Raw genomic sequence first — 56796 nt, 5'->3', positions numbered from 1 at the left:
CGGGGCGCCGGGAAGGTAACCTGCGTGGGGTGAGCGACGAGAACGCCGCCGGCGGGGCCACCGGTGCCATCAGGCTGATCGGCGTCCGCGAGACGCCCCTCTCCGTCGACGAGGTGCTCGCCGCCGTCGGCGACCCCGCCGCCGGCGGCACCGCCCTGTTCGTCGGGACCGTCCGCGACACCGACCACGCCCGCGCGGTCCGCCGCCTCTCCTACAGCGCCCACCCCACCGTCGAACGGGAGCTCCGCGCCGTCATGGAGAAGGTCGCCGCGGACGTCCCCGTCACGGCCCTCGCCGCCGTCCACCGCGTCGGCGACCTGGAGATAGGCGACCTCGCCGTCGCGGTCGCCGCAGCCTCCCCCCACCGCGCGGAGGCGTTCGAGGCCTGCCGCAGGCTCATCGACGACCTCAAGGCCCAGGTGCCCATCTGGAAGCACCAGACCTTCGCCGACGGCGGCGACGAGTGGGTCGGGGCCTGCTGAGCCCCCCGCGCCGCATAGAGTTTCCGCCATGTCTCGCCGTGCCGCCACGCTCACCGTCGCGAGCGTGCTCGTCCTCGTGCTCGCCCTCGTCGGCTCCCTCATGCCCGTGCCGTACGTCGCGCTGATGCCCGGGCCGACGAGCAACACCCTCGGCGGCAACGACAAGGGCCAGCCGCTCGTCCGCATCGACGGCCGGCAGACCTACCCCGACCAGGGCCACCTCAACTTCACCACCGTCACCTACCGCGGCGGCCCCGGCGGCCGCATCGACCTGTTCACCGCCCTGCGCGGCTGGCTCGCCCACGACACCGCCATCGTCCCCGAAGAGACGATCTTCCCCAAGAACGAGTCACAGCAGCAGGTCGACCAGGAGAACACCCGCCAGATGCAGGACTCCCAGCAGAGCGCCGAAGCCGCCGCCCTGCACGAGCTCGGCATCCCCGTCGAGACCCAGGTCGTCGTCGACTCCGTCCAGAAGGGCATGCCGGCCGACGGCCGCCTCAAACCCGGCGACGAGATCACCGCCCTCGACGGCGCCAAGGTCACCAGCGTCTCCCAGATCACCGGCACCATGGCCAAGCGCAAGATCGGCGCCACCGCCGCCCTCACGCTGAAGCGCGGCGGCAAGGAGGAGAAGCAGACGCTCACCACCGTCGCCGACCCCACCGGCAAGCGCGCCGTCGTCGGGATCGTCCTCGCCGACCAGTACAAGTTCCCCTTCAAGATCGACATCAGTGTCGGCGACGTCGGCGGCCCCAGCGCCGGCCTCATGTTCTCCCTCGCCATCGTCGACAAGCTCACCCCCGGCGCCATCACCGGCGGGAAGTTCATCGCCGGCACCGGCACCATCACCCCCGAGGGCAAGGTCGGCCCGATCGGCGGCATCCAGCAGAAGATGATCGCCGCCCGCCGCGCCGGCGCCACCGTCTTCCTCACCCCCGCCGACAACTGCTCCGACGCCGTCAAGGCCCGCCCCGACGGCCTCCGCCTCGTCCGCGCCGACACCCTCCACGGCGCCGTCCAGTCCCTCAACGCTCTCACCAGCGGCAAGGGCGACATCCCTGCCTGCCCCAAGTAGCCGCCCGTGACCGCCGCGCTCGCTCAGCGGGGACAGACGCCGGTGGCGATGAGATGCGGCGAGACGCCGAGCAGCTCCGGCACGCGCTCGGTCGCCCGCGCCGCGTCCAGCAGCGCCGCCCGGTCCAGCGGATCGTCCATCCGCGCGTCGAGATCGGGCAGGACGTGGCCGAGCCCTTCCACCCCGACCAGGTCCACCACGTCGAGCCCCGCCTCCGCCACCTCGTCGCGCAGCTCACCGGGACGGTGCAGGTAGGCCCAGAACGCACCGGGGAATGGCGGCGGCATCCACCCTGACCGCTCCGTCTCGACGATGCGCGCGGTGATGGACGGATCGTCCCGGTAGCGGAGCAGCGCGATCAGGTCGTCGTGGCGGGGCGCCCACCGCGAGATCGCCGCCGCGAACACCGCCCCTCCCGGCCTCACCACGCGCGCCGCCTCCCGGAGCGCGCACACGCGGTCGGCACGCCGCCGCAGGTGGTACAGCGGACCCAGCAGCAGGACGGCATCGGCGCAGGCATCGCCGAGATCGAGGTCGCGCGCGTCAGCGGCCGCCGTCCGCACCGCCCCGCCGACCCCGGCCGCGTCCGCGCCCTCCCGCACCTGCGCGACGTGCAGCGGCACGGGATCGCGGTGCTCCACCGCATGCCCCCGCTCAGCGAGCCACAACGCGTAGCGTCCCGAGCCGCCCCCGATGTCGGCCACGACACCCGTCCCCGGCGGCGGCAGATGCCGCGCCAGGATCTCCTTGCTGCGCTCGAACTCCAACCGTCCCCGCGCCGTGGAGAGCCGGTCCCGCTCCTTGCCGAGCCCGTAGTGCGCCTGAAGCGCCTCGCCCTCGTCCATCCGCCCATGCTCACGCCCCCCGCAGCCGGGTGTCTCGCCCTTTTCCACTAGGACCGGAGCGCAGCCCACTCGGCGGCGTCGCCGCGAGGCAGCAACATGCGAGTGGCGGCGGGCCCGGCGCACTGGATCCGGCACGCCCGGACCAGCCGAAGCGCGACCGGCGGGCTCGGCGTGGGGAGTGCAGAACCGCCGGTGCGTCGCGGCCTTAGGCCAGTGCGGTCCGGTTTGCGGCGAGTTCACGCAGCTCTTGTGCGTCCGGATTTGTTCGTGCCTCCTTCGGCAGCGCGTGCAGGACGCGATTTACGAGCATGCCGGTGGCCGCCGAATGAGGGCGGTGGTGGGCCTGCATGGTGGTGAGCGCATGGTGCAGTCCCGTGTCGACGTCGTGGGACTTCACCAGGAGCGCGGCCCGCATGAGTTGCAGATTCGCCCGGGGCCTCGTCGCGGACGCCGAGTAAAGCGCGAGCGCGTCGTCCAGGGTCGCCTCGGCTCTGCGATCGCCGATCTGCGTATGCGCGTAGCTCTCGTTCCAACGCAGTTGCGTTTCCCGGAACGTGAGCTCCGACAGGCCAGCGTCGTCGTCCGGGAGCCGGTCGAAGGTGTCCTTCAGGGCGACGAGCGAGCGCTTCGCCCCGTCGGCATCGCCCTGATCGGCGGCCACGGAGGCGCGTGCCGCGTGCGCTCGGGCCTTACCGCCGGACGGAGCCCCGTCCGCGATCTCGATGGCCTCGTCGGCCAGGCCGATGACGACGTGATCCGGCCGTCCGGTCCAGTGAGCGTCCTGCGCCGCCCGTCCCCGCACCCACACCTGAAGTTCGCGGTCACCGGAGGCGTCCGCCGCGCGTTGAGCCGTCCGCCACGCGGTGCGTGCCTCGTGCCGTCTGCCGACATATCCGAGGTCGATCGCGAGCAGACCGGAGAGTCCGGCGCTGACGCGCAGCAGGCCCGGCACGTCGTCCGTGGCCTCGTGGACCTTGAGCAGCCGCCCCACGGCGACGATGTCGGCCGTGATGTCGCCGACCAGCGTGCCCGGCGGACGGCTGGTGATCAGGTGGCCGTACTCGTGGACGATGGCTTCCCATTCGGCGAGGTCGACGGGGCGTCCGATGGCGTCGTCGATCCCGGACAGGACGGTCTCCAGCGTGCCCGGCGGGACGGCTACGCCCGCGCTGAGGGCGGCGAGGAACTGGATTGCTGCACGGCGTCTCATCTCGTCCCCCTCATCGGGAGTTGTCGCGAGCGGTGGCGGGCCAGATGTGTTGAACGCGGGACCGCCCTCGCGTCGAGGCTTCAGGCCAGCGCGGTGCGGCTTGAGGCGAGTTCGCGGAATTCCCGTGCGGCTGGAAGCGACCGCGCCTGCTCCGGGAGCGCATGGAGTACTTGGTTCACAAGCTTGTTCGCGGCCACCGACAGGGGACGGTGGTACGCCTGGAGTGTGGTGATCGCATGGTGCAGCCCCGCGTCGATATCACGCTCTTTCACCAGGCGGGCGGCCTGAATGATGTGCAGATTCAACGTCGCCCCTGCCACAGACGGCGGATAGATCGCGAGTGCTTGTTCTAGGGCCGCCTCCGCCCTGCGATCCCCGGTCCGCGTGTGTGCGTAGCCCTCGGCCCAGCGCAGTTGGGTCTCCCGGAACATGAGCGCCGACTGGTCGGTCCCTCCATCGGGGATCTGGTCGAAGGTCCGTTTCATGGCGTTGAGGGCTTCCTCGGCTCCAGCGGCGTCCCCCTGATCGGCGGCGACGAAGGCGCGCGCCGAATGTGCACGGGCCAGCCCGGAGGACGGGGTTCCGTCGGCGATCTCGATTGCGTCGTCGGCCAGGGTGATGACCACGTGATTTGGGCGTCCGGCCCACAGGACGTCTTGTGCTGCTCGTCCGCGTACCCACACCTGGAGATCGCGGTCGCCGCAGGCGTCCGCGGCGCGCTGGGCCGTCCTCCGTGCGATCCGCGCCTCATGGTGCCTGCCGATGTCTCCGAGGCCGATGGCGAGCAGGCCAGACAGTCCGGCGCTGACACGCAACAGGCCTGGCACGTCGTCCGTTGCCTCGTGGCGCTTGAGCAGTTGTCCTACGGCGACGATGTCGGACGTGAGGCCGTCCACCAGCGAGCCGACGGGGCGGGTAAGGAGCAGGTGGCCGTACTCGTGGACGATGGCTTCCCATTCGGCGAGGTCGACGGGGCGTCCGATCGCGTCGTCGATCCCGGACAGGACGGTCTCCAGCGTGCCCGGCGGGACGGCTACGCCTGCGCTGAGGGCGGCGAGGAACTGGATTGCTGCACGGCGTCTCATCTCGTCCCCCTCATCGGGAGTGTGGGCCCCGGTTCTGGCGGTGGCCGGGTCCTCGCCTTCCACAGTAGGCGGCGGGGGGACGAATTCGGGGAACAGCTCGTCTTCGTCGATGCCGAAGGTGCGTGCGTAGAGGATGCGGTAGCGGGGGCCGATGCCGCGTTTGCCGGACTCGTGTGCGCGGATGGTGCGTTCCAGGTCGCGGGAGCTGGGCAGGCGCCGCCGGACGCGTTCGGGGGCCGCCTCCTTCATCTGTTCGGCCAGGTCGAGGACGACCAGGCCGCGTGACTTGCGCTCGGCCCGCACGCGGGCGCCGATCCTGAGGCTGGTTGCGGTGGGCACCATGCTGCACCTCTGAACTGGGAACTTGCGAACGCTTCGGGGGCGCGTTCGCTCCTGCTCGCGAGTATCGCGACGCCCTTTGCACCCCGCCGCCGTTTCACAGAGAGTGATGTAAGCGTCACCATGTGGACATGTCCCTGTGTCAGTCCGCAGGGCAGGGCGGGTCGCGGTGGGCCGGGGAAACCGATTTGGCCTCGTCCCGCACATGCCATAGAGTGGAGACATCGCCGCGGGGTGGAGCAGTTCGGTAGCTCGCTGGGCTCATAACCCAGAGGTCGCAGGTTCAAATCCTGCCCCCGCTACCAAGGAGTGATCAAAGGCCCGGTTTCTCGAAATCGAGATGCCGGGCTTTTGACGTTCATGGCATTCGTCCGATGATGTGGCGGCGTCACGTCACCTTTTGCGTTGATTGCGTCCGCGACTCGCGACCGGGAACGGCCTTTCCCAGTGCACCGGGGTGCCGGTCACGCCACCGCAGACCCAGTGCAGCTTCCTATTGTTGTTCCTGCCCCTGAGACCGGCCTCGGCGACGCGACCGCATTGCGGGCAGACCGGGGGATGGGCGAGCACGTCGGCGCGTTCGTGTTCGAGGACGTGCTCCGCCAGGTGCCTGCTGTCGAACAAGGTCATGATCTCGCGGCGGCCGCCGTGCCGGGCGTGTGACAGCACGTTCATGCTGCCGAGGAAGACGAGGCGCTCGTCGATCACCACGATCTTCTGGTGCTGGTCGCGGACGTGGACGACGTGGTCGAGGCGTGCAGTGACCTCCTCGGCGAAAGGGCCGAAGTTCGCCGATCGGGCCAGGTCCCACTCGGGCAGGATCATGACCCGCACGTCCACTCCGCGGTCGGCGGCGGAGGCCAGCACCGGAAGGAACTCGCGAGCCCGTTTGGCGGTCCACGGGCTCCAGAGCCAGACGCTCCGCTCCGCCGCCTTGATGCGGGAGACCAATTCGGCGGGCAGCACGTCCTCGTCGTAGACGTCGACGACCTTCGCGTACGTGCGGAGGGCGTCCCAGACCTCGTAGGCGACCCCGGTCCGCGGCGCCTCCTCTTGAGAGAGGCCGAGGACGTCGCTCGCTCGCACCACCTGGATCTTGCGGGACTCGACCATGGTCTTGAGGGCCCGCAGGGGGCTGCCGTCCCGGCTTCGGCGGACCGCGGGCGCGTTCGCCACCGCGTAAAGGCGGTGGCGGGCACGCGTGGCGCCCACGTTGAAGACCTTCACGCCGTCCGGGCTGCCCGTGCTCAGCCAGCCCGTGCCGTCCTCGACGAGATCGAACACGACCGTCCCGAACTCGCGTCCCTGGAACGAGTGGACGGTGCCGACCTCGGCGCGTTCACTCGTTCCGCCGTCGGCCAGGATGTCCTCGGTGAGCCGCCGCTGCGCACGGTAGGGCGTGACGATCCCGACCTTCTCCTCGCCTTGGGCGAGGTGGTGCTCGGCCAGGGCGCGGGCGAGAAGGGTGCCCACCGGCCAGCACTTCGACCCGTTGGCCTGCCGGATCCCGGCCAGCCGGTCGCCCAGGCCGTCCACGTCCACCAGGACGATCTCGTCCTGGGCGTTGCCGCCGGTCGTCAGCAGGCCGCCGTAGGCGACCCTGTTCGCGAGTTCGGTGATGTTCGGGCCGAACCGGTACTGCGTGGTGAGCGCCACGCAGCCCGGCTCGGCCTGGGCCGCTCTCGGGTCGGTCACGCCCACGGCGGTGAAGGGATTCCGGTGAAGCCACGCCTGGACGGCGGTGTCGCGCTGATCGAGGCCGCGGTCCACGATGGGCTCGTTCTGCTGGAAGTCGCCGAACAGGACCGCGCCCTCCAGCCCGCGTCCCAGCGCGTAGAGCACCTCCGCCGGCGTCGACGCCGCCGCCTCGTCGATGACGACGTGGTCGTACGTCCGCCGGTGGATGTCCCGCCTGAGCCGCAGCATCGCGTGCGTCGTCGCGACGACCCGGGCCTCGGCGATCAAGGTGCGGGCGGCGTTCCGGCCGAGCTTGCGCCACTCGTCGAGGGTCGCCTCATGGCGCTCCTCCAGGTCGGCGAGTTCCTCCAGCGGCTCGGCCGCGGCGTCGCGGAGAGCGGGGAGCCGTCCGTGCAGCCAGGGCCAGTCGGCTTCGTCGGCCCGGGCGATCAGCTGGAGGTCACCGGTCGTGGGGTGGGGCAGCGAGGCGGCCTCCGCGGCCGCCTGTGCCGCCCCGCGCGCCGTCGCCGCCTGACGCCGAACGTCTTGCTGCGCCGTCTCGAAGGCGCGGACGGCCGCCCCGTAGACCCTGCGGCGCCGTTCGATCTCCTCGGGGCTGTGGGCGACGGCGCCGAGGAGGTTCGCGATCCGCTGGGACAGCCCCGGTGCGGCGGACGCCACGATCCGGTTCATCCGCTCCAGGTCCTCGCCGGCCCGCTGCGTCCATGCGGCGGCGGCCGCGGTCGCCTCGGTGATCTGGCGCCGTTGGGCACGGTCGCGCATCCGGTTCAGCAGGGATCGCTGGTCGAGCACCTTGAGGTCATGGCTCAGCCTCGCGTGCTCGTTCCTCCACTGGACGAAGGTCGCCTCGGCCCTGCCGCGGTCGAGCTCGTAGCCGTCCAGTTCGTCCTGAAGCGCTGCGGCCTCCTGAAGGAAGCGCTGGGAATCGCTGGTCTCGTGCCATGAGCGCTCGGCGGTGCCGAGCGCGGTCCGTGCGCCTTCCGCTCGCTTGACCGCGTCATCGCGGGCCCCCTCGGAAGCTGCTTGTTTAGCGCGGAGCCGTAGGGCCTCGTCCCGGTGACGGACGCGTTGCCGAGCCTCTCGATAGGCGGTCGCGTCGAAGTCCTCCAGCGCCTGCTCCGCGTCCTTGACCTGGCGCACGCTGGGCAACTCGCGCAGTTCCCGGATCCGGTCCGACAGCGCCTCGGCCTGCTGGACCAGGCCGGCGAGCTTCTCCTCCTGGAGGCGGGTGAGGCAGATCCGCGCGTCCGCCGCGACCTCGGGCACCGCGGGGACACCGACCCGCAGCAACACCCCCGGCTCGGGGTCGAGCGATCGCGCCGCGCGAAGGAGCGCGTTGTCGACGGCCACGTTCGTCCCCGACACCAACAGCACCGATTTGTTGTGAGCGAGCAGGTCCTCCAGGATCCGCTCGATCACCGCGGTCTTGCCCGTGCCGGGCGGCCCCCAGACGACGCTGAGCCCCTTCGCCGTGCCCGCCGCCCACGCGAGCCGCTGCCCGTCGTTGAAACCCGGCGGCGCGCCCGCCCTCATCTCCGCCGGGGTCAGGTTCGCGGTGGCGAACGCGGTCGCCAGGTCGTTCGGACGCATTCCCCGGAGGCCGTCGACCAGAGCCTGGGTCAGCATCCCGCCGGGCTCGCTCTTCACGTGGAGCACGAGCCCGTCGGCGGGCGCGTGGCCTCCGACGCGCACTCTCAGGACAGCCCCGTCCTGAACGGTCTCGATGAGTGAGAACTTGTGCTCGTCGGCCCCGTCGTCCGGTGCCAGGAACGCCTCCGACACCCGATCCGGGTCGAAGGCCGTCCCGCGAAGCGCCACCTGGTACCAGCCGCTCCCCGCCACGGGATCCGGCCGCGCCCGTCCGACTATCCGCGTGCCCTGGGCTCCCTGCGAGGGCCGCTGTCCCGTCGTCGCCGCCTGGTGCTGCGCCTGGGCGGCCCGGACGGCCTCTTCGAGCCAAGAAGGCCGCCCGGCCGGTTCACGTCCATGCTGACCCTCCCCTTGACCCACGTCACAGATGCTAGACATGACCCGAGTCAGCTGTCTTTGAAATATCGCCATATGGCGGGCTGGTCGGACGATCGGCCCCTCTTGGGAGCCGAACTCTGGCTTGCGCTGGACGGTTCAGCAGTTGAAGCCGTAGCGGTCTTGGTCTGAGGGGCGGGGGGCTTCGGGGCCGTCCACGCCCACGCGCATGAACCTCGAAATGCGGACGATGCGGAAACGGCGGTCGAGGACGCTGAACTCGGGGCCGGGCATGGACTCGATCTGCGCGGCGGCCTCCGTCCAGTCGTTCAGTTCGGCGGCGGACGGGGGGTCTCCGCGGAACTCGCGGAGGCGGGGAAGGATCTTGGTGAAGTAGGCGGCCAGGTCGTGGCGGGCCTGGGTGGGGCCGTCGGCGGCCGTCAGCGACTCCCACGAGTCGCCCTTGATCTCCATGACCGTGAAGCTGGGCGGGAGCAGGACGACGCCGGGGTGGGTGCGGATCGCCTGCCGGGCCTCGATCTCGATCTGCTCCGGGACGGTTCCGGGGATGGGCAGGAAGCCGATCAGGTTCAGCCTGAGCTGGGTCTCCCAGTGGCCGGTCGGCACGAGCGGGTCGACGAGGTGGCCGTGCAGGTAGCGGGCGTCCTGCGGCGGGTCGGTGTCGGTGACGCGCGGGGGCTCCATCACGCCGCCGCCGATCAGCGTGAACTTCTCGATGCGGATCACCCGGTAGCGCCGGTCGCCGATCTCCCATTCGTCCTTCGCGAGGGGGGTGCCCTCCTCGGGGTCGAGGCGGTCGGCCGCGGCGCGCATGGCGCGCCGGATCTTCGGGGGCCGCGCGGGTTCTTCCGAATACTGGCGGAAAGTGCTGGCGAGGACGCCCCGGCCGCCTTCCGGGTCCGCCTCGCCGGCGACGTCGATACGCCATTCGGGGCCGGTCTGGACGGCGAAGCCGAAGTCGGGGGAGCCCGCCGGGAAGATCTTGGGATGGGCGCGCATCCGCTCGCCCAGTTCGGCGTCCCGTGCGGCCGCGACCGGGTCCAGGTCCGGCACGACGTTGATCTTGTCGTGGCCGCGCATCAGGGGGAATGACATGGCGTCATCTTGGCCTGCGCAAGCAAGATCCCGCAGAGGAATTTCGGCGCTCATTCCGCGCGGTGCCGGAAGTGCGCCCTCGGATTCATTTGCTTTTGTTCGGTGATTTGGTGTTATCTCCGAAATGATTTCACCGGGCTCAGTCGAGGTGCGGCGCGAGGGTCAGGGCCAGGTGGAGGGTCAGGCGGTCCTGGCCGTCCGCGAGGGTGAGGCCGGTGAGCTCCTCGACGCGGCGCAGGCGGTGGTAGAGGGTCTGGCGGTGGATGCTCAGGGCCTTCGCCGTCTCCTGGACGTTCCCCGCCAGGTCCAGGTAGGTGCGGGCCGTGGCCGCCAGGTCGGGGTGGGCCAGGAGGTTCTGGGTGCCGGGGGTCCGCGTCGCCTGCGCCAGGGCCTCGTCGCCCGCCGTGCGGAGGAGGCGGAGGACGCCCAGGGACGTCCAGTCGCGGATCTCGCCCGGGGCCGCGACGCGGGCGGCGACCCGGGCCCGCAGCCAGCCCTCGTGGACCTGGCCGAGGCTCGCGCAGGGCGTGCAGAGGCCCGCCTGGAGGGGGATGCCGCGCTCCTCCAGCACGTGGCGGGCCCGGTCGACGATCGCGTGGGGGGACGTCGGGGACGGGATGACCAGCACGTGGTCGCGCTGCCAGACCGTCGCCAGGACGGAGTGGGGGAGCAGCCAGGGGTTGAGGGGCTCCGGGCTCGGGGTGCGCAGGACGGCGACGGCGAGCGGCGGGTCGAGGTCGTCGGCCTCGGACAGCTGGTTCGCGGCCTGCGCGCGGACGTCCGGCTGGGCGGACAGCAGGTCCGCGACCTTCCAGCCCAGGTCGTCGCGCTCCCGGGCCTGGCGGGCCATGAGCAGTCCGGCGCGCTCGCAGAGCGGCATGGCCTGGGACGCCTGGGACGGCGTGATGCGCTCCGGGTCGTCCAGCAGCCAGAGGTAGCCGTAGGTGACGTTGTTCCAGCGGACGGGCAGGCAGAGCCGCCCGAGCTGGCCCAGCGAGGTGTCGGCGGGGATGCGGACGGGGCCGGTGGCGCGGGCGATGCCGTGGCTCTCGAAGCGGGTCCGGACGGCCTCGGTGGCGCGGCGGTGCAGGATCGACTCCATCCGGACGGGGTCGATCGTGTCGCCGTGCGCGGCGTAGGCGACCAGGTGGAAGTCGCGGTCCTCCAGCGTCGCCGGGGCGCCGAGGAGGTCGGCCGCGAGCTCGACGATCTCCTGGAGGTCGCGTGCCATGCTCCCCCTTCGTACATCTGTATGAAGAATCGACCGTCTGAAAGTGGCATCTGACTATACGAGATGGGCGCGGACGCTCCTAACGTGCGAAGTGTCCACCGTCGTTGGAGGTTCCGATGCCCAACCCGCTTCTCCTCGCGGCCGCCCGGAGCGAGCGCATCCGCGGCCTGGTGACGTCCGTGCCCCTCACCAGGGGCGTCGTCGACCGGTTCGTGGCGGGGGAGGACCTGGACGCCGCGACCCGCACCGTCCGGGAGCTGACCGGGGCGGGGCTGCGCGTCACCCTCGACCACCTCGGTGAGGACACCACCGACCGGGCGCAGGCCGAGGCCACCCGGGACGCCTACCTGGCGATGTTCGGCGCGTTCGCCGGGGAGGGCCTCGCGCGGGACGCGGACGCGTCCGTGAAGCTGTCCGCGCTGGGGCAGGCCTTGGACGAGGGCCTCGCGCTCGACAACGCCCGCGCGATCTGCGCCGCCGCGAGCGAGGCCGGGATGACGGTCACGCTCGACATGGAGGACCACACCACCGTCGACTCCACCCTGGAGATCCTCGGCAAGCTGCGGGCCGACTTCCCCTGGGTCGGCGTCGCGATCCAGGCGATGCTGCGCCGCACCGAGGGCGACCTCCGCGACCTGGCGCACGAGGGGTCGCGGGTCCGGCTGGTCAAGGGCGCCTACGCCGAGCCGGAGGCCGTCGCGTTCCAGGCGAAGGCCGAGATCGACCGCGCGTACCTCCGGGGCCTGCGGACGCTCATGGCGGGCGCCGGGTACCCGATGATCGGCAGCCACGATCCGCGCATGATCGACATCGCGCGGGCCCTCGCCGACCGGGCCGGGCGGTCCGCCGACAGCTACGAGTTCCAGATGCTCTACGGCATCCGCGCCGCCGAGCAGCGGCGGCTCGCCGAGACGCACCGGATGCGCGTCTACGTTCCCTACGGCGGCGACTGGTACGGCTACTTCATGCGCCGCCTGGCCGAGCGTCCCGCCAATCTCGCCTTCTTTCTCCGTTCCTTCGTCTCCCGCTGATCAGGAGGGCCCCATCCCATGGACGCCGTGACCAACGTCCCGACGCCGGTGAACGAGCCCGTGCGCGGCTACGCCCCCGGCAGCCCCGAGCGCGCCCGGCTGGAGAGCGCGATCGCCGAGCTCACCGCGGCGGCGCCCGTCGACCTGCCGATGACCATCGGCGGCGAGCGGCGGCTCGGCGCCGGCGCCAAGGTGGACGTCGTGCAGCCGCACCGGCACGCCTCCGTCCTCGGCACCTTCGGGACCGCCACGGAGGACGACGCGCGCGACGCCGTCGAGGCCGCGCTCGCCGCCGCCCCGGCCTGGCGGGCCCTGTCCTTCGACGACCGCGCCGCGGTCTTCCTGCGCGCCGCCGACCTCCTGGCGGGCCCGTGGCGGGAGAGGCTGCTCGCCGCGACCATGCTCGGGCAGTCGAAGACCGTCCAGCAGGCGGAGATCGACAGCCCCTGCGAGCTGGTCGACTTCTGGCGCTTCAACGTCCACTACGCCCGGCGGATCCTCGCCGAGCAGCCGATCAGCAGCCCCGGCGTGTGGAACCGGACCGAGCACCGGCCGCTGGAGGGCTTCGTCTACGCGATCACGCCGTTCAACTTCACCGCGATCGCCGCGAACCTGCCGACCGCGCCCGCCCTCATGGGCAACGTCGTCGTGTGGAAGCCGTCCCCGACCCAGACCTACTCCGCCGTCCTGCTGATGCGGCTCCTGGAGGAGGCCGGGCTGCCCCCGGGCGTCATCAACCTCGTCACCGGGGACGGCATCGCGGTGTCGAACGTGGCGCTGTCCCACCCCGACCTCGCCGGGATCCACTTCACCGGCTCCACCGCCACGTTCCAGCACCTGTGGAAGACCGTCGGCGCCAACATCGAGAAGTACCGCGGCTACCCCCGGCTCGTGGGTGAGACGGGCGGCAAGGACTTCGTCGTCGCCCACCCGTCCGCCGACCGGGCCGTCCTGAAGACCGCGCTCGTCCGCGGCGCCTTCGAGTACCAGGGCCAGAAGTGCTCCGCCGCGTCCCGCGCCTACATCCCGCGCTCCATCTGGGAGGACGGCTTCAAGGAGGAGCTGGCCGCCGAGGTCGACGGGCTGGCCATGGGCGACGTCACCGACCTGTCCAACTTCATCGGCGCCGTGATCGACGAGCGCGCGTTCGCCAAGAACCGGGACGCCATCGACCGCGCCGCCGCCGACCCCGCGGTCGAGATCATCGCGGGCGGGACCTACGACGACTCGGTCGGCTACTTCGTCCGGCCCACGGTCCTCGTCTCCGACGACCCCGAGAACGAGATCTTCCGGAGGGAGTACTTCGGGCCGATCCTCGGCGTCCACGTGTACGACGACGACCGGTACGAGGAGATGCTCGCCCAGATGGAGTCGGTGGCCCCGTACGCGCTGACCGGCGCGGTCATCGCCACCGACCGGACCGCCATCGCCCGCACCGCCGAGCTCTTGCGCTACGCGGCGGGCAACTTCTACGTCAACGACAAGCCCACCGGGGCCGTCGTGGGACAGCAGCCGTTCGGCGGCGCGCGCGCGTCCGGGACCAACGACAAGGCGGGCTCCATGCTGAACCTGCTCCGCTGGACGTCCCCGCGCTCCATCAAGGAGACCTTCGTCCCCCCGACGGACTACCCGTACCCGCACATGGGCTGAGACTCCGTTACCCGATGCCCGTGGCTGGGAGTGACTTCCAGCCACGGGAGAACGGGGACGAGATCCGCTCCGCGTTCTCCAGGTCCACACCTACGTGGGGGTAGGCGGAGAGGAGTTCCTCCAGAGCCACGCGGGCCTGGAGCTTGGCCAGGTGCGAGCCGATGCAGAAGTGGACGCCGCTGGAAAAGCCGAGATGGCGGGGAATTTCGCGCGTGATGTCGAGTTCGTCGGCGGACGGGCCGAACTCGCGCTCGTCCCGGTTCGCCGCCCCGAACAGCATCATCACCTTCTGCCCCTCCGGGATCTCCGTTCCGTGGATCGTGACGGGCCGGGTCGTCGTGCGGCCGAGCGCCTGCACCGAACCCTCCAGGCGCAGGAACTCCAGCAGCGCGTTCGGGATCAGCGACGGGTCCCCGGCGAGGCGCTCCCGCTGGGCGTGGTCGCCGTCCAGCAGCGCCACCGCGTGCGAGATCAGGTTGCCGGTCGTGTCGTTGCCGCCCGCGACGATGACGAAGCAGAAGCCGAGGATGTCCCAGTCGGTGAGGCGCTCCCCGTCCACCTCGGCCACCGTCAGCGCGCTGATCAGATCATCGGACGGCTCGGCCCGGCGCCGCTCGATCACCTCGGTGAAGTGCGCGAACATCTCCGCCACGGCCTCGACCGCGCCGTCCGTGAGCGACCGCAGGTCCAGACCGTCGTCCTGCAAGGTCGTCAGCGCGCTCACCCACGGGTCGAACCGCTCCCGGACCTCGTCGGGCACGCCCAGCAGATGCGCCAGCGCGAAGGTGGGCAGCGGCGAGGCGAAATCCCGGTGCAGATCGGGCGTCTCGCCGTCCGCGGCCTTCCGCTCCATCGCCGCGATGCTCTCCCGGACGAACTCCCGCAGCCGGTCCTCCAGCGCGGCCGTCCGGCGCGGCGTGAAACCGTGGCTGACGAGCCGCCGCAGCGCCGTGTGCCGAGGCGGATCGAGCATCACGATCGTCGGCGCCAGGCCCAGGGTGCCGATCTCGTCCGGATAGAACGTCAGGCCCTGCGCCGACGAGAAGGTCTCCGCGTCCCGCGTCGCCGCCCAGATGTCCTCGAACCGGGACAGCGCCCAGAACGGCGGATCCTCATGCCGGTGGACGGGCTCCTCGTCCCGCAGCCGCCGGTACGCGGGATACGGGTCGGCCTGGAACGCGGGATCGAACGGGTCGTACACGTCCGCCATGGCGGCCTCCGGGTCTAACGACCTCCGTTATTAACGCTCCCTGTTAGTATCACCGCGTGCCGAGAGACGCAAGAGCCACCCGCGCCCGCCTCCTCCGCGCCGGCGCCCGCCTCTTCGCCGCCCACGGCATCGACGCCGCCCGCACCCGCGACATCGTCGCCCTCGCCGGCCAGGCCAACGACTCCGCCGTCACCTACCACTTCGGCTCCCGCCACGGCCTCCTCGAAGCCATCCTCCGCGCCGGCGTCGCCCGCATGGAACCCGCCCGCGCCGCCGCCGACACCACCCTCGACCCCACCGACCTCCGCGCCGTCGTCGCCGCCATCGTCGAACCCACCGCCGCCGAACTCCGCACCCCCGAAGGCCGCGACTTCCTCCGCATCACCGCCCAGCTCGCCGGCCGCGCCGGCATCCGCGACCACCGCGTCCCGCCCGTCCTCGAAGGCACCGTCCTCGCCCGCCACCTCGCCCTCCTCGAAACCCGCTGCCGCGCCCTCCACCCCGAACCCCACGCCCTCGAACGCCTCGCCGTCGTCATCGCCTTCCTCGCCACCGCCCTCGCCGACCGCACCGGCCGCATCGACCCCGAAGCCGCCCCCCGCCCCTCCCTCCTCGACCACGACGCCTTCGTCACCGACCTCGTCACCATGCTCACCGCCGCCCTGACCGCCCCCGTCCACACCCCCGCCACGCCCCGCCGCTGAACCGGTTTGCGCAAGCCCACCCAGCCCCATACAGTTGAACCAACGCCGCGGGGTGGAGCAGTTCGGTAGCTCGCTGGGCTCATAACCCAGAGGTCGCAGGTTCAAATCCTGCCCCCGCTACTCGGTCCGAAGGTCCGGCTGGTCGCAAGCTTCGCTTGCTCCCTCGCCGGACCTTCGTCGTTCCGCCCGGGGGGCGACCCCCCGGAGCCCCCCTTCCTCCGCCATCCGTCCCCCGCCCACCCGCCCTTTCGCTTGTTGGGGGTTGGGCGCCTGCCTCTTTCTCTTTGTTGGTCGTTGGGGTCTTTGGTCAGTGGTCCTCCTCGTTCGGGGGCCTGCGGTCGGTCAGGCGTAGGGCGAGGTCGGCCGCGGTGTGGGCGGACGCTCCGACGCTCAGGGCGAAGGCCGCGATCTGGGCTAGCAGGGGTTGGAAGGCCGCCAGGGCCGCCGCCAGGGCGGACAGCGCGATCACGACCGCCGTCGTCGCGGCCGGGTGGCGCTGTTCGCGGGGGCGTACTCTGTCGCGCATCGGGATCGTCCTCTCCGTGGGAGGTTCGTCGATTGCCAGGATCGGCCGGGAACGGCGGCGGGCTTGATCAACGGGACGAACGGAACCCGGACCGGGAGCGGCCCTCGGGCGGCGAGCCTGGCGAGCCGGATGAGCCGGACGACGTGGCTAAGGGGCGGCATCTCTGGGCGACGTTGATCCGGCTCTTCCAGCTCGCCAAGCTCAGCCAGGCCGAGCTGGTCGAGGGGATGACGGACGGGAAGCCGTACGGCGTGCGCGGTGCGTCGAAGACCAGGTTGTCCCGGAAGCTCCGGGGCGAGGAGCTGACCCTTCAGGACGAGTACTTCGTCGAGGCCTTCGTCGTGACCTGCTATCGCAGGGGCAGGAAGGTGCCGGCCGGCGGTCCGCACCGGGCCTGGGGGACGCTGGACGAGTGGAGGACCTGGCGGCAGAGGATCGAGGACGGGATCCTGGCCGATTCGCCGTTACCGCCGCCCCGGCCCGCGGCGAGGCCGTCCCGGCTCAGCGGAGCGGCGATAGCCGAGCGGGAGCGTCTCGGGCGTGTGCTGGGTCATCGGGGGCTGTCCGCGACGCTGCGCGAGATCTATCCCGCCCATCCGCTGGTCGAGTTGTGGGGTGTGGAGATGCCGATCACCGCGTTCCCCGCGCCTCGCAGCCAGTGGCGGGACGTGGAGGCGGCTCTCGGTGATCTCCAGGGGGATCGCGTGCCCGGAGAAGGCGACTATGACGACTTCGAGTTCGACCGCTTCGGGCGCCCGCGGTTCGATGAGCTCTACGCGTCGTACCTGGAGACGAAGCGGTCCGATCCCGAGCAGCTCCGCCATCTGTTCCCCGGGGCCGCTTTCGCCTTCGGGCGGCTCCGTCACGAGGGCGGGCCGAAGATCGATGCGTTCCTGAGCCGCTACTTCGTCTCCCTGGTCACCTCGGAGGATCTCGACGCGGAGCTGGTGGCCGCGTTGGACGGGCGTCCCGACCTCGACGCGCCGGTGCCGTTGAGCGCGCTTCGCCGGCGCGCTTACCTGCATGAGCGCATCAGGCGGGAGTACGGGCCAGAGGCCGGGCCGGTGGAGACGGGACGTTTCCGGGCAGCGGCCCTCTCGCACGCGACCACGGTGATGCTGGCCACGGGGCAGGGCGGGTACGACATCCTGCTGCCCGCGCGGTCAGAGGACGTGAACACGCATCCCGGGTTCCGGCACGTCGCCCCCTCGGGGATCCTCGCGCCGTTCAACGCCCGTGCGGTGGCCGAGGAGCGGACGCGGAGAGCGGAGTTCTCCGTGTGGCGCAACTTCTGCCGTGAATGGGTCGAGGAGCTGTTCGCGGCCGACGAGTACGAGGGCTGGGAACTGGAGGACGTCACCGAGCCGCCGGACCCCGCGCTCACTCCCGAGATCGCGCGGCTGGAGAGGGCCGTCGACCCGCGGGACGCCCGGCGGGCCGGGGACCTCTACTACACCGGTGTGTCGGTCAACCTGCTGACGCTGCGTCCGGAGATCTGCCTGCTCCTGGTCATCGACGACCCCGGCTGGCTGGGCAGGGAGATCGACGAGGCCAGGGCCGTCGGACGTCCCGTCAAGCTCGGGTGGGAGTACGCCGACGGCGGGATCGACCAGCCGTGGCTCCGGCCGGGGCACCGCATACGGCTCGGTCCCGACCTGCGGCCGGCGGCGGGCTGGACGCCGAGTCCCACCGAGCTGGTTCCGAACGCCGCCGCGGCGATCTGGCTCGCGTTGGCGGTCATGCGCGCTCGCCACCGGTCATAGCCTGGGGGTATGCGGAATGTCGTGGGCGGGGTGCTGGACGTGGCCGCTGTGGTTGTGTTCGTCGCCATCGGGCGGGCCTCGCATGACGAGGCCGGGAGCTTGACCGGGTTCGCGGCCACGGCGTGGCCGTTCCTTGTGGGGCTCGCCGCCGGGTGGGCGGTCACGCGGGCGTGGCGGAGGGCGGACGCGCTGGTGCCCGCCGGGGTCGGGATCTGGGTCTCGACCGTCGCCGTGGGCATGGTGCTGCGGGCCGTGTCGGGGCAGGGGACGGCGGTCGCCTTCGTGATCGTGGCGACGGTGTTCCTCGGGTTCGTGCTGCTCGGCTGGCGGCTCGCGGCGCGGTTCGCGGGGCGCCGGGCCGCCGCGCAGGGCGGCTGACCCGCGGCGCAGGGCGGCTGACGCGCCGCGCGGGACGGTCGAGCGGCCACCAGGGCACCACCATGTGACCGGCCGGTCTCTTTCTGATCGCGGCCGGTTGACGGGACCGCGCCGTGCTGGTGAAGTTACCCGCGGGTCACGTCGAAGGGAACACGATGGCATCTGCGCTGCGGGACTGGCTGGACAAGCCGCACACCGGACGCGGCGTTCACCTGGCGTCCGATGACGGCGGCTGGGAGTACCGCGGGTACACCGAGCTGGCCTCCGCCGCGCGCCGGACCGCCGGGGCGCTGATCGAGGACGGCGTGCGCCCGGGCGACGTGGTGTGCGTGATCCTGCCGACCGACTTCACCTGCATCGAGACGTACTTCGCCGTGTGGGCGGCGGGCGCGACGGTGTGCCTGATCACGCCGCCGCTGTTCCAGGACGGGGACGACTACGTCGCGCACGTCGCGGCGATCCTGCGGCAGGCGCGGCCGGTGCTGGTCATCGCGTCCGACGGGCTCGCCGAGTACGCGGGGCGGGCGCTGGCCGACGCCGGGCTGGACGGGGAGCCGTGGCTGCCGCGTCAGGCCGCGGAGGAGGCCGAGGTCCAGCCGGCCGGGGAGCTGGCGCTGCTCCAGTTCACGTCCGGTTCCAGCGGCGCGCCGCGCGGCGTCATGGTCACCTGGGACAACCTGGAGGCCAACACCGAGCTGATCGCGCGGACGGCCGGGTTCGCGGACGAGGACGTCGTGGCGTCCTGGCTGCCGCTGTACCACGACATGGGTTTGATCGGCTGCTTCCTGACCCCGATCGCGCGGCAGGCGACGCTGCGGCTGATGCGCCCCGACCACTTCATCCGCGACCCCGCGCGCTGGATCCGCTGCTTCGCCGAGGCCGCGCACACGGCGGCGCCGCCGTTCGCGTACGCGTACTGCGCGCGGCGGGTCAAGCCCGGCCAGCTGGACGGGCTCGACCTGTCCGGCTGGAAGACCGCGATCATCGGCGCGGAGCCGATCGACCCGCACGCGCTGGAGGTGTTCGCGCAGCTCGTCGAGCCGTACGGGTTCTCGCGGACGGCGTTCAAGCCGGCGTTCGGGATGGCGGAGACGACGCTGCTGGTCACGATGGACCACGTCAACCGCGATCCGCTGGCGGTGCGGCCCGATCCGGAGTCGCTGGCGTTCGGGCAGCCCGTCCGGATGCTGGAGCGGCACACGCTGGGCGCGGAGTCGCTCGGCGCGAAGGCGGGCTGGGTCGTCGGCTGCGGCACGCCGGAGGAGGACGTCCCGGTCGCGATCGTGGACGACGCCGGGAACGAGCTGGCCGAGGGGCTGCTCGGCGAGATCGTGGTCGGCGGCGAGTCGGCGTGCCCCGGCTACTACGCGGGCGCGGAGGCGAAGTCGACCCGGTTCATCGACGGCAAGGTCTACACCGGGGACGCCGGGTTCTTCCACGAGGGCCAGCTGTTCGTGCTCGGCCGGATGGGCGACAGCATCAAGGTCCGCGGCCGCTCCGTCTACGTCGAGGACCTGGAGGCCAAGATCGCCGAGGTGAGCGGGCTCGGCAAGGGCCGGATCGTGGTGGTCGGCGTGCCGGGCGCGGGCCAGAAGGGCCTGGCGCTGTTCGCCGAGACGAACGACGACGCGTGGACGCCCGAGGTCCGCGAGATGCTGCGGCGGCGGGTCGGGGACGACGTGGACGTGACGATCGTGGTCGGCACCGGGCTGATCCAGCGGACGTCCAGCGGCAAGCCGCGCCGCCGGTACATGTGGGAGCGGCTCCAGGCGGGCCGGATGGACGGTGCCCGCATCGTCGGCTGAGCCCGCGCGGGGCGCCTTCGCGCTCCGATTGCTAAAGCCGGTGATAACGGACAACATGTCGTTGACGCTCTGAGAGGTCGACGATGCCGCCTGTTGCGAAGACGCTGCTCCGCCTGGGTTCCCGCCTGGGCTCCACCGCCCAGAACGCCCTGGAGGTCGCCCGTTTCGGCGGGTTCGACACCGACGAGGACGCGTCTCCGTGCGAGGTCGTGACCGAGCAGCGGATCTACCGGCTGCGGCACTACTTCCCGGACGCGGAGCCCGCCGGGGACGCGGACGGGAAGCGGCCGGTGGTGCTGCTCGTCCCGCCGCTGATGATCACCGCGGAGGTGTACGACATCTCCTCGCGGGTCAGCGCGGTCGGCGTGCTGCACCGGCTCGGCGTGGACCCGTGGGTGGTGGACTTCGGCGCCCCTGAGCGGGAGCCGGGCGGGCTGGAGCGGACGGTCTCCGACCACGTTCTCGCGGTGAGCGACGCCGTGGACCGGATCCGCCGGATCACCGGGCGGGACGTCCACCTCGCGGGGTACTCGCAGGGCGGCATGTTCGTCTACCAGGCGGCGGCGTACCGGCGGAGCGAGGGCATCGAGTCGGTCGTGACGTTCGGGAGCCCCGCCGACACGAGCGTCGGGCTGCCGTTCGGGCTGCCGAGCTGGCTCGCGGCCGAGGGCGTCGAGCGGATCCCCGACGCGCTCCTGGGGAATTTCGCGGTGCCGGGCTGGGTGACGCGACTCGGGTTCCAGCTCCTCAGCCCGGTGAAGTCGGTGCGGTCGCGGGTCGAGTTCATCCTCCAGCTCCACGACCGGGAGCGGCTCGCGCCGCGCGAGCGGCAGCGGCGGTTCCTGGAGCGGGAGGGCTGGGTGTCGTGGCCGGGCCCGGCGCTTGCGGAGTTCATCCGCCAGTTCATCCAGCACAACCGGATGCTGACCGGCGGGTTCGTCATCGGCGACCGGCTCGTCACGCTCGCCGACATCACCTGCCCGGTGCTCACGTTCGTCGGGGAGGTGGACGAGATCGCGGCGCCGCCGATGGTCCGCGGCATCCGGCGGGCCGCGCCGCGCGCCCAGGTGTACGAGGCGTCGCTGCGGGCCGGGCACTTCGGGCTGGTCGTCGGCAGCCTCGCGATCGCGCAGACGTGGCCCGCGGTCGCCGGGTGGGCGCACTGGCGGGACGGCGCCGCCGACCTGCCGGAGATCGTCGCGCCCGTCACCGGGGACGAGGAGGCCCCCGCCGCCGGGCTGCCGGGCGGCCCCGCCGGGTACGGGCTCCAGCTCGCGGTGGGCATCGGGACGAGCGCCGCCCGGTCCGCCGCCGTGACCGCCGCGCGGGCCGTCCGGGGCACCCGGCAGCTCGCCGGGGAGGCCGCGCAGAACCTGCCGCGGCTGGCCCGGCTGGAGCGGATCCACTCCACCACGCGCATGTCGATGGGGCTGCTGCTGGACGAGCAGGCCGCCCGCATGCCGGGCGAGGTGTTCTTCCTCTACCAGGGGCGCGCGTACACGCACGACGCGGCCAAGCGGCGCATCGACGCCGTCGTCCGCGGGCTGATCCACATCGGCGTCCGGCAGGGCGACGCGGTCGGCGTGCTGATGGGGACGCGGCCGACGGCGCTCGCGCTGGTCGCGGCGCTGAGCCGGCTCGGCGCCGTCGCGGTGCTGCTGCGCCCCGACGGGGACCCGGCCGCCGAGGCGCGGCTCGGGCAGGTCGCGCGGGTCGTCGCCGACCCCGAGCACGCTGCGGCGGCGGCCCGCCTCGACGGCGTCCAGGCCTACCTGCTCGGCGGCGCCGGACGCCGCGGGGACGCCGGCGCGGGCGGGCTCGTGGACATGGAGCGCATCGACCCCGACGAGGTGGAGCCGCCCGGCTGGTACCGGCCCAACCCGGGACGCGCCGGCGACCTCGCGTTCGTGGTGTTCAGCGGCGACGGCGAGCACCTGCGCGCCAGCCGCATCACGAACCGGCGGTGGGCGCTGTCGGCGTTCGGGACGGCGTCGTCGGCGGCGCTGTCGCCGTCCGACACGGTGTTCAGCATCACGCCGATCCAGCACCCGTCCGCGCTGCTGATGAGCCTCGGCGGCGCCGTCGCGGGCGGCGCGAGGCTCGCGCTGGCCAGCGCCTACGACCCCGAGACGTTCTGGGACGAGGCGCGCCGGTACGGGGTGACCGTCGCGTCCTACACCTGGACGCTGCTGCGCGACCTCGTGCAGGCGCCGCCGCATCCGGGGGAGCGGCACCACGCGGTCCGGCTGTTCATCGGCTCCGGGATGCCGCGCGGCCTGTGGCGCCGGGTGGAGGAGCGGTTCGCCCCGGCGCGGGTGCTGGAGTTCTACGCCTCGACCGAGGGCGAGACGATCCTGGTCAACCTGAGCGGCAAGAAGCCCGGCTCGCTCGGGCGGCCCCTGCCGGGCAGCGCGGCGGTGCGGCTCGCCCGCTACGACCTGGAGCGCGGCCGGCTGGCCGAGGGACCGGACGGGTTCGCGATCGAATGCGAGCCCGGCGAGATCGGCATGCTGCTCGCGCGGGTCCGGCCGTCGGCCCTTGGCGCGGCGGCCCGTCCCGTCCGCGGCGCGTTCGCCCCCGAGGACGCCTGGACGATCACCGGGGACCTGTTCCGCCGCGACGCCGACGGCGACTTCTGGCTGGTCGGACGGGACGCCGAGCTGATCCGCACGGCGGAGGGCATCGTCCCGCCGGGCCCGATCCGGGACGCCCTCGGCGACCTGCCCTACATCGACGCCGTCGCGGTGTACGGCATCCCGGCGGGGGACCACGAGCTGGCCGCGGCCGCCGTCAGCGTCTGCGACCCCGACCAGGACGAGGTCAGGCCGGTCGACCTGTCGGAGGCGCTGCTGCGGGTGGAGCCGGGGCTGCGCCCGGCGATCGTCCGGGTGGTGGACGAGGTGCCGGTCACGGCGGGGCGGAGGCTGCGGACGGTGCCGCTCAGCGAGGAGGGCGTCCCGCCCGCCGGGGACGGCCGCACGTTCTACCGCGACGCGTCGGGCGCGTACCGGCCGCTGACGGACGCGGCGCGACGGCGGCTCCTCAAGGCCCGCGCCGCCCGCCAGGCCCGCTGACCCTTGGCCGCATGGGCCCCGGGGCAAGTCGGCGGCCGATAAGCCTGGACTTACGGGCGCTCCCTGCGTTACAACAAAGCGACAGATTCCGCTCATTTGTTGCGCGTCCGGCCGGATCACGCCGGGCCGGGCGTCCGGAGGGTCCATGACGAGCGTCCTCGCGCCGCCGCCGGAGGGCAGCGGCCTCAAAGCGGTCCCCGGCGTGCCCGGCGTCCCCTACATCGGCAACACCCTCGCCGTGATGCGGCGGCCGTTCGAGGTGGCCCGCGAGCGCTACGAGAAGTACGGCCCGGTCGCCTGGGGGTGGCTGCTCGGGCAGCGGACCGTGACCGTGCAGGGCCCGGAGGCCGCCGAGGCCGTGCTGGTCAACCGCGACAAGGCGTTCGCGAACGGCCCCGCGTGGAGCTACTTCATCGGGCCGTTCTTCTACCGCGGCATCATGCTGCTCGACTTCGACGAGCACCTGCACCACCGGCGCATCATGCAGCAGGCGTTCACGCGCAAGCGGCTGCACGCCTACATGGAGGCGATGGCGCCCGGCATCGTCCAGGGCCTGGACGCCTGGGAGCCCAGGCGGGACTTCAAGGTCTACGACCACGTCAAGCAGCTCACGCTCGACCTCGCCACCGACGTGTTCATGGGCGTCGAGCTGGACGGGGCGGAGCGCGACCGCGTCAACGGCGCGTTCATCGACGCCGTCCGCGCCGGGACGGCCTACGTGCGCTTCCCCGTGCCCGGGCTGCGCTGGCACCGCGGCCTCCAGGCCCGCAAGGTGCTGGAGGAGTTCTTCTACCGGCACCTGCCCGCCAAGCGCCGCGACGGCGGCGACGACCTGTTCGCCGCGCTCTGCGCGGCCGAGACCGACGACGGCCACCGGTTCACCGACGAGGACGTCGTCAACCACATGATCTTCGCGCTGATGGCGGCGCACGACACGACCACGATCACGCTGACCACGATGGCGTACTACCTGGCCAAGTTCCCGGAGTGGCAGGAGCGGCTCCGGGACGAGTCGCTCGCCCTCGCCGCGCGGCGCGGCGGGCCCGGCCTCGACTACGCCGACCTGGACGAGCTGACCGGCATCGACATGGTGATGAAGGAGGCGCTGCGGATGGTGGCGCCCGTCCCGGCGCTGCCCCGCAAGGTCGTCAAGGACACCTCGATCCTCGGCTTCCACATCCCCGAGGGCACCACCGTGGTCGTCCCGACGCTCACCAACCACCACATGGCCGAGTGGTGGCCGGACCCCGAGCGGTTCGACCCGGAGCGGTTCGGCCCGGAACGCCGCGAGGACAAGGTCCACAAGTACGCGTGGTCGCCGTTCGGCGGCGGCGCGCACAAGTGCATCGGCATGTACTTCGCCGGTATGCAGGTGAAGTCGATCCTGCACCAGGTGCTCCAGCGGTATCGGTGGAGCGTGCCCGCGCGCTACGAGTGGCCGCTGGACACGACCTCACTGCCCTCGCCCAAGGACGGGTTGCCCGTCCGGCTCGACAGTCTGGAGGAAGGCCGATGAGCAAGGTCGTCGCGATCACCGGTGCCGCGCGCGGCATCGGGCTGGCCACCGCCGGCGCGCTCAAGGCGCGCGGCGCCACCGTCGTGATCGGCGACATCGACGAGGGCGCGGCCAAGGACGCGGCGGACGTCCTGGGCGTCGTCTCGTTCGCCGTGGACGTGACCTCGCGCGAGTCGTTCGCGGCGTTCCTGGCCAAGGTCGAGGAGTCGGCGGGGCGGCTGGACGTCCTGATCAACAACGCCGGGATCATGCCGATCGGGCCGGTGACGGGGGAGAGCGACGCCGACGCGCGCCGCTGCCTGGACATCAACGTGCACGGGGTGATGCTGGGCACCAAGCTCGCCCTGGACCGGATGCTGCCGCGCGGCCGGGGCCACGTGATCAACGTCGCGTCGGTGGCCGGGGTCATGCCGACGCCGGGCCTGGCCCTCTACAACGCCAGCAAGGCCGCCGTGGTGGCGTTCACCGAGGCGGCGCGGCTGGAGGTCCGCGACCGCGGCGTGCACGTCAGCGCCGTGCTGCCGACGTTCACCAACACCGATCTGGTGGCCGGGACGCGCAGCCCCAAGGGCCAGCGCAACTGCGAGCCCGAGGAGATCGCTGCCGCGATCGTCGACCTGATCGCCCGCCCGCGCCCGCAGGTCGTGGTGCCCAAGCGGCTCGGCGCGCAGATCCGGCTGGGCGCGCTGTTCCCCGACGTCCTCAAGCGGGCCGTCGCCCGCCGGTACGGGCTCGACACCCTCTTCCTGGACTACGACCCCGAAGCGAGGAAGGGCTACGACGCCCGCATCCGATCCGGGTCCTGACCGTCCCGGGCGGCGGCGGCGCGGGTGGCGGTGCGGGCGCGGCGGGCCTGGGGCAGGTAGCGGACGGCCTCCGGCAGCAGCGGCCACAGCCGGTTCCCGGCGCGGACGGCCGCCGCGAACCGCCGGTACCGGCGCTCGTCGGCGGCGCTCCACGGCAGGTCGAGCAGCTCCCGCATCCGGGGGTGCAGGCCGCCGACGGTGATGAACCGGGCCACGGCGTTCAGCGGCGGCGACACCGCGCGCCACAGCCGCGCCGGGACCTTGGGCGGCGCGGGCAGGCCCTTCGTGACGTAGCCGACGCCGTACCGGGCGGTCCTGTGCGCGACGATCTCCTCGTCGAGCATCCGCTTCCAGTACGCCTGGAACGCCTCCCAGTCCTCCGGCATCGCCCGGTCGCTCACCCCGTACATCCGGAACCAGGTCTTCGACTCGTCGTAGATCCGGCGCTTCTCCGCCTCGTCCAAGGGGCGGATGAAGGTCTCGATGCCGTACAGCATGTGGTCGAGGAAGGTGGCGTGCGCCCAGTAATAGGTCTCGGGGTCGAGTGCGTGGTAGCGGGAGCCGTCCGGCATCGTCCCCTTGATGTCGCGGTGGTAGTCGCGGACCTTCCGACCGGTCTCCGCCGAGCGCTCCCCGCCGTACACGGTGTCGAGAATCGGCCCGGCGGACCGCTTGAGCCGCGCGAACGTCTCCGAGAAGAACACCGAGTGGTCGAGGACGCCCTGGCCGAGCGCCGGGAGCATGTTCTGCAGCACCGCCGCCCGCGGCCCGACGAGCAGCATCCGGGTGTCGCCGAAGTACCGCCAGGTCAGCGACCCGGGACCGAGCGGGGTGGGGCCGGGCTCGTCCGTCATGTGCACCGCCGTGGAAGCAAGCGAAAGAACAGATCTACGATTATTGTAGCTGTGTTGCATCCGCACGCCCGACTCCCGGTTCCGCACGGTTCCCGCACGGTTAAGGTGCCGCTATGACGATGGACGCGACCCAGGCGGGCGGGCTGCTGGCCCGGCTCTCGCTGGGGGCCGAGGACGCCGACGGCCTGGACACCCGCATCCTGGACGCCGCGCTCGCCGAGTTTGAGACCTACGGGCTGCGCCGCGTCAGCGTCGAGGACGTCGCCAAGCGCGCCGGCGTCGCCCGCACGACGATCTACCGGCGCTTCACCAACAAGGAGCAGCTCCTCCAGGCGGTGATCCTGCGGGAGGTCCGCCGCTTCCTCACCGCGATCGCCGAGGCCACCGAGAACCTCGCGTCGCCGGAGGACGCCGTCGTCGAGGGGTTCGTGGCCGGGTTGCAGAGCGCCCGCGCGCACCCGCTGCTCGCGCGCGTCGTGGAGAGCGAGCCCGAGGCGTTCCTGCCGCAGCTCAGCATGAACGGCGGCGCGGTCATGCTCGCCGCCCGCGACATCCTCGCCGACCGGCTCCACCGCGCCCGTCCCGCCGCCGCGGGCGACGCCGCCACCGTCGCGGAGGTCCTGCTGCGCGTCGCCGTGTCGCTGCTGCTCGTCCCGGGCGGCGGGCTCGCGCTGGACGGCGAGGACGCCATCCGCGCGTTCGCCCGCGGCTACCTGACCCGGATGCTCACCCCGGCGCCAGAGCCGGGAACGGGCCCGGGAGCGGCATCGGGAGCGGCGGCGAGGGCGGCGGGGACGGAGCCCGACGGGGCCACCGGCAACTGACGCCGGGCGCGTTCCGACGGGCCGCCGCGTCCCGTACGCTCTCTGATGTCGAATCGAGTTCTAGAATCGGAGGCGGCATGGAGGCGGTCGTTCGCACCGCGTACGGGCGGGTCCGCGGCACCACGCGGGACGGCGTCACCGCCTACCTGGGCATTCCCTACGCCGCGCCCCCGTTCGGCGCGAACCGGTTCCGCCCGCCGGAGCCCCCGGAGCCCTGGGACGGCGTCCGCGACGCCGTCGAGTACGGCCCGACCGCGCCCAAGCCCGGCTACCCGCGCCCCTACGACCGGCTCCTGCCCGATCCCGACATCCCGGGCGAGGACTGCCTGAACCTGAACATCTGGACGCCCGCCGGCGCCGACGCGGCGTCCGGCCTGCCGGTCATGGTGTGGATTCACGGCGGCGCGTTCCGCAACGGGTCCGGCGCCGTCGGCGTCTACGAGGGCCGCAACTTCGCCCGCGACGGCGCCGTCTGCGTCACGATCAACTACCGGCTCGGCGTGGAGGGCTTCGCGCACCTGCCCGGCGCCCCCGCGAACCGGGGGCTGCTCGACCAGATCGCCGCGCTGGAGTGGGTCCGCGACAACATCGCGGGCTTCGGCGGCGACCCGGACCGGGTCACGGTCTTCGGCGAGTCCGCGGGCGGGATGAGCGTCACCACGCTGCTGTCCCTCGACCTCGGCCTGTTCGGGCGGGCCATCGCGCAGAGCGGCGCCGGGAGCGTCGCCCAGGACCCGGACGACGCCCTGCTCGTCACCCGCGAGATGGCGGCGCGGCTCGGCGTGGAGCCGACCGCCGAGGGCTTCGCCGCGCTCGACCCCGCCGCGATCGTGCCGGTGCAGGCCGCCGTCGCCGCCGAGGTCGCCGCGCTCCCCGACCCCGGCCGCTGGGGCGCCACCACCGCCGCGGGCGCGATGTCGCTGACCCCCGTCCTGGACGGCGAGCTGCTCGCCCGGCGCCCCGAGGACGCGCTGCGCGACGGCGCCGGACGCGACGTGGACCTCCTGCTCGGCTACACCTCCGAGGAGTTCCGGCTGTTCCTGATGCCGTCCGGCCTCGCGGGCGCCCTCACCCACGACTTCATCGGCGCGGTGACCGCCGGGATGGGCGTCCCGTCGGCGATCGCGTCCGCCTACCGCGACCGGCACCCCGAGATGTCCGCGGGCGAGCTGCTCGCGGCGATCATCACCGACAGCATCTTCCGTATCCCCGCGAACCGCGCCGCCGACGCGCACGCCGCCGCCGGCGGCACCGGCGGGACCTGGATGTACGAGTTCGGCTGGCGGTCCCCGAACCACGACCTCGGCGCCTGCCACGCCCTGGAGCTGGGGTTCGTCTTCGACAACCTGGGCGACGAGGCGAAAGAGCTGGCCGGGCCCAACCCGCCGCAGGCCCTCGCGGACGCCATGCACCGCGCCTGGATCGCCTTCGCGGCGGACGGCGACCCCGGCTGGCCGCGGTTCGACCCGTCCGCGCGGGCCGTCAAGCTGTTCGACGGCGCCGCCGACGAGGTCGTCAACGACCCGCGCGGCGACGACCGCAAGCTCTGGTACAGCTGAGCCTGGGAGCCGGTCAGATCGCCGGGGGAGCCGGTCAGATCCGGTCGGTGACGTACTCGGCGATCGCCAGGGACGAGGTCGCGGCGGGCGACGGGGCGTTGCGGACGGTCACCACCGGGCCGACTCGCCCGATGCGGAAGTCGTCCACGAGGGAGCCGTCCGGGTCCACCGCCTGGGCCCGGACACCGGCGGGGGCGGGGACGACGTCGTCCACCCGCAGGTCGGGCACGAAGGCCCGCGCCTCGGCGACGTAGGCCCTCCGGACCGCCGACCCGTACAGCTCCTTGACGCCCGTCCGCCAGTGCCGCCGCGCCATGTGGCGGAACCCGGGCCAGCGCAGCGTCTCCCACAGGTCGGCCGGACGGACGTCGCGCCACCGGTACCCCTCCCGGGCCAGGGCCAGGACGGCGTTCGGGCCGACGTCGACACCGCCGTCCACGCGCCGGGTGAAGTGCACGCCGAGGAACGGGTACCGCGGGTCGGGCACCGGGTAGATCAGGCCGCGGACCAGGTCCGTCCGCTCGGGGACGAGCCGGTAGTACTCGCCGCGGAACGGGATGATCGCGGGCGCGGGGGCGTCGCCCGCCAGCCGCGCGACCCGGTCGGACTGGAGCCCGGCGCACACCACCAGCCGGTCGAAGACCAGCTCCTCCTCCGGCGAGGCGACCCGGACCCGGTCGCCGGCCCGTCCCAGCCGGACGACCTCGAAGCCGAGCCGCACCTCGCCGCCGCCGTCCCGCACGTCCGCGGCGAACGCGCGGGCCACCGCGGGGAAGTCGACGATCGCGGTCGTGGGGGAGTGCAGCGCCGCCACCCCGGCGGCGTGCGGCTCGATCTCGCGCAGCCCGCCCGCGTCCAGCCGCCGCAGCCCCGGCACCCCGTTGGCGGTGGCGCGCCGCTCGATCTCCGCGAGCGGCCCGAGCTCGGACGCGTCGCGCGCGACCACGACCTTGCCGCACTCCTCGTAGGGAAGGCCGCGGTCGGCGCAGTACTCCTTCAGCAGCCCGATGCCGCGGCGGCACAGCGTCGCCTTCAGCGAGCCCGGTGCGTAGTACAGGCCCGCGTGCGCGACGCCGCTGTTGTGCCCCGTCTGGTGCGCGGCGACCCGGTCCTCCTTCTCCAGGACCGTCACCGCTGCGTCCGGCCGCGTCTCGGCGAGCCGCCGCGCGATCGCCAGCCCGAGTATCCCGGCCCCCACCACGCCGATCCGTGTCTGCGTCACGCCCGCACCCTACGGGCCGGGCGCCCGGCGGGGCACCGGGGCCCCGCCACCCCGCCGGAGCCGGTCGTCCCGGCTCCCGGACGGCTCAGCTGCCGAGCGGTTCAGCTGCCCAGGCGCTTGCGGCCCTGCGCCCGCACCCGGCGGCGCTGGGACGGGTCGAGCATCAGGTAGCCGACGAGCGGCGCCCCGATGACGCCGAGGATGATCAGCGCGCTCAGCCACCAGGGGAAGACGAACAGGGTCAGGAAGCCGACGACGACGCCGCCGATGACGAGTTTGGTCTGGGTCGACATCTTCTACCTCCGATACGGGCCGCCCATCATGTCAACGGCCGTCCGGCGACCGCTGTTCCACGATATGTCGCGAGTCACCCCGGAAGCCAGGACGATCGACCCCTGGTCATTCCCTGACAGGGTTCGATCGGGGACGCTCAGATGCGCAGCGAGAGCTGGCCGCCGCCGAGCGTGCGCAGGACCTCCGCGTGCAGCTTGCCGTTCGTGCACAGGACGCTGCCGCCGTCCGGCCCGGGAACGCCGGACAGGTCGGTGAACATCCCGCCGGCCTCCTCGACGATCACCTGGAGCGGGGCCAGGTCCCACAGCGAGACCTCCGGCTCGGTCGAGATGTCGACCACGCCCTCCGCGACCATCATGTGCGACCAGAAGTCGCCGAACGCCCGCGTCCGCCACACCGAGCGGGACAGCTCCAGGAACCGGTCGAGCCGTCCCTGCTCCTCCCAGCCGCCCAGGCTGGAGAACGACAGCGACGCGTCCGACAGGTCCGTCACCGACGACACGCTCATCCGCGTGGCGCGGGTCAGGCTGCGGCCCGTCCAGGCGCCGCCGCCGCGCGCCGCCCACCAGCGGCGGGTCAGCGCGGGCGCCGACACGACGCCCACCACGATCTCGTCGTTCTCCATCAGCGCGATCAGCGTCGCCCACACCGGGACGCCGCGGACGAAGTTCTTCGTGGCGTCGATCGGGTCGATGATCCAGCAGCGGTTGCCGTACCCGGTCCGGCCGTACTCCTCGCCGAGCACCGCGTCCCGCGGCCGGGCGCGCTTCAGCGTGCCGCGGATCTGCTCCTCCACGCTGCGGTCGGCGTCGCTGACCGGCGTCAGGTCCGGCTTGGTCTCGATGTCCAGATCGAGCGCGCGGAAGCGCCTGGTCGTGATGTCGTCGGCCCCGTCCGCCAGCACGTGCGCGAGACGGAGGTCATCGGAATAGCCCGCCACGGCGTGCCACGCTACCGCGATCACGCCGCGCGCCGACACACTTACCCGGGCCGTTACCCCTTTTCGGCCGCCCCGCGGGGCGCGCCGGGCGGTGCCGGGGCCCCGCGAGTGGCAGCATGGGCGCATGGCGCACGACCTTCCCGGGTGGGTGGCCGAGCTGACCGACCCACGCCGGGCGCAGACGCTCGACGAGCTCGCCGACCGGCTCGTCCCCCTGGCCGAGCACGCCATCGATGTGTCCCGTCGATTGCAGGCGCAGCTCAACGAGCTCAACGACCCGTTCAAGCGCGACGCGCTCTACGGGCGCGTCGAACGGCTCAAGGCCCGCGCGGGCGAGGCCCTGGAGGAGATCACGGCGGAGATCGCCGCCTCCGGGGAGGAGCGGATCGAGCGGGTCTGGGCCGACTGGGCCGAGCGCGCCGGGCCGGACGACCGCGCCGCCCGCGAGCAGGAGCTGCGGCGCCGGCTCGACAGCGACGTCGTCCCGGCGCTGACCAAGCAGCAGCAGGACGTGGCCGAACGCGTCGCCGGGCGCACCTCCGCGGCCCTGGAGGAGGCGACGCAGACGCTGCTGACCCGCGTCGAGGAGCTGGCCAAGGCGGTCACGGACCTGATCCACGACGTGCTCCCGCTGGCCCGCGAGGGCCTGTCGCTCGCCAGCCGCATCTCCACCCTGTCCAGCCACGCCCGCAAGGCCGGCCGCGGCCCCATCCCGGAGGAGCTGAAGGACGCGGGCGCGCAGACGGCCCGGGCCTTCGACGAGGCCGTCGCCCGCCTCGAACTGGAGTGGGCCGCGCTCGGCGCCCGCTCCGCGAGCGTCCGCGCCGCCCTGCGCGGCGCGGAGGAGAGCGCGTTCAGCCAGGTCACCGAGGAGATGACCCGCTGCGTGGAGGAGCTCGCCCCCGAACACGTCAAGGCCCTGAACGAGGCCGAGGAACGGGCCCGCTCCCTGTTCGACCGCCCCCCTCACGAAGACGGAGCCCCCGCCGACTGAGCGGGGCTAGGCGATCGCCTGGGGAAAGGTGAACAGCCTGCCGGGATCGTAGGCGGCCTTCACCTTCCTGAGCCGGTCCAGGTTGGGGCCGTAGTAGGCCCGCGCCCACCCGGCCAGCTCGTGGTCGACGTAGTTGACGTAGGCGCTGCCGCCCAGGTGCGGCTCCATCGCCGCGTGCGTCGCCCGCAGCCACCCCGCGTCCGGTGCCAGGTACTGGACGCAGAACAGCGCCCGCCGGTGCGGGAACGCGGTGGCGTCGGGCCGCACCCGCTGGATCGCGCCGCCCATCGCGTCCATCAGCACGGACCGGTCGGCGACGCCGTTGCCCTCCTCGAAACGCCGCAGCAAAGCACTGATCGCGTCGTCCGGCAGCGGCCGGTACGCGATATGGGACTTCCCGTCGTAATTCGTGCGGGGAAAGCTCCCGGCCGGCTTCTGCCCCGGAAGCGAGCCCTGACCGTGGCACTGCTCGACGGTGCGCCCGCTGCAACCCCCCATGAACAGCATCGCGTCCATGTAAGGGCGGCTCCGCGAACTGGACGTGGCCGGGTCGGCGCCCACGGCGGCGGTGAGGGACTCGATATGGCGGGCCGCGTCCGCCAGCGCGAACCCGGAGACCTCCACGCTCGGCGTCCCGTCGGCGGGCTGGGAGTTGAGCTGGAGGCTCGTCCACACCTCGTCCGGCGCGGACGGTGCCCAGCGCTGCCACCCGCGGACCACCCGGGCCGCCTGCCCCCACGGCCAGCGCATCGAGAACGGGGTCGCGTCGTCCGTCCCGTGCGTGCGGTACGTGAACGACACCGCCACCCCGAAGTTGCCGCCGCCCCCACCCCGGCACGCCCAGTAGAGATCGGCGTCGCGCCGCGCGTCGCAGGTCAGCCGCCGCCCGTCCGCCGTGACGACGTCGACGGACTCCAGCACGTCGCAGGTCAGCCCGTACGCGCGGGACGTCACGCCGAGCCCGCCGCCGAGCGTCAGCCCCGCCGCCCCCACCGTGGGGCAGCTCCCCGCCGGGACGGTCACGCCGTCCCGGGCCAGCCGGTCGTAGAGATCGACCAGCCGCGTCCCCGCCCCCACCGTGGCGCGGTCGCCGTCGCGCGCGACCTCGTCCATGGGGGAGACGTCGATGACGAGCCCCTTCCCGGTGGACCAGCCGGCGTAGTTGTGGCCGCCACACCGCACCGCCACGGGCATCCTCTGGCGGGCGGCGAACAGCACGCACTCGGACACGTCCGCCGGAGACGCGCAGTAGGCGATGCCCAGCGGACGGACATCGTCGTACTTCGGGATGTAGAGCCGCTTGGCGTCGTCATAGGACGCGTCACTCGGACGGACCAGCCGCCCCTCCAGCCCCGCGGCGAGCGCGTTCCAATCAGCGGGCCCAGTAGGCCGCGCCGAGGACCGCGCCGCCGTGGACGCACCCCCCGTGCGAGACGGCGGATCCCCATCGTCCGAGCACCCAGCCGCAGCGAACGCCCCGAGCACAACCCCCTTGAGCACCGTCCGCCGTTCCATGCGGCTATCTTCACGCAGATCCGTTACGGCCGCTGTACTTATGCGCCCCCGGAAGCCTCTAGGCACCCCGGCCCAGGGGCCTCGCCTGGCGGCGGCGTTCTCGCAACCCCGGCCCAGGGAGCCTCGCCTGGTGGCGGTGTTCTCGCAAACCCCGGCCCGGGGGCTCGCCTGGCGGCGGTGTTCTCGCAATCCCGGCCCGAGGAGCCTCGCCTGGTGGCTCGCCTCCTGACCGTGCTTGTGCGGACGCTGCATCGCTTCGCGATCTTCGCGAGGAGGCTCGCCTCCCCGCGTCGCCAACGCGCTCGCGTGCGGGCCGGGCCGATTCGCTTCAGTCCCGGCGTTCGGGCCGGTCCGTCGTCTACGACGCCCCGTCCGCCTCGCGGTCGGCCTCGACATTGACGTCGGAATCGGCCTCGGGGTCGGCCTCTCGGTCGGCTTCGGGATCGCTCCTGCGGTCGGTCTCGCGGTCGGTCTCGGGAGCGGTCTCCTGGTCGGCGTCCTGGTCGGCTTCGGGGGCTTGGTCGCGGGCGGGGTCGGGGTCGCGGTCGGTGCCTTCGCGGCTGGACAGGAGGCGGCGGAGGGAGTCCAGGCGGGCGCGGCTCGCGTGGCCCTCGGCGACCCACTCGTCCAGGCCGCAGTCCTCCTGGAAGTGGTCGCAGTGCGGCGGGCAGCGCTCGGCGGCGCCCTCGGCGAGGTCCTCGAACGCGTTGATCACGTTCTCCGGCTTGACGTGCGCCAGCCCGAAGCTGCGGACGCCCGGCGTGTCGATGATCCAGCCGGCGCCGTCCGGGAGCTCCAGCGCGAGCGCCGACGACGAGGTGTGCCGGCCGCGGCCGGTGACCGCGTTGACGTGGCTGACGGCGCGCTCGGCGTCCGGGACGAGGGCGTTGACCAGCGTCGACTTGCCGACGCCCGAGTGCCCGACCAGCACGCTCGTGTGGCCGGAGAGGTAGCCTCGCAGCTCGTCGAGGTCGCCGCCGCGGCGCGTCACCACGTACGGGACGCCGAGCGGCGCGTACTCGGCGACCAGGTCGGCGGGGTCGGCGAGGTCGGCCTTGGTGAGGCAGAGGACGGGGTCCATGCCGGCGTCGTAGGCCGCCACGAGCTGCCGGTCGATCATGCGGGGGCGCGGTTCCGGGTCGGCCAGCGCCGTGACGATCACGAGCCGGTCGGCGTTCGCGACGATGATCCGCTCGAACGGGTCGGTGTCGTCGGCGGTGCGGCGCAGCGACGACGTCCGCGGCTCGACGCGGACGATCCGGGCGAGGGTGTCCTGGTCGCCCGAGGTGTCCCCGACGAGCGCCACCCGGTCGCCGACGACGACGCCCTTGCGGCCGAGCTCGCGGGCCCGCATCGCGGTGACCGGGCGCTCGCCGGCGGTCCCGGCGTCCACCAGGACGCGGTAGCGGCCCCGGTCGACCGCGGTGACGAACCCGGGGACCGCGTCGTCGTGCGCGGGGCGGCGGCGGGTGCGCGGGCGCGACCCGCGGCGGCCGGGCCGCACCCGGACGTCGTCCTCGTCGTAGTCCCGTACTCGGCGTGCCAGTGGTCCAACCCCTGTCCTCAGGCGGGCGCGAGCATCGACGCCCACAAGTCCGCGAAACCTGGAAGTGTCTTGCCCACCGTGGCGGGGTTCTCCACCTCGACGCCCGGGACGGCGAGGCCGAGCACGGCCGCGGCCATCACCATGCGGTGGTCGTCGTAGGTGTGGAAGACGCCGCCGTGCAGGGGCCTCGGCCGGATCTCCAGGCCGTCCGCCAGCTCCCGGGCGTCCCCGCCGAGCCCGTTGATCTCGGCGACGAGCGCCGCGAGCCGGTCGGTCTCGTGGCCGCGCAGGTGGGCGATGCCGGTCAGCCGGGACGGGGACCCGGCGAGGGCGGCGAGGGCGGCGAGGACCGGCGTCAGCTCGCCCACCTCGTGGAGGTCGGCCTCCAGGCCGGCGAAGCCGCCCGCGTCGCCGCGCACGGTCAGCCCGTCCGGGCCGAGGTCCACGCCGGCGCCCATGGCGGCGAGCAGGCCGCGCAGCGCGTCGCCCGGCTGGGTCGTGTCGGACGGCCAGCCGGGCACGGTGACCCGGCCGCCGGTGACCAGCGCGGCGCCGAGGAACTGGGCCGCGTTGGACAGGTCGGGCTCGATGGCCCGCTCGCCGCCGCGCAGCGGACCCGGCGCGACGTGCCACGTGTTCTCGTCCGTCTCGACGGTCGCGCCCGCCTCGCGCAGCATGCGGACGGTCATCGCCAGGTGCGGCGCCGACGGCACCGGCGGGCCCTCGTGCCGGACCTCGACGCCCTTCTCGAAGCGCGGCGCGGCCAGCAGCAGCCCCGACACGAGCTGGGACGACCCGGACGCGTCGATCACGACGGACCCGCCCGGCACCGTGCCCGCGCCGCGGACCGCGAAGGGGAGCGCGCCGCGGCCGCCGTCGTCGATGTCCGCGCCGAGCGCCCGCAGCGCCGCGATGATCGGGCCCATCGGCCGCTCGCGGGCGCGCGGGTCGCCGTCGATCGCGACCTCCCCGGACGCGAGCGCCGCGACCGGGGGCAGGAACCGCATCACCGTGCCCGCGAGGCCGACGTCCACCCGGGCGGGGCCGCGCAGCTCGCCGGGCCGGACCCGCCAGTCGCCCGCGTCCTCCTCGATGCCGGTGCCGAGGGCGCGGAGCGCGCCGGCCATCAGCTCGGTGTCCCTGCTGCGCAGGGGACGGGTCACGCGAACCGGTTCCTCGGCCAGGGCCGCGAGGATCAGTGCCCGGTTCGTCATCGACTTCGAGCCGGGCAGCGGCACCGTGGCGTCGACCGGGGCGTGCGCGACCGGGGCCGGCCAGTGCTGAGAGGACATGCGTCCAAGGTTATCGGGCGCGTCCGGGGCGGTGCGGGCCGGAACGCGCGGGCGCCCGCCGCACGTTGTGGACCCTCACGTGCGGCGGGCGCGGCCTTCCTGCGGCCGGGGGATCAGCCGAGGAAGACGTAGTCGGCCCGGTAGGGGACCTTCGCGAGGGGCCGCGCGGCCGGGTCGCAGGCGCCGGCGGGGGCGACGCCGCCGACCGTGTTCAGGCGCAGGATCTGCGTCGTCCCGGACAGCAGCCCCGCGGGCGCGCCGGACTGCGTGGCGTCGAGGACCAGTTCGGGGATGTTGCCGGTGCCGTGCGGCGTCTTCGTCACGGCCTTGCCGGTGACGGCGCTGCCGTCAGGGGCGATCCACTGGGGCGGGCCCGCCGGACCGGGCCGCACGAACGAGTGCCGGATGCCGTCCTGCAGGAACGCGGAGACGCCCTCCTGCGTGAAGGCGTGGCCGCCGCCCTCCTGCTGGGTGCAGCGGTAGATCTGCGCGCCCACCACGACCGCCTTGGCGAACGCCCGCGGCGCCCTCCCGGACGCGGGGGCGAGCTGGCCGCGCACCGCGCCGCCGGGGAACTCGGCCGTGTGCAGGTTCGTGTAGTAGTTCGCCGGCGCGTTCATGATCCGCCGCGCGGTGGCGGGGCCCACGGGCGACATGCCCGCGAGGCCGGTCACGGTGGCCGGGAGCCCCGAGGGCGCCTCGAACAGGTCCGCGACGACCGGCCCGTTCACACCCCGAGCGCCCTGGTGGACGTGCCCGACGGTCGGCGGCGCGATCGACGACCAGGTGAAGTTCCACGACACCATCCCGTCGTGGCTGCGCGCGAGGCCGGTGGCGCGGCCGTCCGGGTCGCCGGTCTTCTTGCCGTCGGCGGCCGGGATCTCCTGCGCGCCGTCCGCGAGCGACTGGAGGGACGGCTGCGCGGAGCCGTTCAGCACCCCGTTCAGGTCCGCCGGACGGCTCAGCTTGTGCAGCTGCCCCCGGACGGCGCCGCCCGGGAACTCCCCGGTGTGCAGGTTCGCGTACAGGCCTCCCGGGTTCGTGCGGAGCTGCTCCAGCGCCGCCTTGTCGGTCACCTTGACGGTCCCCGTCACCGCGCGGGACGTGGCAGGCAGCGTCCCGGCGAAGAACGGCACCTTCACCGCGCCGTTCGTCCCGGCCGCGCCGAGGTGGATGTGGCCCGCCGTGGGCGCCGCGATGTTCGTCCAGCGCAGCGCGTACCAGAGCCGGTCGCCCTGGACGCGGATCACCGCGACCGCCGAGCCGTCCCGGTCGCCCACGGCCGGGCCGCCCTTCACCGGCACCTCGTTGCGCCCGTTCAGGCTCGCGGCGAGGAAGGTGACCTCCCCGCCGCCGACCGGCTCGTCGGCCGACGCGTGCGAGATTCCCGGCAGTCCGCCGGTCGCCGCGGCCACGCCCGCCCCCGTGGCGATGAGCGCGGCCGCCGCGACGGCGGGCATGACGAAAATGCGAACAGACATGAAATTCCCCTGGTCTCTAGGGTCGTTTCCACCTCGGCATGGTGGTGGCCTCGTGGCCCTTTCACCCAGTCGCACGGCGAGGGGTCCGCGAAGGGTTCAATAGGCGCGGATTATTTTTCTGGACCCGTCCTGGCATGCGAAAACCGCCCGGCACGGGATAATCCGTGCCGGGCGGTCGTGTTTCGCTTCAGCCGCCGATTATCGGAAGGGACGCGTCACAGCGGAATGGTGAGCAGGGTGCCGCCCTGGCCGCCGTCGATCCGCACTTCGAAACGGCTGATGTCGGCGCGCGTCAGCGCCGTGCCGCCGTGCGTGATCAGCGGCGCGGGCGAGCCGGGCACGCCGTACCCCTTGGCCGGGACCTGCCAGCCGGTGACGACGCTCCGCTCACCGGTGCGGGACACGGCCTCCAGGTGGCACCTCAGCGGGCCCTTGACCCCCCGGAGCTCCAGCCCGACGTGCGTGCCCCACGCCTTGCTCTCCAGCCCGACCACCCCGGACGCCCCCGTCGCCGGGTTCGAGGCCTGATGCCGCTCGCCCCAGATGACCAGCGCCTGGGCCGGGCCGTGCGCCGCGTGCGGATCCTCCGGAGCGGTCTTCTCGCCGCCGCTCACCGCCGACCCGATCGTCACCCCGGTGGCGAGCAGCACGGCGGCGGCGGCCGTCCCGATGATGTAGGTCCCGCGCCGGAACCGCCGCTCGGCCTCCCGCTTGCGGCGCAGCATGTCGATCACCGGCGCCGGCGGGGCGGACGGGTCCTCCGCGCCGGGGTCCGGCGGGCTGAGGGGCGAGACGTCCGCCACGGGCCCGTCGGCGTCCGGTTCCCCGGGTGCGCCCAGCCCGGGTGCGGCGAGCCCGGACGCGCCGCCGGGCGCCCGCGGGGCCGGTGCCCGGGGGACGGGAGGGACGCCGCCCGAACCGTCCCCGGAACCGCGGTCCGGTCCGCCCGAGAGGTCGTCGGCCGACTCCAGGAACGGCCCGACGCCCACCAGGGCGTCGGCCATGCCCGCCATTTGCGCGAGCTCGGCGGTGCACGATTCACATCCGGCGAGATGCGCCTCGAAGGCACGCCGGTCCTCGTCTTCGAGAAGGCCGAGCGCATAGGCGCCGACATCGGTGTGCTCGACTTGAGAGCTCATGCCGTCACGCCCCTTTCCTCCAGAGCGACGCGCAGCGCGCGCAACGCGTAGTACACGCGGGACTTGACCGTTCCCACCGGAATTCCCAGCACCTCCGCCGCCTGGTTCACCGTCCGGTCGCGCAGCACCGTCTCGGTGAGCACCTGCCGGTGGGCGGGTGAGAGCGAGGCCAGTGCCTCGGCCACCACGACCTTGTGGAGCAGGCCGTCCATCTCGTCCGCCATCGGCAGGTTCTCCAGAGGGCCGTCGCCGACCTCCGGCGGCCGCACGTCGCGATGCCGCCGGTTGTCGATCACGATACGTCGGGCGACCGTGGCGAGCCAGGGCATCAGCGAGGCCGTCCGTGCGTCCAGCCGGTCCGCGCTGCGCCAGGCCCGGATCATGGTCTCCTGGACGACGTCCTCGGCCCACTGGCGGTCACCGCCGGTCAGCCGCAGGACGAACGCGAGGAGGGGCCGATGGTACTCGCGATAGAGCTCGGCGACGATGCGGTCGTCGTCGGCGGCCGAAGCCGGCCGCGGCCGGTCGGGCGGGGCCGGTCTGCGGAACGGGTTCCGCAGGGCGCCGGTCCGGCGGCCGGTGGATCCGGGTGCTGCCATGGCCGGGCGTCTCCGTCGGGTCGGTGGGTCCCCAGGGAACGGGCGGTCAGGTGGCAGTACGGGACCGCCGCGGCACGCGGTTCAACCGATTTGAGCCTCTTTTAAGGTTTTCTTCGGGAAGCCGGCGGCCGGCCGGTCCCGCCGGCCCCCGCCGGGGGAGCGGGGGCGGGCGGGACGGAAGCGGCGCCGTGCCGGCGGCTCGGCAGGTCAGCGCTTGGCCGCGGCCACGGCCTTGCCCTTGACGGCCTTGCCCGCGGTCGACGCCTTGCTCGCGGCACCGGCGCCGGCCGCCTTGCCCGCCTTCACGGCGCGGCCGACGGGCACCGACTTGACGGCCTGGGCCGCGCGGCCGACCGGCACGGACCGGACGGCCTGGGCCGCCTGCGCGGCCTTCGAGGACGGGCCCTTCCGCCTGCTCTTCTTCGCGTTGCGCCCGAGCTTCACGGCCTTGGTGACCGCCGCGGCCTTGGCGGCCTGCTTGGCCGCCTTCCGGCCGCCCTGCGCGCGGGCCTCCGCCACCTGACGGGCGGCCTCGCGGCGGGCCTCCTTCAGCGTGGCCGCGGCCTCCCGGCGCAGGATCTTGGCCTCGGCGCCGCCCTTGACCTGCGCGTCGTGCACCTGGCGGCGCAGCTCGGCGAGGCGGGGCTGCCGGCGCGGCTCGGACGCCGCCATCAGCAGCGCGCCGAACAGCCCGGCGTTCTTCAGCAGGTGCGAGCGCTCGCTGGCGCGGCGCTCGGGGTCGTCCTCGGTCCAGTAGCGGTGCTCGGTCGCGAGCGCGGGGACGAGCTGCGCGGCGAGCAGCAGCGTGGTCAGCCGCCGGAACCTGCCGGTCAGCAGCAGGGTCCCGGTGCCGAGGCTGACCGCGCCCTGGATGCGGACGAGGGTCTCGGGGTCCTTCGGCAGCCAGTCGACGCGGTCGGCGATCGGCTTGACGGTCGGTCCGACCCGCTCGGCGCGTTCGCGCGGGTTCCGGAGGGAGTCCAGGCCGGACATGATGTACGGCGCCGCCACGAACGGGCGGGCCAGAGTCGTGATGGGTCGCATGACCCGCTACATGCCCACCGCTCCGCGCCTCAAGCGGGCAGGATGGAGCCATGTGCGGTCGCTATGCCACGACACGGGCCCGTCAGGAGCTGCTGGACGAGTTCCAGGTGCAGCTCGACGCCGTCGACGACGACATCCAGCCCGACTATAACGTCGCCCCCACCAAGCAGGTCCCCGCCGTCCTCACAAGGCGGCCCAAGGACGCGCCGGAGGAGGAGGCGGCCGTCCGCCAGCTCCGGACGCTGCGATGGGGGCTCGTGCCCGTCTGGGCCAAGGACCTGTCGATCGGCTCCCGGATGATCAATGCGCGGGTCGAGACGGTGCACGAGAAGCCGTCCTACAAGCGCGCGTTCGCCAAGCGGCGCTGCCTGCTCCCCGCCGACGGCTACTTCGAGTGGTACACGCTCCAGGGCGAGGAGGCGGAGGCCGCGGCGTCCGACCCGGCCGAGAAGCAGAAGAAGTCCAAGAAGCCGCCGAAGCAGCCGTTCTACATCCGCCCCAAGGACGGGTCGGTCATGGCGATCGCGGGGCTCTACGAGCTCTGGAAGTCGCCCGAGGACGAGTGGGTGTGGACCTGCACGGTGATCACCACGAACGCGCCGGACGACCTCGGCCGCATCCACGACCGGATGCCGATGGTCGTCGAGCCGGACCGCTGGGACGCCTGGCTCGACCCGGCGCTCACCGAGGTGGAGGAGGTGCGCGGCCTGCTCGTGCCCGCCATGGCCGGGACGATGGACGCCTATCCCGTCTCAAAGGCGGTCAACAACGTGAAAAACAACGGTCCACAACTCATAGAACCCTCGACAAACGGGGATAGTTCTGGCAACCATTCCGGCACGTTGTTCTGACCGGCGCCGGCGGGGGGCGGTGGCGGTCGGAGGCACGCCCCCATGCCCGGGGCCCACCCCGAGGAGTTCGGAGCACCGTGGACACCGCCGCCGCCCGTTCCCGCCTTGAGGCCATGCTCGACGACCTGGACCGCTCCATCGCGATTCTGCGGGGCGAGCACCCGGGCCGCGACAATTCCGCCGCGGACGCCGGCTCCGCCCTTTCCGACAGCGACCGCGTCGAGGCGGCGCTCGGGTCGCTCCAGCGGCATCGCAGCGGGGTCCAGGCCGCACTGGAGCGGATCGCCGCGGGCGTCTACGGGCAGTGCCAGGGCTGCGGCCACCAGGTCCCCGAGGGGCGCCTCGAAGCCCGCCCCGACGCGGCCCGCTGCGTCACCTGCCAGGCCAAACACGACCGCGCCATGCGCTGACCTGCCCTTCCCGCCGGGTCCGAGCCACCTGCCGGGTCCGCGCCTCGCGCTGGCCCGCGCCTTGCGCTGGGTTCGCGCCTTGTGCTGGCCCGCGCCTTGTGCTGCGTCGGGGCTCGGGTTGGGGTCATGTCTTTCGGCGGGCGCTGGCGAGGAGGTGCATGCCTAGGGACTCGTCGCCCGGCGGGGCGTTCAGCTCGGTGCGCACCAGCCGGGCGAGCGCCTGCGGGGACGTGGACAGCACGTGCTCGACCGTGGACGGCGACAGCGCCGTGCGGGGCCTGATCCACTCGACCTCCAGGCCGACCTCCGCGAGCAGCTCGCGGAGCTGCTCGGCCCAGAAGCACCGGGTGATCGTGCCGTCCGGCCAGGGCACCAGGACGACCTCCGCGCTCGGCACGTCCGACAGGTGCGCCCAGTAGTTCTGCTCGGCCAGCACCGCCATGCCGAGCGTCAGGGAGTCGACGCAGAGCAGGACGCGGCCGCCCGGCCGGAGCACCCGGGCGATCTCGGCGACCGTCGCCTCGGTGACGAGGTGGCGCGACAGGACGCGGTTCTCGGCCACGACGGCGTCCACGGTGGCGTCCCCGAGGAAGCTGAGCGCGCCGGAGTCGCCGACCACCGGGGCGGTTGCGTTCCGTCCCCCCGGGGGCGTTGCGGACCGTCCGTTACCGTTCGGCCGGTGACCGTTGGCGCCGTTCGGGTACGCGGCGGCCATGCCCCGCTCCAGCACGGGATCGCGGACCTCCAGCACGCGGTGGCCCGCCGCGGCGGCCTGGACGGCGCTGCGCCCGCGGCCGCCCGAGATGTCGAGCACGCGGGACGGCCTGCGCGGCAGCCACCGTGTGAGCTGGGCGTCCGCGACCGCCCAGTAGAACCGCCAGTAGCGCGCGAGCGAATCCCCCGCCCCGTCGCCCGGAGCGTCGCGCAGGCTGGCGATGGTGGGCTCGGGAGGTCGCGCCGGCACCGGTAGCAACGGTTTGCTCCTGTTCTCGCCATGTATGTGACTTCTTTCCCCATCCGAACGCGGTCATCACCCTCCGTGCTGGCCGGGTGAGGTGATCCCGTCCCCGGAGGGCATGCTCCGGACGCTCGGCCGCGCCTCGCGCCCGTCCGGGAGTGCCCCGGTCCCGCTTCGGGAATCGGCGGCCGCGTTCCGGCGTTGCACCGTCTCATGACCGGCAGTGCGTTCGATGCCGACGAGCCAGATCGGGTTCGCGGCGGGGCGGCGAGCCGGCATGGAGCGGACCAGCACAGCGGAGGTGCACGCCGATGACCACAGCCGTTGCCGAACACGTGCGGGACGCCGCGCCGGCGGCACCGCCCGGCGACGCGCAGGCCCCCGCCCGCGTGATCAGGCCGCGCGGACCGATATCGTCTGTGAGGTACGGCGCCGCCGGCGTCGCCACAGCCGAGGGGGTGGGTCAGGTACCGGGCACAACGGAGACCGTGGAGCAGCGTCAGGAGCGGTTCCAGCGCGACGTGCTCCCGTTCTTGGACCAGTTGTATTCGGCCGCGCTGCGCATGACGCGCAACCCGGCGGACGCCGAGGATCTCGTCCAGGAGACCTTCGCGAAGGCGTTCGCGTCCTTCCACCAGTTCAAGGAAGGCACCAACCTCAAAGCGTGGCTCTACCGCATCCTGACCAACACCTTCATCAACTCCTACCGCAAGAAGCAGCGGCAGCCGCAGCAGTCGGCGACCGAGGAGATCGAGGACTGGCAGCTCGCGCGCGCCGAGTCGCACACCTCCAGCGGGCTGAAGTCCGCCGAGGCGGAGGCGCTGGAGCACCTGCCCGACTCCGACGTCAAGCGGGCGCTCCAGGAGCTGCCCGAGGAGTTCCGCATCGCCGTCTACCTGGCCGACGTCGAGGGGTTCGCCTACAAGGAGATCGCCGACATCATGGGCACGCCCATCGGCACGGTGATGTCGCGGCTGCACCGGGGGCGCCGGCAGCTGCGGGGCATGCTGGAGGACTACGCTCAGGACCGTGGCCTCACGCGCGCGAGCGGGGGTTCCGCATGAGCCGGGAACGCGCCCGCCGCGTACAGCCAAGCGTCATGCCGGACACCGCGGCGGCCGCCCGCGCGGTGAGCGAGAAGGGTGAGTGAGCCATGAGCTGTGGCGACCACCACGAGACTTCGTGCGACGAGGTGCTGGCGCGGGTCTACACCTATCTTGACGGCGAGCTCGACCAGGGGGGCTGCGGCGAGGTGCGCGAGCACCTCGACGAGTGCGGGCCCTGCCTGCGCGAGTACGGGCTCGAAGAGGCCGTCAAGAAGCTGGTGGGCAAGTCCTGCGGCTGCGAGCAGGCGCCCGACGAGCTGCGCTCGAAGGTCCTCGGCCGCATCGAGGAGATCTGCGGCGAGATCAAGGCGACCGGCGGCGCGAACGCGACCGGCGGCGCGAGCGCGGCCGGCGCGGGCAGGTCCGAGACCGCCTGATCCGGGCCGCCCGGCTTCCGGGCGACGCCCTCCGCGCGGGTGCGCCCTCGGTATCGTGCTGGGGTGCTCGCACTCGTCACCGGCGCGGCCGGCTTCATCGGATCCCATCTCGTCGACCGGCTCCTCGCCGACGGCCACGGGGTCATCGGCGTGGACGACCTGTCGTCCGGCGCCAACGTCCGCGACGACGTCGAGCTGTGGCGGATGGACGTCGCCGACCCTGCGCTCGCCGGGAAGGCCGCCGAGCGCCGCCCGGAGGTGGTGTTCCACCTCGCGGCGCAGGTCAGCGTGCGGGCCAGCGTCGCCGATCCGCTGCACGACGCCCGCGTGAACGTGACCGGCACCGCGAACGTCCTCGAAGCGGCGCGCGCGGCCGGCGCCCGCAAGGTCGTCTTCACCTCCAGCTGCGCGGTCTACGGGGTGCCGGACGCGCTGCCCGTCCCGCCGGACGCCGAGCTGCGCCCGGCGTCGCCCTACGCGGCGTCCAAGGTGTCGGGCGAGGTGTACGCCGGGATGTACCGGGCGCTCCACGGCCTCGACTGCACGACGCTGACGCTGGCCAACGTGTACGGGCCGCGGCAGACGCCCGAGGGCGAGGCCGGCGTCATCTCGATCTTCACGGACGCGCTGCTGGCCGGCCGTCCCACGCGGGTGTTCGGCGACGGCGGGCAGACCCGCGACTACGTCTACGTGCTGGACGTGGTCGACGCATTCGCCCGCGCCGCCGGGGAGCTCGGCGGCGGCCGGAGGTTCAACGTGGGCACCGGGCTCCAGACCACCGACCGGGACCTGCACGCGCTCGTCGCCGAGGCGGTGGGCGCGCCGGACGAGCCGGAGTTCGCGCCGCCGCGGCTGGGCGACCTGCCCGCCATGGCCGTGGACCCGGGGCCCACCCGCGAGGTGCTCGGCTGGGAGGCGAAGGTGGCCCTGCGCGAGGGGCTCGCGGAAACGGCGGCCTGGGCGCGCGAGCGGAGCCTCTCGCCGCGGGACTGACCGTCCGCGTGACTGTTTGTCGCCCATTTCTGACTGCCTTTGTGGCCGCCCATGGGGATGCACGTGCATTGTGTATGTGCAGAGCGTTTGTGCGTATACGGTGCGTGCATTCCCGCGGACAATTGATCACGACAGGTGACGATTGGTTCACGCTTTGCTCACGTTTCCCCGCATGCCTGTGTGACCTGGGCAGTCCGCGTTAGGCTTGTGCCGAAATCAGCGACGAGAGCACGTGCATGCTCCGGGCAATCGGGGTATGTGCAGCCCCGGGAGGCTGGGATCGCCCGGGTCCCGGCAGCCGGCCGGAAGGCCGGACGGCCCGGTTTTCGCGGGGGGAGGCAAGGAGCCATGCGGAAGCGCGAGATGTCGGCCGGAAGCGACCGGCGCCCGAGCTCGCCGGCGTCGTCGCTGATGATGCCCAAGGGCGTGTCCTGGGTCTAGGTGCCGGCAGGCACGACCGATCCCGGCGGCGGCCCGCTCATTCGTCACTCCCGAGGGGGGCGGCAATGCGTGGACTACCTCCTGCTGCCTGGGCGTACGTGTGCGGTGTGGTCGCCCTCGCGGTCGGCCTCATCTCGACGTCGTCCTTCGCTGAGCTGGACTGGTTCAAGCTGGCCGTGCTGGCCTTGCTCTTCCTCATCTGCGACTCCGCTCCCGCGCGGCTGAACGTCGAGCGCGCGAAGGTCTCGCTGAGCTTCGCGGCGAGCCTCGCCTCCGTGGTGCTCCTCGGCCCCGCCGGCGCCGCGCTGCTCGGCCTCTGCGCCGTGGTCACCGGCCAGCGGTTCTTCGCGCCGGTGAAGCGGCTGTTCAACGGCGCCCAGTTCGCGCTCAGCGGCTTCGCCGCCGGAACGGTCTTCGACCTGCTCGGCGGGCGCGAGTTCCGGCCCGGCCAGGTCCGCTGGGTCGAGCACGTCACCGGCCCCTTCCTCGGCGCGCTCGTCACGTTCGTCCTCGTCAACCTGACGCTCATGGCCGGGGTCCTGCTGCTCAGCCGGCAGGCCGCGCCGCGCGAGCTGCTGCGCGAGAGCGGCCAGCTCGCCGTCGGCTGCCTCGGCTACGGCATGGTCGGGCTCCTCATCGCGGGCCTCTGGCCGCAGGTCGGCGTGTTCGCCGCCGTGCTGGTGCTCCTCCCGCTGTTCATCGCCCGCTGGGCGATGGAGCAGGCGCACGCGCAGCAGCAGGCGCACGCCGCCACCCTCGCCGCGCTCTGCCAGGCCGTCGAGACCAAGGACTACTACACCCGCGGCCACTCCGAGCGGGTCTCCCGCGGCTCCGTCATGATCGCCCAGGAGATCGGCATGCGCGCCGACCGGGTCGAGGCGATCCGGTACGCCGGGATGCTGCACGACGTCGGCAAGCTCGGCGTCCCCACGAAGGTGCTCCAGAAGAACGGCCCGATGACCGAGGAGGAGTTCGCCGCGATCCAGCTCCACCCGATGCGCGGGCTGGAGATCGTCCGCGAGATCGGGTTCCTGGACGAGGCGCTCGCCGGGATCATGCACCACCACGAGAAGATGAACGGCCGCGGCTACCCGATGGGCCTCGCCGGCGACGAGATCCCCGAGTTCGCCCGGGTCATCTCCGTCGCCGACGCGTTCGACGCCATGACCTCGACCCGCTCGTACCGTCCGGCGCGCAGCATGGACGAGGCCGTCGAGGAACTGCGCCGCGGCATGGGCGACCACTTCGACCCGGTGATGGTCGAGGCGTTCCTGCGGGCGCTCGGCCGCGACGGCTGGGAGCCGCCCGAACCGGTCGTCCTGCCCGACGACGACGTCGTCGAGACCACCCAGCAGGACCACGACGACCCGAGCACCCCCATCAGGATCGCCGGTGACGGGGTGCGGAATTGACGACCGGACAGCACATGACGGGAGCCCAGCTCCCGGCCCGGGAGCGGGCCGCCTGGCAGACCATCGACTCCGGCCAGCTCCTGCTGATCGCCACCGCCGGCCTGTTCGTCGTCGTCGCCGTCACCCAGGTCGCCGCCGTCGGCCTCCGCCAGCCGAACATCGCGGTCATCTTCGGCGTGCTGATCGCGCTCGGCGAGCTTTTCCGCATGGTGATGCCCGGCAACCGGGAGGTCGCGCCCATCGCCAGCGCCGGCGCGATCGGCTACGCCCTTCTCGTCGGCATCGGCCCCGAGGGCGCGCCGCCCGGCGCCCCGCTCGGCGTCGTCCCCGCTGTCCACTCGCCGCTCCAGGTCGTCGCGGTCACCGCGGCGGGCATGCTGGTCGGCTCGCTCCCGCACGTCGCCGTCGGCCGGACCCCGCGGCTCGACGCGATGGCGCGGCGGCTGTTCACCGTCTCCGTCGTCGCCCTGTGCTTCCGCCCCGTGATCACGCTCGGGCTCGCCTGGCAGCTCGTCCTCGCGGTGATGGGCCTCGTCGTGATCGTCTCCTGCTTCACCGACGTGGTGATCGCCGCGCTGATCCGCGCCGAGGCCGTCCGGGCCCGGCTCGGCATCGCGCTGCGCGACGAGTTCGCCGCGAAGATGGCGCTGTGCGCGGCCACCGGCGCCACCGCCATGCTGATCGCGGTCGCGACCACGGCGATGGGCGAGGCCGCACTGCTGATCTTCACGGTGCCGATCCTCGTCACCCAGTTCGCGTTCCGCCGCTACGCGGGCATCCGCGCCACCTACCTCCAGACCGTCCGGGCCCTGTCGCGGGTCACCGAGGTCGGCGGGTACGTCGAGACGGGCCACTCGCGGCGGGTGTCGCGGCTGTCGGTCGCGATGGGCCGCGAGCTCGGCATGTCCGAGGAGGAACTGCTCGAACTGGAGTACGCGGCCCTCATGCACGACATCGGGCAGCTCTCCCTCGGCGACCCGATCCCCGGCGGCGCCACCGTGCTCGCCTCACCCGCCGAGCAGCGCCGCATCGCCGAGCTCGGCGCCGAGGTCATCAAGCAGACGGGCGTGCTCGACCGGGTCGCGCACATCGTCCAGCTCTCGTCCCACCCGTACCGGACGGGCCGCGAGGCGACCCCCGGCCCGTCCACCGCACCCGGCGCCGGCGAACGGCCCGTCGCGCCGCCGCTCGCCGGCCGCATCATCAAGGTCGCCAACGCCTACGACGACCTCGTCGGCGACTCCGCCGACCGCGACCGCGGCGCCGCCGTCCTGGAGCGCCTCCGCCTCGACTCCGCCGCCGAATACGACCCGACGGTCGTCGAAGCCCTGAGCCGCGTCGTCGACCGCCGTCATTACTGATAGCACTCACGGCCCAGCAGCGCTCGCCTGGCGGCTCGCACTGCTGACCGTTCCTGAGGCGAACGCTGCATCGCTTCGCGATCTCCGCGTGGAGGCTCGCCTCCGGCGTCGCCTCCACGCGTCGTTAACGCGTTCGCGTGCGGGCTGAGGTCGTCGGCGGAGAGCCGAACCTTGGCAGTCGCGCTTCCTTTCGCCTTGAGAGAGGTGGGCCACTAGGGTCGGGCGGGTCAGTGGCGTCCGGCGGGGTAGGCCCTCGGGTCCAGTCCCCGGCCGGACCGGAGGGTCCGTTTCCCGAAGGAGTCCGCAGGTGTTCGAGTCCGTGCTCGTGGCGAACCGGGGCGAGATCGCCAGCCGGATCATCCGCACCGTGCGCGCGATGGGACTCAAGGCCATCGCGGTGCACTCCGACGCCGACGCCGACCTGCCCTTCGTCGCCGAGGCCGACGAGGCGATCCTGCTCGGGCCCGCCGACCCGGCGCGCAGCTACCTCGACGGGGCCGCCGTGCTGGAGGCCGCCGAGCGGACGAACGCGCAGGCCGTCCACCCCGGCTACGGGTTCCTCGCGGAGAGCGCCGCGTTCGCGCGCCGGGTCGCCGAGCGCGGCCTCGGCTGGGTGGGGCCGCCGCCGCTCGCGATCGCCCGGATGGCCGACAAGATCAACGCCCGGAACCTGGTGAAGGAGGCGGGCGTCCCCGTCGCGCCCGGCACGTGGGAGCCCGTCCCGGACGCGGACACCGCGGTCGAGGAGGCCGAGCGCATCGGCTACCCCGTGATCGTGAAGCCCGCGGCGGGCGGCGGCGGCCTCCTCCTGGCCGTCGCGCGGGACGAGGCGGAGTTGCGCGCAGCGTTCGAGGCGGCCCGGAGCCGCGCCGCGCACCTGTTCGGCTCCGCCGACATCCTGCTGGAGCGGTACGTCGAGGGCGCCCGGCACGTCGAGGTGCAGATCCTCGGCCTCGCCGACGGCACCGTGGTCGCGCTGGGCGAGCGGGACTGCTCTGTCCAGCGCCGCTTCCAGAAGGTCGCCGAGGAGGCGCCGTCGCCCGGCGTCGCCCCGGCGCTGCGGGAGCGGATGGCGGCCGCCGCCGTCCGCGCCGGCGAGGCCGTCGGCTACCGGGGCGCCGGCACCGTCGAGTGCCTCGTCGACCCGGCCGCGCAGGAGTTCTTCTTCCTGGAGATGCACACCCGCCTCCAGGTCGAGCACCCCGTCACCGAGCTGATCACCGGCATCGACCTCGTGGAGCAGCAGCTCCGGATCGCCGCGGGGGAGCCGGTGTCGCTGCCCGGCGCGGCGCCGCGCGGGCACGCGTTCGAGTTCCGCGTCCAGGCCGAGGACCCGTGGTCCTTCCAGCCCGCCACCGGCAAGATCGAGGTGTGGGAGGAGCCCGTCGGCGACGGCATCCGCATCGACGCCGCCTACGCCGAGGGCAACACGGTCACGCCCTACTACGACCCGCTGCTGGCCAAGCTGTGCGTGCACGGCGACGACCGCGGCCACGCGCTGCGCCGCGCGCGTGCCGCCGTGGACGCGTTCCGCATCGAGGGGCTTCCGACGAACCTGCCGTTCCTGGCGGAGCTGCTCGCCCGCCCCGAGTTCGCGGACGGCACGTACGACACGGCTGTGGTGGCGCGCATGCGCCCCGGGCTCTGACACGCCTTCCGCGCGGGGTACGGTACCGACCGTGGAGACCTACTGCGACCGGTGCGGGGAGCCCGCCGCGGACGGCGATCACGACGCGTGCCGGGAGGCCCGCCGGATGGAGCCGCCCCGCTACTGCACCCGCTGCCGCCGCCGGATGGTCGTCCAGGTCACCCCCCTCGGCTGGACGGCCCGCTGCTCCGAGCACGGCGCCCTGACCTCCACCTGACGATCCGTGCATCTGTTTACAAGACAGAGGCGCGTCCGAGGTCAAAGGGAGAGGGCGTAGGTCAGGAGCGTCTCGTCGGGGACCGGGGCCCAGTCCCGGTCGGGCGTGCGGACGAAGCCCATGCGCTCGTACATGCGGTGCGCGGCGGTCATGTTCGCCTGGGTCGACAGGCGCAGGCCGCGGAGCCCGGCCGCGCGGGCGCGGTCGGCGCACGCGCGGACCATGGCGCGCCCGACGCCGTGGCCGCGGGCCCAGCCGAGGACGGCCAGCATCCGGAACTCGGCCTCGTCCAGCCCGGCGAGCTGCGCGAAGGGGCTGCCGGGCGGGCAGTAGGCGACGGCGCCGGCCAGCTCGCCGCCGAGCTCGGCGACGAGGAGCCGCGACCGCTCGGCGCGGCCGGCGGCGTCGGCCAGGGTCGCGACGTAGGACGAGGCGGGGGAGATCAGGCCGCCGCCGACGTAGACCTCGACGGTCAGCTCGCCGATCCGCCGGTGCTCGTCCGGGCGCGCGTCCCGGACGGTCACGTCGGTCATCTGCATCGGGTGTCTCTCTCCAGCCTTCCGGCGTCCCCGCCGCCCAGACAAGCGTGGTGAATCAGGATATCCGGGCCAATTGGTCGCTCTGTCGTGTGGGAGGGCGGCTTCACCTGCGTGGACGGAGGGATCGGGTGCGTGGGCACAGCTCGGCGGTCGGGTGGTTGGTTCTTAGTCGTTAGAACCTTGACGACGCCCTGTGGCCGGGGTTGATTGGCGGGAGCCGATCCCCCTGGAGGCGTGATGCCCGTCCCCCGATCGATCCTCGGCAAGCAGGACCCCGCCGACCTCGACCTGGAGGTGATCGCCGGGGCCTGGCCGGACGACGCGCGCGGCCACGTCCTGGTCAGCTCGTCCGACCAGCGCAGCCATCCCGTCCACGCGTTCTTCGGTGACGGGATCATGGCGCGGCTCGCGCTCACGCCCGGCACCGACGGCGCTCCCGCCGGACGGTTCGCCTGGCGCTCCCGGGTCCTCGGCACCCCGTCCGTGCTGTTGCGGCGCCGGCGGCCGGACCTGTTCACCGCGGGGCCGGTCGGCACCAGCTCGCCCTGGGGGTTCGCCAACGCCGCGAACACCGCGCCGCTGCCGTGGGGCGACCGCCTGTTCGCCACCTGGGACGCGGGCCGTCCCGTGGAGGTCGATCCCGTCACGCTGGAGTTCCTCGCCGAGGTCGGGCACCGCGACGACTGGAAGCCCGCCCTGGACCAGGCCGTCCTGCCGCTGGTGTCGTCGTCGGCGCACCCGGTGGTCGATCCCGAGCGCGGCTGCCTGTGGAGCGTCAGCCGCGACGTCCTCACCGGCACCGTCTCGGTGATCCGGTACGGCGGGACGGGCAAGCACGTGGACCGCTGGGACGTCGAGGACGCGACGCTGCCCCAGGCCACCCACACGATCACCCAGACCCGGGACTGGCTCGTCCTCGCCGACACCGCCTACAAGGTCGACGCCGATGAGATCTTCGGTGGCGAGCGCACGGTGGCCAACAATCCGGAGGGGCCCGTCCTGCTCGTCCGCAAGGACGATCTCGTCGCCGGTCGCGCGACCGTTCCCTGCAAGGAGTTCCGGATCGCGCCCGAGGTGAACCACTTCTACGCCCGCTACGACGACGGCGACGGTGTCCGGGTCGTCATGGAGCACACGCCCGGCGTGGACATCGGCATGTACCTGCGCGAGGACGACCTGGACGTTGTCGGCCGTCCCATCGACCCGGCCCTGCGCGGCATGTACTGCCATGGCATGACGCCCGCGCTGACGACCGTCCTGCGCTTCGACCCGGAGACCGGGCATGTGCTGGAGCGCGCCCGCGCCTCAGATCCGGCCCGCTGGTGGCAGGCCGGGCTGTCCGCCATCGACTGGAGCCTCGAAGGCCAGCGGGAGCCCACCCGCCACCATCTCATCTACCTGGGGTTCCATCCCGAGGCGATCAACCAGCGGGCGCTGCGCAACTACGTCGGCCGCGTCGATCCGTCGCTGTTCCCGGACGCGGAGACGCCCGCCGTCCTCGTCTCCCACGACCGCGAGGACCTCAAGCCCCTCGCCGAGTGGACGTTCGCGCTCGACGACTACCCGACGGCGCCGTCGTTCGTCCCGCGCGGCGGGACCCGCTACACCGGCACGAACCCCGGAGGCCACGAGGGCTACCTCGTCGTGGCCGTCCACAACGACGACCGCTTCCGCGTGGAGCTGTTCGACGCGGCCGACGTCTCGCGCGGCCCGGTCGCCGTCCTCGCCCCGCCGCCGGGGACGACGCTGCCGTTCCTCATCCACTCGGCGTGGATGCCGGAGGCCGTTCCGTCCGCGCCGGACGCCGACCGCCTCCGTTTCGCGGACGACCTCGACGCGCGCCTCGACCAGCTCGATCCCGAGCTGGTCGCCCTGACCTGGGAGGTCGCCGCCGACCTCGACCGGGACCGGCCTTGATGATCTTCTACCGGACGATGTCGGGGCAGGACTTCTCGTCCGGGAGCAGAGGGCGGAGGGCGACGGAGTAGGTGCCGCCGCCGCTGCGCCACCTGGTGCCCGGGGCCGTGGACGGAACCTCGGCGGCCGGAGCCAGGGTGCAGGTGCCGCCCGCGACCTGCGGGCCCTTGCCGAGGGGCGCCAGGGGCCAGGTCCTGGCCTTGCCCTCATCGGCGACCCGGCCTGCGAGGACGGCCACCTGACCGGGGGCGTAGGGCTTCGCCGGAGCGGCCTGGTCGGCGGGCGCCCACGCCCGTGGATCGAGGCGCTTGCGGAACGCCACGGCGGGGTCGTTCTGCGCCTCCGGCTGGACGATCCTCGTCCTGGCGCCGTCCATCGTGAACTCCAAGACGACGGCGTCCGCGATCTGGTCGGAGCCGACGGTGTGGGAGCGGCCGAGTCCGGCCGCGCGGGCGTCGCGGAGGAGTTTGCGAAGGGCCTCCGGTCTCAGCCGGTACTCCGTCGCCTTCCCCTGGGACGCGGCGACCGCGCGGCCCGTCGAGTAGAGGGAGAGGTCGGGGAGCGCGCCGGGGCCGCCCTTGCCCGCGAGGCCGCCGGTCTCGCGGAACCGCAGGACCAGCGCCTCCGCGGACGCCGGGGAGCTCCGGTGCGCCGGGAGCGAGTGCGGCGGCTCGGTGAGCCCGGCGCCGCCGCCGCAGGCGGTGAGGGCGCCCGCCAGGGCGAGCGCCTGCGCCCAGCTGGTACGTGTGCGCGGACCGGCCATGAGCCTTGGACGTGCAGGGACGTCGCCGGGTTCCCTCCTTACAAAATGGCCTCGCGAAGACTGTGGGTTCCGGACTCCTGCCGCTTCGCCCGCCCGCGCTAGGGTGCGCCTCGTGAGTGTGCTCGTGATTACCGGGACCTGTACGGGAGTCGGGAAGACCGTCGTGACCGCCGCGCTCGCCGCGGTCGCCGCCGCCCGCGGCGCGTCCGTCGCCGTCGTCAAGCCGGGGCAGACGGGGGTGGTGCCCGGCGAGCCCGGCGACCTCGCCGAGGTGCGGCGGCTCGCGGGCGTCGAGGACGTGCACGAGTTCGCGCGCTTCCCCGATCCGCTGTCGCCCGCCGCCGCGGCCCGCCGCGCCGGGCTGCCGCCCGTCCGGCTGCCGGACGTGGCGAAGCGCGTCCAGGAGCTCGCGGGCAGCCGGCGGCTCGTGCTCGTCGAGGGCGCGGGCGGGCTGCTCGTCCGCTACGACGACGAGGGCACCACGATCGCGGATCTGGCGCGCTGGCTCGGCGCCGCCGTCGTCGTCGTGGCGCGCCCCGACCTCGGGACGCTGAACCACACGGCGCTGACGCTGGAGGCGATGGCGCACCGCGGCGTCCAGCTCGCGGGCGTGGTCATCGGGGCGTGGCCGGACGCGCCGGACCTCGCGATGCGCAGCAACCTCCAGGACCTGGAGACGATCGCGGCCCGGCCCCTGGCCGGCGCGCTTCCGGCGGGCGCGGGCGCCCTGGACCCGGCCGAGTTCCTCGTCGCCGCGCACCGCGGGCTGGCCCCGGCGTTCGGCGGCTCGTTCGACGCTGCTACCTTCCGCGATAGCTACGGTCCCGGGAAGGAGAACACGTGAGCGACGTTCTTGAGGCGGCCCGCCGGCAGGTGCTGGAGGAGGGCCGGGGCCTGTCCGCGGCACAGGTGCTGGAGTGCCTGACGCTTCCCGACGACCGGCTGGAGGAGCTGCTCGCGCTCGCCCACGAGGTCCGCATGCGCTGGTGCGGCCCCGAGGTGGAGGTCGAGGGCATCGTGTCCCTCAAGACGGGCGGCTGCCCGGAGGACTGCCACTTCTGCTCGCAGTCGGGCCAGTTCACCTCGCCGGTCCGCGCGGTGTGGCTGAACATCCCGGAGCTGGTCGAGGCCGCCAAGGAGACCGCGAAGACCGGCGCGACCGAGTTCTGCATCGTCGCCGCCGTCCGCGGCCCGGACGAGCGGCTGATGGCCCAGGTCCGCGAGGGCGTCGCGGCGATCAACGCGGCCGTCGAGATCAACATCGCCTGCTCGCTCGGCATGCTCACCCAGGAGCAGGTGGACGAGCTCGCCGCGATGGGCGTGCACCGCTACAACCACAACCTGGAGACGGCCCGCTCCCACTTCCCGAACGTCGTCACCACCCACTCGTGGGAGGAGCGCTGGGACACCCTCCGCATGGTCAAGGCCGCGGGGATGGAGGTCTGCTGCGGCGGCATCGTCGGGATGGGCGAGACCGTCGAGCAGCGCGCCGAGTTCGCCGGGCAGCTCGCCGAGCTGGAGCCCGACGAGGTCCCGCTGAACTTCCTCGCGCCGCGTCCCGGCACGCCGTTCGCCGACCTGCCGCTGGTGGAGGGCGCCGAGGCGCTCCGCACCATCGCCGCGTTCCGGCTGGCCCTGCCCCGCACCATCCTCCGGTACGCGGGCGGGCGCGAGCTGACCCTCGGCGACCTCGGCACCCGCGAGGGCATGCTCGGCGGCATCAACGCGATCATCGTCGGCAACTACCTGACGACGCTCGGCCGTCCCGCCGAGAAGGACCTCGACCTCCTCACCGAACTCCAAATGCCGATCAAGGCCCTCAGCAAGACCCTGTAGCGGGAGGTCTCAGGCTCTCCTCAGACGGGTGATGAACTTGTAGCGGTCGCCGCGGTAGAGGGACTGGGCCCACTCGACGGGCTGGCCGGTGGAGTCGAAGGCGTGCCGGGAGAGCAGGAGCATCGGCAGGCCCACGTCCACGCCCAGGAGCTGCGCGTCGTGCGGGGTGGCGAGGACGGTCTCGATGGTCTCCTCGGCCTCGGTCAGGTGGACGTCGTAGGCGGTGGCGAGCGTCTCGTAGAGGGAGCTGTGCCGGGGGAGCTCGCGGCGCAGGCCGGGGAAGCGGCGCGCCGGCAGGTGGGAGGTGTCGATGGACATCGGCTCGCCGTCAGCGAGCCTCAGCCGGTGGACGCGCAGCACCCGTCCCCCTGGACGGATGCAGAGCAGGGTGGCCAGCCGCTCGTCGGCGCTGACGTAGCCGGCTTCGAGGATGCGGGTCTCGGGCCGCAGCCCGTGGTGCCGCATGTCCTCGGTGTAGCTGACCAGCTGGAGCTCCTGGGAGACCTTCGGCTTGGCGACGAAGGTGCCCTTGCCCTGGATCCGCTGGAGCCGCCCCTCGACGACCAGCTCGGCGAGGGCCTGCCGGACCGTGGTGCGGGACGTCTCGTACTTCTCGGCGAGGGTCCGCTCCGGCGGCAGCGGGCTGCCGGGCGGCAGCGACTGGATCAGCTCCACGAGGAGCTCTTTCAGCTTGTAGTACTTCGGGATGCGCGGTGCCGGGCCGGTGTGGTGCTTACCGATGTCGCCCAGCGCGGCCCTGTCGAACCCGCGCTCGTACCCGCCCCCGTGCCGGGGCCCGCCCCTGACCTCCGTCACGGCATCTCCTCACGTTCATCATCGGTTCTTCCCGATGTTATGCGTGAAGACTACGGCCGGTAGAGCGCGCCGCCTCCGCCAGGGCCGTCCCCAGCGCCGCGAGGTCGTCCTCCGTCACCGTGGCGCGCGCGGTGAGGCGCAGGCACGCGCGTCCCTTCGGGACCGAGGGGGGCCGGAAGCAGCCTACGCGGACGCCGTGCGCGGCGCAGATCTCGGCCGCCCGGAGCGCCGCGTGCGGCTCCCCGAGGAAGACGGGGACGACGGCGGCGGCGGGGTCGGCGGTCTCCAGCCCGGCCCCGGCCGCGAGCGCCGCCATCCGCCGGGCGCGGTCGCGGG

The 56796-nt window shown here is 73.1% G+C and carries 50 protein-coding genes, 2 tRNA genes and 1 pseudogene (1 of these 53 only partly in view); 29 read left to right on the top strand and 24 right to left on the bottom strand.

Going from position 1 to position 56796, the window contains the following annotated elements:
• The 3 genes in view from E1300_RS15875 to E1300_RS15865 are tightly spaced (at most 28 nt apart) and all read left to right on the top strand, a layout consistent with a single transcriptional unit that may run on beyond the window.
• Positions 1-19, top strand: partial view of a PPA1309 family protein gene (locus tag E1300_RS15875; RefSeq protein WP_131757762.1) — the 3' end only. Its footprint begins 527 nt before the window's first position; only the last 19 of its 546 coding nucleotides appear in the window; its start codon lies beyond the left edge, outside the window; its stop codon occupies positions 17-19.
• A gap of 10 nt (positions 20-29) precedes the next feature.
• Positions 30-482, top strand: coding sequence for a molybdenum cofactor biosynthesis protein MoaE (locus tag E1300_RS15870; protein WP_242619172.1), 453 nt, complete (start codon positions 30-32; stop codon positions 480-482).
• A gap of 28 nt (positions 483-510) precedes the next feature.
• A complete protein-coding gene (locus E1300_RS15865; RefSeq protein WP_131757761.1) occupies positions 511-1560 on the top strand; it encodes a YlbL family protein in 1050 nt (349 codons plus the stop codon).
• Positions 1561-1583: 23 nt separating this feature from the next.
• On the opposite strand, the gene E1300_RS15860 is transcribed toward E1300_RS15865, so the two are convergent.
• The 3 genes from E1300_RS15860 to E1300_RS15850 form a co-directional block, all read right to left on the bottom strand.
• Positions 1584-2405, bottom strand: a complete 822-nt coding sequence (locus tag E1300_RS15860) for a class I SAM-dependent methyltransferase (protein WP_131757760.1) — start codon at positions 2403-2405, stop codon at positions 1584-1586.
• Between the two features lie 205 nt (positions 2406-2610).
• Positions 2611-3699, bottom strand: coding sequence for an NsdA family TPR-like regulatory protein (locus tag E1300_RS15855; RefSeq protein WP_503104934.1), 1089 nt, complete (start codon positions 3697-3699; stop codon positions 2611-2613).
• Entirely contained in the window at positions 3696-5042 is a 1347-nt protein-coding gene (locus tag E1300_RS15850; protein ID WP_242619171.1) for a helix-turn-helix domain-containing protein, read from the bottom strand. Before E1300_RS15850 ends, E1300_RS15855 begins: the two co-directional genes overlap by 4 nt.
• A gap of 225 nt (positions 5043-5267) precedes the next feature.
• Between E1300_RS15850 and E1300_RS15845 the strand changes: the two genes are divergently transcribed.
• Positions 5268-5344 (top strand) — tRNA-Met (locus tag E1300_RS15845).
• Between the two features lie 88 nt (positions 5345-5432).
• Here E1300_RS15845 and E1300_RS15840 read toward each other — a convergent pair.
• The 3 genes from E1300_RS15840 to E1300_RS15830 all read right to left on the bottom strand — a co-directional run bounded on the left by E1300_RS15840 (position 5433) and on the right by E1300_RS15830 (position 11049).
• Positions 5433-8747 (bottom strand): AAA domain-containing protein, encoded by a 3315-nt coding sequence (locus E1300_RS15840; protein WP_165502858.1) that lies wholly within the window; start codon positions 8745-8747, stop codon positions 5433-5435.
• A 114-nt stretch (positions 8748-8861) separates the two neighbouring features.
• Entirely contained in the window at positions 8862-9818 is a 957-nt protein-coding gene (locus tag E1300_RS15835) for a DUF5954 family protein (RefSeq protein ID WP_131757757.1), read from the bottom strand.
• 139 nt (positions 9819-9957) lie between these two features.
• Entirely contained in the window at positions 9958-11049 is a 1092-nt protein-coding gene (locus tag E1300_RS15830; RefSeq protein ID WP_131757756.1) for a PucR family transcriptional regulator, read from the bottom strand.
• Positions 11050-11165: 116 nt separating this feature from the next.
• Between E1300_RS15830 and E1300_RS15825 the strand changes: the two genes are divergently transcribed.
• The gene (locus E1300_RS15825; protein ID WP_131757755.1) at positions 11166-12080 is read left to right on the top strand and encodes a proline dehydrogenase family protein; all 915 of its coding nucleotides are present in this window, start codon (positions 11166-11168) and stop codon (positions 12078-12080) included.
• An 18-nt stretch (positions 12081-12098) separates the two neighbouring features.
• On the top strand, positions 12099-13730 hold the full coding sequence (pruA, locus tag E1300_RS15820) for an L-glutamate gamma-semialdehyde dehydrogenase (RefSeq protein ID WP_131757754.1): 1632 nt from the start codon (positions 12099-12101) through the stop codon (positions 13728-13730).
• A gap of 7 nt (positions 13731-13737) precedes the next feature.
• Here the strand turns inward: pruA and E1300_RS15815 are convergent, their stop codons facing one another.
• A complete protein-coding gene (locus E1300_RS15815; RefSeq protein WP_131757753.1) occupies positions 13738-14940 on the bottom strand; it encodes a cytochrome P450 in 1203 nt (400 codons plus the stop codon).
• Positions 14941-14996: 56 nt separating this feature from the next.
• Between E1300_RS15815 and E1300_RS15810 the strand changes: the two genes are divergently transcribed.
• Positions 14997-15644: a TetR/AcrR family transcriptional regulator gene (locus tag E1300_RS15810; protein WP_131757752.1), complete on the top strand. Its 648-nt coding sequence runs from the start codon at positions 14997-14999 to the stop codon at positions 15642-15644.
• 46 nt (positions 15645-15690) lie between these two features.
• A tRNA-Met gene (locus E1300_RS15805) sits at positions 15691-15764 on the top strand.
• 187 nt (positions 15765-15951) lie between these two features.
• On the opposite strand, the gene E1300_RS15800 is transcribed toward E1300_RS15805, so the two are convergent.
• Positions 15952-16170 carry a hypothetical protein gene (locus E1300_RS15800; RefSeq protein WP_131757751.1) on the bottom strand — a complete coding sequence of 73 codons (219 nt, stop codon included), beginning with the start codon at positions 16168-16170 and terminating at the stop codon, positions 15952-15954.
• 143 nt (positions 16171-16313) lie between these two features.
• Between E1300_RS15800 and E1300_RS15795 the strand changes: the two genes are divergently transcribed.
• From E1300_RS15795 to E1300_RS15770, 6 genes are all read left to right on the top strand, one after another.
• Positions 16314-17933, top strand: a complete 1620-nt coding sequence (locus tag E1300_RS15795; RefSeq protein WP_131757750.1) for a hypothetical protein — start codon at positions 16314-16316, stop codon at positions 17931-17933.
• Between the two features lie 9 nt (positions 17934-17942).
• The gene (locus E1300_RS15790) at positions 17943-18311 is read left to right on the top strand and encodes a DUF3054 domain-containing protein (RefSeq protein ID WP_131757749.1); all 369 of its coding nucleotides are present in this window, start codon (positions 17943-17945) and stop codon (positions 18309-18311) included.
• Positions 18312-18466: 155 nt separating this feature from the next.
• Positions 18467-20116 carry an AMP-binding protein gene (locus E1300_RS15785; protein ID WP_131757748.1) on the top strand — a complete coding sequence of 550 codons (1650 nt, stop codon included), beginning with the start codon at positions 18467-18469 and terminating at the stop codon, positions 20114-20116.
• An 83-nt stretch (positions 20117-20199) separates the two neighbouring features.
• Positions 20200-23190 (top strand): AMP-binding protein, encoded by a 2991-nt coding sequence (locus E1300_RS15780; RefSeq protein ID WP_131757747.1) that lies wholly within the window; start codon positions 20200-20202, stop codon positions 23188-23190.
• 145 nt (positions 23191-23335) lie between these two features.
• Positions 23336-24706 (top strand): cytochrome P450, encoded by a 1371-nt coding sequence (locus tag E1300_RS15775; RefSeq protein ID WP_131757746.1) that lies wholly within the window; start codon positions 23336-23338, stop codon positions 24704-24706.
• A complete protein-coding gene (locus E1300_RS15770; RefSeq protein ID WP_131757745.1) occupies positions 24703-25512 on the top strand; it encodes an SDR family oxidoreductase in 810 nt (269 codons plus the stop codon). Before E1300_RS15775 ends, E1300_RS15770 begins: the two co-directional genes overlap by 4 nt.
• Here E1300_RS15770 and E1300_RS15765 read toward each other — a convergent pair.
• Entirely contained in the window at positions 25482-26366 is an 885-nt protein-coding gene (locus E1300_RS15765) for an oxygenase MpaB family protein (RefSeq protein ID WP_165502857.1), read from the bottom strand. The two genes, E1300_RS15770 and E1300_RS15765, sit on opposite strands and share 31 nt — an antisense overlap.
• A 113-nt stretch (positions 26367-26479) precedes the next feature.
• On the opposite strand from E1300_RS15765, the gene E1300_RS15760 reads away from it, so the two are divergent.
• Both E1300_RS15760 and E1300_RS15755 read left to right on the top strand, forming a co-directional pair.
• Positions 26480-27190 carry a TetR/AcrR family transcriptional regulator gene (locus E1300_RS15760; protein WP_242619170.1) on the top strand — a complete coding sequence of 237 codons (711 nt, stop codon included), beginning with the start codon at positions 26480-26482 and terminating at the stop codon, positions 27188-27190.
• A gap of 77 nt (positions 27191-27267) precedes the next feature.
• A complete protein-coding gene (locus E1300_RS15755) occupies positions 27268-28749 on the top strand; it encodes a carboxylesterase/lipase family protein (protein WP_131757743.1) in 1482 nt (493 codons plus the stop codon).
• A gap of 34 nt (positions 28750-28783) precedes the next feature.
• Here the strand turns inward: E1300_RS15755 and lhgD are convergent, their stop codons facing one another.
• The 3 genes from lhgD to hisN all read right to left on the bottom strand — a co-directional run bounded on the left by lhgD (position 28784) and on the right by hisN (position 31205).
• Positions 28784-29971, bottom strand: a complete 1188-nt coding sequence (gene lhgD, locus E1300_RS15750) for an L-2-hydroxyglutarate dehydrogenase (protein ID WP_165502856.1) — start codon at positions 29969-29971, stop codon at positions 28784-28786.
• Between the two features lie 101 nt (positions 29972-30072).
• Positions 30073-30264, bottom strand: a complete 192-nt coding sequence (locus E1300_RS15745) for a tail-anchor membrane protein (protein WP_131757742.1) — start codon at positions 30262-30264, stop codon at positions 30073-30075.
• Positions 30265-30401: 137 nt separating this feature from the next.
• Positions 30402-31205 carry a histidinol-phosphatase gene (hisN, locus tag E1300_RS15740; protein ID WP_131757741.1) on the bottom strand — a complete coding sequence of 268 codons (804 nt, stop codon included), beginning with the start codon at positions 31203-31205 and terminating at the stop codon, positions 30402-30404.
• A 124-nt stretch (positions 31206-31329) separates the two neighbouring features.
• Here hisN and E1300_RS15735 point away from each other — a divergent pair, with 124 nt between their 5' ends.
• On the top strand, positions 31330-32199 hold the full coding sequence (locus E1300_RS15735; protein ID WP_131757740.1) for a hypothetical protein: 870 nt from the start codon (positions 31330-31332) through the stop codon (positions 32197-32199).
• Positions 32200-32205: 6 nt separating this feature from the next.
• On the opposite strand, the gene E1300_RS15730 is transcribed toward E1300_RS15735, so the two are convergent.
• From E1300_RS15730 to E1300_RS15700, 7 genes and pseudogenes are all read right to left on the bottom strand, one after another.
• Positions 32206-33714 (bottom strand): FAD-binding oxidoreductase, encoded by a 1509-nt coding sequence (locus tag E1300_RS15730; protein WP_131757739.1) that lies wholly within the window; start codon positions 33712-33714, stop codon positions 32206-32208.
• A 544-nt stretch (positions 33715-34258) separates the two neighbouring features.
• Positions 34259-35260, bottom strand: a pseudogene (rsgA, locus tag E1300_RS15725) (ribosome small subunit-dependent GTPase A); the annotation flags it as partial.
• A gap of 17 nt (positions 35261-35277) precedes the next feature.
• Positions 35278-36552 carry a 3-phosphoshikimate 1-carboxyvinyltransferase gene (gene aroA, locus E1300_RS15720; protein WP_131757738.1) on the bottom strand — a complete coding sequence of 425 codons (1275 nt, stop codon included), beginning with the start codon at positions 36550-36552 and terminating at the stop codon, positions 35278-35280.
• 113 nt (positions 36553-36665) lie between these two features.
• Positions 36666-38033 (bottom strand): CHRD domain-containing protein, encoded by a 1368-nt coding sequence (locus E1300_RS15715; RefSeq protein ID WP_131757737.1) that lies wholly within the window; start codon positions 38031-38033, stop codon positions 36666-36668.
• Between the two features lie 215 nt (positions 38034-38248).
• Positions 38249-39172, bottom strand: a complete 924-nt coding sequence (locus tag E1300_RS53420) for an anti-sigma factor family protein (RefSeq protein ID WP_131757736.1) — start codon at positions 39170-39172, stop codon at positions 38249-38251.
• Entirely contained in the window at positions 39169-39771 is a 603-nt protein-coding gene (locus E1300_RS15705; RefSeq protein ID WP_131757735.1) for a sigma-70 family RNA polymerase sigma factor, read from the bottom strand. Before E1300_RS15705 ends, E1300_RS53420 begins: the two co-directional genes overlap by 4 nt.
• A gap of 207 nt (positions 39772-39978) precedes the next feature.
• Complete coding sequence (locus tag E1300_RS15700; RefSeq protein ID WP_131757734.1) at positions 39979-40815, bottom strand: DoxX family membrane protein; 837 nt, start codon at positions 40813-40815, stop codon at positions 39979-39981.
• 50 nt (positions 40816-40865) lie between these two features.
• Here E1300_RS15700 and E1300_RS15695 point away from each other — a divergent pair, with 50 nt between their 5' ends.
• Both E1300_RS15695 and E1300_RS15690 read left to right on the top strand, forming a co-directional pair.
• On the top strand, positions 40866-41666 hold the full coding sequence (locus E1300_RS15695; protein WP_131757733.1) for an SOS response-associated peptidase: 801 nt from the start codon (positions 40866-40868) through the stop codon (positions 41664-41666).
• 77 nt (positions 41667-41743) lie between these two features.
• Complete coding sequence (locus E1300_RS15690) at positions 41744-42076, top strand: TraR/DksA family transcriptional regulator (RefSeq protein WP_165502855.1); 333 nt, start codon at positions 41744-41746, stop codon at positions 42074-42076.
• 124 nt (positions 42077-42200) lie between these two features.
• Here E1300_RS15690 and E1300_RS15685 read toward each other — a convergent pair whose 3' ends face one another.
• Positions 42201-43040 carry a class I SAM-dependent methyltransferase gene (locus E1300_RS15685; RefSeq protein WP_131757732.1) on the bottom strand — a complete coding sequence of 280 codons (840 nt, stop codon included), beginning with the start codon at positions 43038-43040 and terminating at the stop codon, positions 42201-42203.
• A 452-nt stretch (positions 43041-43492) separates the two neighbouring features.
• Between E1300_RS15685 and E1300_RS15680 the strand changes: the two genes are divergently transcribed.
• From E1300_RS15680 to bsaP, 7 genes are all read left to right on the top strand, one after another.
• The gene (locus E1300_RS15680; RefSeq protein WP_207399761.1) at positions 43493-44098 is read left to right on the top strand and encodes a sigma-70 family RNA polymerase sigma factor; all 606 of its coding nucleotides are present in this window, start codon (positions 43493-43495) and stop codon (positions 44096-44098) included.
• Positions 44099-44187: 89 nt separating this feature from the next.
• The gene (rsrA, locus tag E1300_RS15675) at positions 44188-44517 is read left to right on the top strand and encodes a mycothiol system anti-sigma-R factor (protein ID WP_131757731.1); all 330 of its coding nucleotides are present in this window, start codon (positions 44188-44190) and stop codon (positions 44515-44517) included.
• Positions 44518-44580: 63 nt separating this feature from the next.
• Positions 44581-45510, top strand: a complete 930-nt coding sequence (locus E1300_RS15670; RefSeq protein WP_131757730.1) for an NAD-dependent epimerase/dehydratase family protein — start codon at positions 44581-44583, stop codon at positions 45508-45510.
• A gap of 506 nt (positions 45511-46016) precedes the next feature.
• Positions 46017-47363 carry an HD-GYP domain-containing protein gene (locus tag E1300_RS15665; RefSeq protein ID WP_131757729.1) on the top strand — a complete coding sequence of 449 codons (1347 nt, stop codon included), beginning with the start codon at positions 46017-46019 and terminating at the stop codon, positions 47361-47363.
• A gap of 14 nt (positions 47364-47377) precedes the next feature.
• Positions 47378-48724 carry an HD-GYP domain-containing protein gene (locus E1300_RS15660; protein ID WP_131757766.1) on the top strand — a complete coding sequence of 449 codons (1347 nt, stop codon included), beginning with the start codon at positions 47378-47380 and terminating at the stop codon, positions 48722-48724.
• Between the two features lie 307 nt (positions 48725-49031).
• Positions 49032-50372 carry an acetyl-CoA carboxylase biotin carboxylase subunit gene (locus tag E1300_RS15655; RefSeq protein WP_131757728.1) on the top strand — a complete coding sequence of 447 codons (1341 nt, stop codon included), beginning with the start codon at positions 49032-49034 and terminating at the stop codon, positions 50370-50372.
• Positions 50373-50403: 31 nt separating this feature from the next.
• Positions 50404-50589, top strand: a complete 186-nt coding sequence (gene bsaP / locus E1300_RS15650) for a biotin synthase auxiliary protein BsaP (RefSeq protein WP_131757727.1) — start codon at positions 50404-50406, stop codon at positions 50587-50589.
• A 41-nt stretch (positions 50590-50630) separates the two neighbouring features.
• Here the strand turns inward: bsaP and E1300_RS15645 are convergent, their stop codons facing one another.
• Positions 50631-51173, bottom strand: a complete 543-nt coding sequence (locus tag E1300_RS15645) for a GNAT family N-acetyltransferase (RefSeq protein ID WP_278045360.1) — start codon at positions 51171-51173, stop codon at positions 50631-50633.
• A 192-nt stretch (positions 51174-51365) separates the two neighbouring features.
• Here E1300_RS15645 and E1300_RS15640 point away from each other — a divergent pair, with 192 nt between their 5' ends.
• Positions 51366-53045: a carotenoid oxygenase family protein gene (locus tag E1300_RS15640; protein WP_131757725.1), complete on the top strand. Its 1680-nt coding sequence runs from the start codon at positions 51366-51368 to the stop codon at positions 53043-53045.
• Between the two features lie 7 nt (positions 53046-53052).
• On the opposite strand, the gene E1300_RS15635 is transcribed toward E1300_RS15640, so the two are convergent.
• Positions 53053-53808: a hypothetical protein gene (locus tag E1300_RS15635; RefSeq protein WP_131757724.1), complete on the bottom strand. Its 756-nt coding sequence runs from the start codon at positions 53806-53808 to the stop codon at positions 53053-53055.
• 112 nt (positions 53809-53920) lie between these two features.
• Here E1300_RS15635 and bioD point away from each other — a divergent pair, with 112 nt between their 5' ends.
• A complete protein-coding gene (gene bioD / locus E1300_RS15630; protein ID WP_165502854.1) occupies positions 53921-54652 on the top strand; it encodes a dethiobiotin synthase in 732 nt (243 codons plus the stop codon).
• Complete coding sequence (gene bioB / locus E1300_RS15625) at positions 54649-55644, top strand: biotin synthase BioB (RefSeq protein WP_131757723.1); 996 nt, start codon at positions 54649-54651, stop codon at positions 55642-55644. Before bioD ends, bioB begins: the two co-directional genes overlap by 4 nt.
• Positions 55645-55653: 9 nt before the next feature.
• Here the strand turns inward: bioB and E1300_RS15620 are convergent, their stop codons facing one another.
• Both E1300_RS15620 and E1300_RS50075 read right to left on the bottom strand, forming a co-directional pair.
• The gene (locus tag E1300_RS15620) at positions 55654-56385 is read right to left on the bottom strand and encodes a GntR family transcriptional regulator (RefSeq protein WP_131757764.1); all 732 of its coding nucleotides are present in this window, start codon (positions 56383-56385) and stop codon (positions 55654-55656) included.
• Between the two features lie 112 nt (positions 56386-56497).
• On the bottom strand, positions 56498-56796 hold a 299-nt coding region (locus E1300_RS50075; RefSeq protein WP_370784885.1), incomplete at its 5' end, for an aminotransferase class I/II-fold pyridoxal phosphate-dependent enzyme.

Source organism: Actinomadura fibrosa (assembly GCF_900659615.1).
Lineage (GTDB): Bacteria > Actinomycetota > Actinomycetes > Streptosporangiales > Streptosporangiaceae > Spirillospora > Spirillospora fibrosa.
The sequence above is the reverse complement of the archived record's forward strand: the minus strand, read 5'-3'. Positions and strand labels throughout refer to the sequence as shown.

Excerpts from the sequence above, each read along its gene's own strand:
- E1300_RS15865 (WP_131757761.1), top strand. The coding sequence starts at position 511 with ATGTCTCGCCGTGCCGCCACGCTCACCGTCGCGAGCGTGCTCGTCCTC.
- E1300_RS15860 (WP_131757760.1), bottom strand. The coding sequence starts at position 2,405 with ATGGACGAGGGCGAGGCGCTTCAGGCGCACTACGGGCTCGGCAAGGAG.
- E1300_RS15850 (WP_242619171.1), bottom strand. The coding sequence starts at position 5,042 with ATGGTGCCCACCGCAACCAGCCTCAGGATCGGCGCCCGCGTGCGGGCC.
- E1300_RS15835 (WP_131757757.1), bottom strand. The coding sequence starts at position 9,818 with ATGTCATTCCCCCTGATGCGCGGCCACGACAAGATCAACGTCGTGCCG.
- E1300_RS15830 (WP_131757756.1), bottom strand. The coding sequence starts at position 11,049 with ATGGCACGCGACCTCCAGGAGATCGTCGAGCTCGCGGCCGACCTCCTC.
- E1300_RS15825 (WP_131757755.1), top strand. The coding sequence starts at position 11,166 with ATGCCCAACCCGCTTCTCCTCGCGGCCGCCCGGAGCGAGCGCATCCGC.
- pruA (WP_131757754.1), top strand. The coding sequence starts at position 12,099 with ATGGACGCCGTGACCAACGTCCCGACGCCGGTGAACGAGCCCGTGCGC.
- E1300_RS15815 (WP_131757753.1), bottom strand. The coding sequence starts at position 14,940 with ATGGCGGACGTGTACGACCCGTTCGATCCCGCGTTCCAGGCCGACCCG.
- E1300_RS15800 (WP_131757751.1), bottom strand. The coding sequence starts at position 16,170 with ATGCGCGACAGAGTACGCCCCCGCGAACAGCGCCACCCGGCCGCGACG.
- E1300_RS15790 (WP_131757749.1), top strand. The coding sequence starts at position 17,943 with ATGCGGAATGTCGTGGGCGGGGTGCTGGACGTGGCCGCTGTGGTTGTG.
- E1300_RS15785 (WP_131757748.1), top strand. The coding sequence starts at position 18,467 with ATGGCATCTGCGCTGCGGGACTGGCTGGACAAGCCGCACACCGGACGC.
- E1300_RS15780 (WP_131757747.1), top strand. The coding sequence starts at position 20,200 with ATGCCGCCTGTTGCGAAGACGCTGCTCCGCCTGGGTTCCCGCCTGGGC.
- E1300_RS15775 (WP_131757746.1), top strand. The coding sequence starts at position 23,336 with ATGACGAGCGTCCTCGCGCCGCCGCCGGAGGGCAGCGGCCTCAAAGCG.
- E1300_RS15770 (WP_131757745.1), top strand. The coding sequence starts at position 24,703 with ATGAGCAAGGTCGTCGCGATCACCGGTGCCGCGCGCGGCATCGGGCTG.
- E1300_RS15765 (WP_165502857.1), bottom strand. The coding sequence starts at position 26,366 with ATGACGGACGAGCCCGGCCCCACCCCGCTCGGTCCCGGGTCGCTGACC.
- E1300_RS15760 (WP_242619170.1), top strand. The coding sequence starts at position 26,480 with ATGACGATGGACGCGACCCAGGCGGGCGGGCTGCTGGCCCGGCTCTCG.
- E1300_RS15755 (WP_131757743.1), top strand. The coding sequence starts at position 27,268 with ATGGAGGCGGTCGTTCGCACCGCGTACGGGCGGGTCCGCGGCACCACG.
- E1300_RS15745 (WP_131757742.1), bottom strand. The coding sequence starts at position 30,264 with ATGTCGACCCAGACCAAACTCGTCATCGGCGGCGTCGTCGTCGGCTTC.
- E1300_RS15735 (WP_131757740.1), top strand. The coding sequence starts at position 31,330 with ATGGCGCACGACCTTCCCGGGTGGGTGGCCGAGCTGACCGACCCACGC.
- E1300_RS15730 (WP_131757739.1), bottom strand. The coding sequence starts at position 33,714 with ATGGAACGGCGGACGGTGCTCAAGGGGGTTGTGCTCGGGGCGTTCGCT.
- aroA (WP_131757738.1), bottom strand. The coding sequence starts at position 36,552 with ATGTCCTCTCAGCACTGGCCGGCCCCGGTCGCGCACGCCCCGGTCGAC.
- E1300_RS15715 (WP_131757737.1), bottom strand. The coding sequence starts at position 38,033 with ATGTCTGTTCGCATTTTCGTCATGCCCGCCGTCGCGGCGGCCGCGCTC.
- E1300_RS53420 (WP_131757736.1), bottom strand. The coding sequence starts at position 39,172 with ATGAGCTCTCAAGTCGAGCACACCGATGTCGGCGCCTATGCGCTCGGC.
- E1300_RS15705 (WP_131757735.1), bottom strand. The coding sequence starts at position 39,771 with ATGGCAGCACCCGGATCCACCGGCCGCCGGACCGGCGCCCTGCGGAAC.
- E1300_RS15700 (WP_131757734.1), bottom strand. The coding sequence starts at position 40,815 with ATGCGACCCATCACGACTCTGGCCCGCCCGTTCGTGGCGGCGCCGTAC.
- E1300_RS15695 (WP_131757733.1), top strand. The coding sequence starts at position 40,866 with ATGTGCGGTCGCTATGCCACGACACGGGCCCGTCAGGAGCTGCTGGAC.
- rsrA (WP_131757731.1), top strand. The coding sequence starts at position 44,188 with ATGAGCTGTGGCGACCACCACGAGACTTCGTGCGACGAGGTGCTGGCG.
- E1300_RS15665 (WP_131757729.1), top strand. The coding sequence starts at position 46,017 with ATGCGTGGACTACCTCCTGCTGCCTGGGCGTACGTGTGCGGTGTGGTC.
- E1300_RS15660 (WP_131757766.1), top strand. The coding sequence starts at position 47,378 with ATGACGGGAGCCCAGCTCCCGGCCCGGGAGCGGGCCGCCTGGCAGACC.
- E1300_RS15640 (WP_131757725.1), top strand. The coding sequence starts at position 51,366 with ATGCCCGTCCCCCGATCGATCCTCGGCAAGCAGGACCCCGCCGACCTC.
- E1300_RS15635 (WP_131757724.1), bottom strand. The coding sequence starts at position 53,808 with ATGGCCGGTCCGCGCACACGTACCAGCTGGGCGCAGGCGCTCGCCCTG.